This window comes from Bradyrhizobium centrolobii (genome assembly GCF_001641635.1).
Taxonomy (GTDB): Bacteria; Pseudomonadota; Alphaproteobacteria; order Rhizobiales; family Xanthobacteraceae; genus Bradyrhizobium; species Bradyrhizobium centrolobii.
This window is the reverse complement of the sequence record NZ_LUUB01000125.1, coordinates 135,995-191,405: the sequence shown is the minus strand read 5'-3', so window position 1 is coordinate 191,405 and position 55,411 is coordinate 135,995. Positions and strand designations below refer to the sequence as shown.

The window sequence follows — 55,411 nt, the reverse complement described above, 5'->3', positions numbered from 1 at the left end:
ATGCACCGGCGCCTGCGCAGGCCAAAAACCCGCAAACCACCCAGCCTGTAACCGCTGGCTGGGGAGGGCAGTAGCGGCCCATAGCGAACCAATCCATCCTTGCCCGATTCGCTTCCACGGTTTAACCGGGCGGCATGGGAAAAAGATTGATTCCGCCGGAAGACCCGGCCGAAATTCACGAGGTGCCGCTGCGTGAAGCGCTGGAAGAGCGCTATCTCGCCTATGCGCTCTCCACTATCATGCACCGCGCGCTGCCGGATGCGCGTGATGGTCTGAAGCCGGTGCACCGGCGCATCCTCTACGGCATGCGCCTGCTCAGGCTCGATCCCGGCACGGCCTTCAAGAAGTCCGCAAAGATCGTCGGCGACGTGATGGGCTCATTCCATCCGCATGGCGACCAGGCGATCTACGACGCCATGGTGCGTCTCGCGCAGGACTTCTCCTCGCGCTATCCGCTGGTCGACGGTCAGGGCAACTTCGGCAACATCGACGGCGATAACCCCGCCGCCTACCGCTACACCGAAGCGCGCATGACGGATGTCGCGCGGCTTCTGCTCGAGGGTATCGACGAGGACGGCGTCGAATTTCGAGCCAATTACGACGGCCAGTCGAAAGAGCCGGTCGTGCTGCCTGGCGGCTTTCCGAACCTGCTCGCCAACGGCGCGCAGGGAATCGCGGTCGGCATGGCAACCTCGATCCCGCCGCACAACGCCGCCGAACTCTGCGACGCCGCGCTGCATCTGATCGAGAAGCCCGACGCGAAGTCCAAGTCGCTGCTCAGATGGGTCAAGGGCCCGGACTTCCCGACCGGCGGCATCATCGTCGATTCCAAGCAGGCGATCGCGGAAGCCTACGCAACCGGACGCGGCTCGTTCCGCGTCCGCGCCAGATGGGAGCAGGAAGAGGGCGCACGCGGCACCTGGGTCGTCGTCGTCACCGAGATTCCTTGGCTGGTGCAGAAGTCGCGCCTGATCGAGAAGATCGCCGAGCTCCAGGATCAGAAGAAGCTGCCGCTGGTCGGCGACGTCCGGGATGAGTCGGCCGAAGACGTCCGCATCGTGATCGAGCCGAAGTCGAAGAATGTCGATCCGGCGCTGATGATGGAATCGCTGTTCCGGCTGACCGAGCTCGAAAGCAAGATTCCGCTGAACCTCAATGTGCTGGTGAAGGGCCGCATCCCCAAAGTCGTCGGCCTCGCCGAAGCCTTGCGCGAATGGCTCGACCATCTCCGCGACGTGCTGATCCGCCGGAGCAATTATCGCAAGGCGCAGATCGAGCACCGGCTCGAGGTTCTCGGCGGCTTCCTGATCGCCTATCTGAACATCGACAAGGTGATCAAGATCATCCGCACGGAGGATGAGCCGAAGCCGGCGCTGATGAAGGCGTTCAAGCTCACCGAGGTGCAGGCCGAAGCCATCCTCAACATGCGACTGCGCTCGTTGCGCAAGCTCGAGGAAATGGAGATCCGCACCGAGGACAAGAACCTCCGCGACGAGCTGAAAGGCATCAACGCGGTGCTCGCCTCGGAAGCTGAGCAGTGGAAGAAGGTCGGCGAGCAGGTCGGCAAGGTCCGCGACATGTTCGGACCCAAGACGCCGCTCGGCAAGCGCCGCACCACTTTTGCCGATGCGCCCGAGCACGATCTCGCCGCGATCGAGGAAGCCTTCGTCGAGCGCGAGCCGGTGACCATCGTTGTCTCCGACAAGGGCTGGATCCGCACCATGAAGGGCCATGTCGAGGATCTCTCGGGTCTTACCTTCAAGCAGGACGACAAGCTCGGCTTTGCTTTCTTCGCGGAGACGACATCAAAGCTTTTGCTGTTCGCCACCAACGGCAAATTCTACTCGCTCGATGTCGCAAAATTACCGGGCGGCCGCGGTCACGGCGAGCCGATCCGCCTGTTCATCGACCTCGAGCAGGAGGCAGCTCCCGTTGCGCTGTTCGTCAACAAGGGCGGACGCAAATTCCTGGTCGCGAGCCACGAGGGCCAGGGCTTTGTCGTCAACGAGGACGATTGCGTCGGCACCACCAAGAAAGGCAAGCAGGTCCTCAACGTCGACATGCCGAACGAGGCGCGCGCGATCACCGAGGTGCTCGGCGACACCGTCGCTGTCATCGGCGATAACCGCAAGATGCTGATCTTCCCGCTCGACCAGGTGCCGGAGATGGCGCGTGGCCGCGGCGTGCGCTTGCAGAAATACAAGGATGGCGGCCTGTCCGACGTCGCCGTGTTCGACGCCAAGGCAGGCCTCACCTGGAAGGACTCCGCCGGCCGCGAATTCAGCGCGAGCATGAAGGAGCTTGCCGAGTGGCAAGGCACCCGCGCCGACGCCGGCCGCCTGCCGCCGAAGGGATTCCCGAAGTCGAACAAGTTCGGGCGGGTGATCGGGTAGCGCGAACGAATCCCCGGAGCGCTTGGGGTCGCAGGCGAATGCTTGTCGCGAACACCGCTGTCGTTCCCCGCAAAGGCGGGGAATGACAGTACACCGCGGCTCATTGATCGCGCGACCCGGGCTGCGGGTAGCGATTTACCCGACGCTGCAAAACGCGGATCGCAAATCCTTTCGGTGCCACTGTCGCGATGTTAGGCTCGACGCCGGCAGGGAGCACCTGCTTCCTGCTTCATCGCGAACGGGAGAACGAACATGTCCGAGAGCGTCTACAAGGTCATCGAGCTGGTCGGCACTAGCAGCGACTCCTGGGAAAAAGCCGCCGCCAATGCGGTCGAGCAGGCCGCAAAATCTCTCAGGGACCTCCGCGTCGCCGAGGTCGTCAAGCTCGACATGCAACTGGACGCCAAAGGCAAGGTGGAGGCCTTTCGGGCCAAGCTGAACGTGTCGTTCAAATTCGAAGGCACTTGAGCCGACATGACCTCGCCCCGTTGCGGGGCGAGGCCAGTCATCGAGGGGGCGGACTCGGCGGGCTGCGGTCGTAATCGAGCTCGAGGCACGGCGCAGCACTAATGCTCGACAAACACCTTCCATCGGCTCAGCTCCGATTGTCGCAGGCTCGTCCTTTCGCTGTCGAGCTCGGAGTTGCGTTTCGCCGCGTCCAACATTGCGGTCGCGGTGCGATTATAGCTGTTGGCCGTGGACTGAAAGGGAAACACGAACTGGCCGTTGGCAACCTTGTAGATGCCGAACTCACGTACCAGCAACGCCACGCATTTTTCGTAGGCGTTGTAGTAGTCCGCCCGCGCGGCCAGCAGTTTGGCGGTGAGCGCGGTCCATGCGGCGTGCTGCTCGTCGATCATTGCCAGGAACTCGGACAATCGCTCATCCCCGGCATTCAGTGACCGGGCGTCGTTCTCCACCTTGTCACGCGCAGACTTCAGCAGCGCATCGTAGCGCGTTGCGAGTGTCGCGACATTGGCTTGCGCAGCGTTCAGGTCACGCCGAAGCGCGTCAAGGTCATTGCGGCTGGCCGATCCGACATCAGCGAGCTTCGAAAAGTGCCTCGGCGCAGCTTCATCAAGCAGCCTCTCGGCGGCAGCGTCGATCTCGTTCACGTCCCTGTTTGCGAGTGCGACGAGCCTGAGGAGCTTGTTGGACGGATACTGCTCGATGGCCTGATCGAGCTCTGCAGGATCCGTCACGCCGCGCAACGCAGCCCGGCTTTCCTGGGCAGACCTGATGAGCTGAAGCCTCGACAGATCGCCAGCGTAGTAGATGGCGCCGAAGCAGACCGCCGCAAAGAGGCCGAGGAGCAACAGGACGACGAGCAATCGTCCGCGCGATTCGGCACCCTGATCCGAAAACGATCCCACGAGGCGGGGCTCCTCTCGAACATCACCCCTTATTATTGTGTTTCGGAAGGCCCGAGGAGTCCAGGTATGATCCGATCGATCTCCCTAGATGATCCCTGCCAGCCGCAACGCCACACCCGTAGCGCATGAGCCCGCCAGCACCGTGAGCATGCCGAGCTTGAAGCGGAAGATCGCGGTTGCGGCCGCGATCGACAGCAAAAGCGCCGGGATGTCGACGCTGCTCGGCACCGGACTGCCGAAAGAGAGCGGGAAGGCGTGCACTGGCGTCGTCTCGCGGAACAGCGTGTGCAGCGCGAACCAGATCGAGAGGTTGAGGATCACGCCGACGACGGCGGCCGTGATCGCGCTGAGCGCGCCGGCGAGCCCCGTGTTGCCGCGCAGACGCTCGATGTAGGGCGCGCCGACGAAGATCCAGAGGAAGCAGGGCGTGAACGTGACCCAGGTCGCGAGCAGTCCGCCGAGCGTTGCCGCGAGCATCGGCGACAGCCCGCTCGGATCGCGGTAGGCGGCCATGAAGCCCACGAACTGGAGCACCATGATCAGCGGGCCCGGCGTGGTCTCGGCCATGCCGAGGCCGTCGAGCATCTCCTGTGGCTTCAGCCAATGATAATGCTCGACCGCCTGCTGGGCGACATAGGCCAGCACCGCATAGGCGCCACCGAAAGTGACCATTGCCATCTTCGAGAAGAACAGCGCGATCTGGCTGAACACATTGGCCTCGCCGAAGGCCGCCAGCAGTGCGATCACCGGCACCAGCCACAGCGCAAGCCATAGCGCGCCGACGCGGATGGCGCGCGCGAGGTCGGGGCGAACGTGATCGGGCACGGCTTCGCCCAGCATGCTGTCGATCACGGCGGCGTCGCCGCCGTGGCCGTGGCCGGCCGGCGCAAATTCCGGACGGCCACTTCTCGCGCCGACATAGCCGATCACGCCGGCGGTGATGATGATGATCGGGAAGGGGACCGCGAAGAAGAAGATCGCGACGAAAGCGATCGCGGCGAGTGCGATCATGATGCGGTTCTTCAGCGCGCGCTTGCCGACGCGCACGACGGCCTCGACGACGATGGCGAGCACGGCGGCCTTCAGCCCGAAGAACAGCGCCTCGACGAAGCTGACATTGCCGAAGGCGGCATAGATGTAGCTCAAGGCCATGATCGCGATGATGCCGGGCAGAATGAAGAGCCCGCCCGCCATCAGCCCGCCGGCGGTGCGGTGCAGGAGCCAGCCGACATAGGTCGCAAGCTGCTGCGCCTCCGGTCCTGGCAGGAGCATGCAGTAGTTCAGCGCATGCAGGAAGCGGCCTTCGGAGATCCAGTTCTTCCCCTCGACCAGGATGCGGTGCATCACCGCGATCTGGCCCGCGGGCCCGCCAAAACTCAGGCAGGCGACACGGAGCCAGACGCGAAAGGCTTCGCCGAAGCTGATGCCGTGACCGGCATCAGCTCCTGCTTGAACGGCGCGGGTATCCATCACGCCTTCACCTTGTTGGTCGGCCAGTTGTGCGTCTCGGTGGTGGCGTCCCGGCACCAGCGGTAGAAGGCGTCGTAGACAACCATGCCGGCCTCGAGCTGCGCGAGGTCGTCGTCATACATCCGCGACAGCCCAAGCGAGGCCGCGAGCAGGCCGGGTGCCTCCGGTGCCAGATCAGGACGCGCGGTGTCGGCGCCGCGCACCAGTGTTGCCAGCCGCTGCAAGGGCGGCGTGGCGAGCCCGAACTCCTCCACCATCACGTCGAAGGTGCAGAGTTCGCCGCGGTGGCTCCAGAACACGTTCTCGATGTCGAACGGCGCCGCGCCAAAACGCTCGCCGACGGCGACCACTTCGGGTGGTGCCACGTAGAGGAACACCGCGTTGGGATCGACGAAACGGCGGATCAGCCAGGGGCAGGCAATGCGGTCGACCTTCGGCCGCGCCCGCGTCACCCATACGGTCCGTCCCCTGGCGTCGCGCGGCGGCAGCTTGCGTGTATCGACCAGCGGCAGTTTTGCTGCCTTCCAGCCTTCGAACCCGCCTTCCAGCGTCTCGGCCTGCACGCCGAGCTGGCGGAGCCAGGCCGCGGTGCCCTGCGCGAGCTTTTCGCCGCGCAGGCAGGAGACGACGGCGCGGCGGCCGGCAAATGCGCCACCCCAGTCCGGAACGTTGTCGTGGCTGAGCTTGATGGAGCCGGGGATCAGCCGCTGGTCGGCGGCAAAATCCTCCTCCGGCCGGACGTCGATCAGGACAGGCGCATTCGCCGTGCCGATCAGCCGTGCCAGCTTGTCAGATGATATGGTTGTGAAAGTAGACATGATGCGTCCTCGTAAGAACCGAACGGGACGCGATACTTGGGCATGTCGCCTCGTGGGGAGATCGCTCAAATCCCCATAACACCAATTACAGCGAAACCGTGCCGGGCTGTCAATCGCCGGTTTCGCCGGCAATGAGCGTTGGTAAGGTATGCTGTCAGTGCCTATATTTGACCCTTAGAGTTTGTGCCGGAGATCTGACCCGATGCATTCACATTCGATCGAACGATGGACGCATGATCACGCGTTCCTGGGTGAGCGGCACGACGAGAACGAGCGGCGCACCTGGTTCGTGGTCGTCCTGACGCTGGTGATGATGGTCGGTGAGATCCTGGCCGGCACGCTGTTCGGCTCGATGGCGCTGCTGGCCGACGGCTGGCACATGGGCACCCATGCGGCAGCCCTCGGGATCGCGGCATTTGCCTACCGCTTCGCGCGCCGGCACCTGGGGAATGCGCATTTCACCTTCGGCACCGGCAAGTTCGGCGATCTCGCCGCGTTCTCCAGCGCGATCATCCTCGGATTGATCGCGGTCGAGATCGCCTATGAGAGCGTGCTGCGGCTGATCACGCCGGTGCCGATCGTCTATGGCGAGGCCATTGCGGTCGCTGTCCTCGGTCTGTGCGTCAACCTGGTGAGTGCGTGGCTGCTCCGCGACAGCCATGACCACCATCACCACGGTCACGATCACGGCCATGGCCATGCTCATGACGATCACGACGAACATGACCATGATCGTCACGGCCATCACCACCATCATCACGACCACAATCTCCGCGCGGCCTACGTCCATGTCATGGCGGATGCCGCGACCTCGGTGCTAGCGATCGCGGCGCTCGTCGTCGCGATGTATTCGGGATGGGTGTGGGCCGATCCGGCCGTCGGCCTGATTGGTAGCGTGGTGATCGCAAGCTGGGCCTTCGGTCTGATCAAAGCCGCGGGCGCCGTGCTGCTCGACGTGCGCGCGGACGAGAAGCTGGAGCGCACTATCCGCGCGCGGATGGAAGTCGGCGATGACCGCGTCACCGACCTGCATCTCTGGCAGGTCGGTCCCGGCCACTGCGCCGTGCTGGTCTCGGTGGTCTCCGATGCGCCGAAGCAGCCGGCCGTCTACAAGCGGCGCCTGGCCGGCCTGAAGGGGCTCAGCCACGTCACGGTCGAGGTCGAGACCTGTCCGCATTGATGTGATCGGCGGCTTCGGGAATTTTCACCCCAAGCCGGGTTTGGTCCTCGGTATGGCGCGCGACCTGGCGCGTCGCGGTGAAAAGGAACAGCAACAATGCGTCCGATCGGCCTTGCTCTCTCCGCCATCGCTCTCGCGCTCTGCGCTTCTGCGGCGTCCGCGCAGGCGCAAAAACCCGGAGTGGAAAAGCTCTACATCCTCAATTGCGGGGAGGGCACCGCCGGCGACATCTCGCGCTGGTCGCCCGGCGTGAATGAAGGCAAGTCCATGGACTTTGTCGATAGCTGTTACCTCATCAAGCACGGGCAGGACTGGTTCCTGTGGGACACGGGCATTCCCGATGCCGTCGCCGCGATGCCCAATGGGCTTGCGCCCGCCGATCCCAAGGCCGTCACCTGGCACCGCCCGAAGACGCTTCAGGCCCAGCTCGAGCAGATCGGGGTGAAGCCGGCCGACATCAAGGCGATGGGCGTCTCGCACACCCATCCCGACCACATCGGCAATGTCGAGATGTTTCCGCAGGCCAGGCTCTATGTGCAGAAGGCCGAATATGACTGGCCCGGCACCAACAACGAGCCGCGCTTCAAGCCTTCCCACCCCGTCGAGCTGCTCGTGGGCGACAAGGACGTGTTCGGCGATGGCAGCATGACCATCCTGTCGACGCCCGGGCACACGCCGGGGCATCAATCGCTGCTGGTGAAATTGCCGAAGACCGGCGCGGTCGTGCTGTCCGGCGATGCCGTTCACTTCAAGGACAATTGGGACAACCGCCGCGTGCCCAGCATGAACGCCAACAAGGACCAGAGCGCAGCCTCGATGCAGAAGATCGCCGACACGCTCGCCAAGGAAAAGGCGCAGCTCTGGATCAACCACGACAAGGCCCAGCGCGACAGCCAGAAGCTGGCGCCTCAGTTCTACGACTGAACTCCCGCGAGGGCCGGAGGATTTCCGCAGGCGGATCGGCGCTGCTGCCATGACGATGGCGGCAGCGCCGTGCTAGGCGGCGGCCTTGGCTCCGTGAGGGAACGTCTGTGGCGGAATGGATAGGTGTCGCCATCGCGCTGGCGTCCAGCAGCCTCGGCGGCACCGCGGCGGCGATCACCCGCTATCTCGTCGGTGGCGCCGACCCGATCCTGCTCGCGATCCTGCGCTGGGGCATCGGCTTTGCCTGCCTCTTGCCGAGTGCGCTCCTGCTTGGCGTGCGCTGGCCGTCGCCGCGCGATCTGCCGGCCGTGGCGCTGCTCGGCGTCTGCTTCTTCGGCCTGTTCTTCATCCTCTACAACATCGCGGTGTCCTACACGACCGCCGCGCGCGCCAGTCTCGCGCTGGCGACGCTGCCGCTGCACACCATGGTGGTTGGCGCGCTTCTCGGCGTGGAGCAGCTGACCGTGCGCAAGATCACAGGCGTCGGCGTCGCGGTGCTCGGCGTGGCGGCGGCGCTCGCCGCGGGGCTGGCGCAAAGCCCGCCGGGCGCCTGGCGCGGCGAACTGATCATGACCGGGGCTGTGTTCTGCATGGCGTTCTACAACGTCTTGTCGCGCCCGTTGATGCGGCGCTCGAGCGCGCTCGGTTTTCTCACGGTCGGCATGGGCGCGGGCGCCGTCGCGCTGGTAGCGGCGGGTTTTTGGCGCGGCAGCTTTGCGGCGCTCGATCATTTCACGGCGGGGCAGTGGATCGCCGGCGTCTATCTCGGTATCGGCGGCGGCGCGCTCGCCTTCATCCTCTGGGTCAAGGCGCTGGAACGCGCCACGCCGACCCGTGTCGCCAACACGATGACAGTCAATCCGATCGCGGCTGCCTTGCTCGCGGCGCTGCTGGTCGGTGAACCGATCACGCCCAACCTGCTCGTCGGGCTCGTTGCGGTCTTCGCTGGTATCTTGATCGCCACGAGCGAAGCCAAGCCTAAAGCGCGATGAGATTGGGATGAATCGTCATCGCGCTTTAGGTTATTGTCTGAGCACGATCTTGCCGGAAAACCGCTACACACTTTTCAGGATCATGCTCTAGCTCCGCGGCGCCGTGACCGGCGGCGGGCCGCCTTCCGGCGCCTTCTTCGGCTTCAGCGTGCCGGCATAGAACGAGAGCAGCCACACCAGCACGACGGCGAGGAGATAGACGCCCCAGGCCTGCGGCGGTGTTGTCGCCCAGCGGAAGGCGCGTCGCAATGTGCCGGGCGTGCCGGTGTCATCGGTCATGGTCCGCTTGTGCGCGAAAGCCGCAGCGCGGTCAATCCGGCCGGTGCTCCGCGCGGATCAGGAACAGCGCCGCCAGCGCCGAGAGGCTGAGCGCGGACGAGACCATCAGCACCTTAGCTCCCATGACGTCGATGAGCAGGCCGAAGGCGAGCGGCGCCACGGCCTGCGCCATGCGCGCCGGCGCGCCGATGATGCCGAGGCGGTAGCCGAAATCCTTGGGGCCGAAGATCGAAAGCGGCAGCGTGCCGCGCGCAATCGTCAGGATGCCGTTGCCTGAGCCGTGGAACAGGGCGAAGGCGCTCGCCGCGGCGCCGCCGAAGATCGCCACGATCACGGCGCCGATCGGGTGGGTGAGGCAGGCGAGCCGCGTCGACCACAGCGGATGGAAGCGGCTGAGGAAGCCCGCTTCGAGAATGCGGGCGCCGACCTGCGCCGGGCCGATCAAGGCGCCAGCCGCAATCGCCTCGACGGGCGTCGCGCCGGTGGTCTCGAGGATGCGCGGAAAATGCGCGGCCATCGCGCCGGTCACGGTCCACACCGCGGCGAAGATGAAGGCGAGCAGGACCATGGTGCGGTCGAGCGGCACATGCGGCTTCGCCGCCGTTGCCGCGGCCTGCTTGGCGCCCCTGATCGCCGGCAGCATGAAGAAATTGAGGGGAAGGCCGATCAGGATGTTGGCCGCCGCCCAGGCAAAGCAGGTGTCGCGCCAGCCGATATGCGACAGGCCCCAGGCGGTGAGGGGCCAGCCGACGGTCGAGGCAAAGCCCGCCATCAGCGTGATGCCGGTGATGGAGCTGCGGGCCTCGGTGCCGTAGATGCGGCCAAGCGCGGCGAAGGCGGCATCATAGAGTCCCATCGCCATGCCGATGCCCAGCACGAGCCAGGCGATCGCCATCACTGCTACGGATTGCGAGAAGCCGAGCAGCACAAGGCCGGCGGCGATCGTCAGGTTCGAAGCCGACAACACCTGCCGTCCGCCGACGAGGTCGATCTGCCGCCCGATGCGCGGGCCGAGCATCGCGGAGATCACGAGCGAGGCAGAGAACGCGCCGAAGATCCAGTTGGAGGAGACGCCGAGGTCGCGTGCCATGGGATCGGCGAGCAGGGCCGGCAGGTAGTAGCTGGAGGCCCAGGCCAGGGTCTGCGTGGTGCCAAGCGCCAGGATGATCGGAAGCTGTCGCTGGCTCATATCCTCGCGTTTCTGGTTCGAGTCGGCGGCGATGTCATCAGTCGACATTTGCGGCCCGCACGAAGAGCGCGTCAACCGCGCCTGCGGCATATTCGACCTGCGGCGGATGGGAGCCTTGATTGTGCACGGTGCGCGCGCGGCTTCCGCCTTTCGCTCGTCACGAATGCACGCCATAATGGCGTATGCAATTGACCTCGCGCCTCGAGCTGATGAACTGGCTGACCGGCCAGGGGCTCACGGGCCTGCCCGAAAACGAACTGCTCCGCGGCTTCTGCGAGCGCTGCCGTGCCGAAGGGCTGGAACTCTCGCGCGGGCTCGTCGTCATCGACACGCTGCATCCGATCTACGAGGGCCGAGGCTTCCGCTGGAGCGACCGGCCGAGCAACGAGAGCGACGTGTTCGAATACGGCTCGACGGCGGAAGGCGACGCGGCCAAGAGCTGGCGCCGCTCGGTGTTCTTTCACATGCTCGAGCACGGCCACGACGAGATGGTGCTCGATCTGGCCGATGCACCGTCGCTCGATTTCTCGCAGATCGGCGAGCTCGCCGAAAAGGGCCACCGGCACTATCTCGCCTTCGTGCACCGCTTCGGCGAGACCGGCGCGCTCGGCCTGATGGATTGCCTCTACTCCTGCTGGACGACGCGCCGCACGGAAGGCTTCAGTGAAGCCGAGCTTGCCGCGCTGCGCGATCTCGTGCCGGTGCTGGGGCTCGCGATCAAGTCGGCGCAGCAGGTCGACATCGTGCGCACGCTCGGGCGCGTCTATCTCGGCCGCGATGCCTCTGAACAGGTCCTGCGCGGGCGTATCTCGCGCGGCGTCACCGAGCGCATCAACGCCGTGCTCTGGTATTCGGATTTGCGCGGCTCGACCGGGATCAGCGAGAGCATCGGTCCGGACGAAATCATCCCCTTCCTCAACGACTATGCGCAGGCCGTGATCGATGCGATCCACGACGCCGGCGGCGACGTCTTGAAGCTGATCGGCGACGGAGTGCTCGCGATGTTCACCGGCGAGGACATGGCGACGGCGCGCCGTGCGGCGCTGCGCGCCGAGCACCTGTTCCGCAAGAACGCCGTGGCATTGAACAAACGGCGGGCGGCCGACGGTCGTCCGACCACGTCGGCCTATATCGGCCTGCATGTCGGTGAGGTCTTTTACGGCAATATCGGCAGCGAGGACCGGTTGGACTTCACAGTGGTGGGGCCGACCGTCAACGAAGTCAGCCGCATCGCCTCGATGAGCCGCTCGGTCGACCGCGAACTGCTGGCATCGGCGGAGTTTTACAAGGGCCTGGATACGGCCGGTCGCCGCTATCTCGTCTCCACCGGCCGCTACGCGCTCCGCGGCATTGGCCGCGCGCAGGATCTCTACACGCTCGATCCGGATATCGACGCGAGCGAACCGGTGACGGGAAGTTACGAGCGGTACCTGGCGGGTTAACTTCGGCGTCGTCCCGGCGAAGGGGACCCATACCGCGTGATCTATCGATGGCGGACTGTATCGGTCCCAACGAAGGCAACGCAACCACTGGCCTCCGCCAAACTTCTCCCTTGGGGTTATGGGTCCCTGTGTCTTCGCCGGGGCGACGTCGGAGGTTGTTGCCCAATCGCGATGTAGCTAACACCGCGCCGCTGCGCCGTCCTCCACCATCTTCGGCTGCCGATCCAATGCAACCGCAGGCGAAAGCCAAATTACCAGCGCCTGCACGGCGAACACCGCCGCCGCGAGATAGAGGCACGCCTCCGCGCTCCAGAGGCCGCCGACGACCGCGCCCAGTGCCGAGCCGAGCGGGCGGGCGCCGTAGCTCATGATGTTGATGGCGGAGACACGGCCGAGCAGGCGCTGCGGCGTCACGGACTGGCGCAAGGTCGTGGTCGAGATCACCCAGAGGATCGGTCCGACCCCAAGCAGGAAGAAGCTCAAGCCCGCGAGCCAGGACGAGGGGACCAGCACCGTCAGCGCCATCACCACCGAGGCGACGAAGCCGGTGACCGGGCCGAGACCGATCACGGTGCCGAAGGCGATGCGGCGCATCACGCGGGTGGCAAGCAGCGCGCCGATCACCATGCCGACGCCGTACATCGCAAGCACGATGCCGACGCCGGTCGCCGAAAGGCCGAGATGCCGCACGGCGTAAGGAACGAACACGGCGAGCTGCAGGAACCAGCCGGTGTTGAAGATGAACTGGGTGACGAACACCGGCCGCAGCAGTGCGTGGTGAAACACGAAGCCCGCGCCCTCGCGGATGTCCTGGAACGGGTGGCGCCGTGGCGCGGGCGCGCGGGCGGGCTCGTAGAGGCCGGACAGCAGCACGACGGCGACGGCGGAAAGCAACGCGGCAAAGGCGAAGGCGGGGCTGGCGCCAAGCCAGCCGACCAGTGCGCCGCCGAGCGCAGGCCCGCTTGCAAAGGCGATGGTGCGCGCGAGCTCGATCCGGGCATTCGCCGCCGGCAGCAGATCCGAACTCACCAGCGAAGGCACCAGCGCCGGCGCCGCCACGCTGTAGACGACGGTGCCGCACACCGCGGCAAAGCCGAGCAGCGCCAACAGCGGCAGGTTGAGGGCGCCGAGCCAGAGCAGCAGCACGACGGCCGCGAGTGCCGCGGCCCGTAGTGCCTCGGCGCCCGCCATCAGCGAACGGCGGGAGATGCGGTCGGCGAGCAGGCCCGCCGGGATCGCGAACAGCACGAAGGGCAGCGTGAGGGCGGTCTGCAACAGGCCGGTCTCGCCTTCGGCGACGCCGAGCGTCAGCACGGCGACGATGGGCGCGGCCGCGAGCGCGATCTGCTCGGCCGACTGGGCGGCCAGGTTGGACCAGGCGAGGCGGTTGAAGGTGTCGGGAAGGCGAGGGGGCATTGACATGGCACAGGTCCTGCAAATCGATCTGGTGCCAGTATCCGCCTCAGGGGACGGCCAAACCCACCCGCTTCCCGACAGGACCGGGCATGGCGACCCCGGGGATGGGCGCGGCCGCCCCCGGGGACGGAACCGGTGCGGCTAGATGCAGTTGCAAATGAGTTGCAATAAGGATTGAGTTCGGTATTCTGCCAGCATGGATGCCCGATCACCCGATCTGATCCCCGACGCCGCCCGCTGGCGCACTGATGCGCCTGCCACCAAGAGCCTGGCCGAGGTGAACGGCACGGTCGCGATCCCCGCCGCCGCGGCGTGGTGGCGCCGGCTGCTCGCCTTTGTCGGCCCGGGCTACCTCGTCTCGGTCGGCTACATGGACCCCGGCAACTGGGCGACCGACCTCGCCGGCGGGTCGAAGTTCGGCTACACGCTGCTCTCCGTCATCCTGCTCTCGAACCTGATGGCGATCCTGCTGCAGTCGCTCGCAGCAAGGCTCGGCATCGTCACCGACCGCGATCTCGCGCAGGCCTGCCGCGCGACCTATTCGCCCGCGGTGAACTTCTTGCTGTGGCTGGCCTGCGAAGCGGCGATCATCGCCTGCGATCTCGCCGAGGTCATCGGCACCGCGATCGCGCTCAAGCTGTTGTTCGGCATTCCCCTGATCGGCGGCGCGCTGCTCGCCGCGCTCGACGCCTTCCTGCTGCTGCTCCTGATGAACCGTGGCTTCCGTTTCCTCGAAGCCTTCGTCATCGCGCTGCTCGCCGTGATCGCGATCTGCTTCGCCATCCAGATCGGGGCCGCTGCTCCGCCGGTTGCGGAGGTGCTGCGAGGATTTGCACCGAGGACCGAGATCTTCACCAACCCCGAGATGCTGTACATCGCGATCGGCATCATCGGCGCGACCGTGATGCCGCATAACCTCTATCTGCACTCTTCGATCGTGCAGACGCGCGCCTATGAGCGCAACGATGCAGGCCGGCGCGAGGCGATCAAATGGGCGACGACGGACTCGACCGTTGCGCTGATGCTGGCGCTGTTCATCAATGCCGCGATCCTGGTGGTGGCGGCCGCGACCTTTTATAAGAGCGGCCACTCCGACGTTGCCGACATCGCCCAGGCGTTCGAGCTGCTGTCGCCGCTGCTTGGCCTTGGCATCGCCTCGACGCTGTTCGCGGTGGCGCTGCTCGCCTCGGGTCTGAACTCGACGGTGACGGCGACGCTGGCCGGCCAGATCGTGATGGAAGGCTTTCTCGACCTGCGCCTGCCGAGCTGGGCGCGCCGCCTGCTTACGCGCGGCATCGCCATCGTTCCGGTGATCGTGGTCACGGCGATCTATGGCGAGCGTGGTACGACCGATCTCCTGGTGTTCAGCCAGGTCGTGCTGTCGATGCAGCTCCCCTTCGCCGTTATCCCGTTGGTGCGCTTCGTCTCCGACCGCCGCAAGATGGGCCAGTTCGCGATTCCGACGCCAGTTGCCGCGATCGCATGGATCGTCGCGGGCGTCATCGTGATTTTGAACCTGAAGCTGCTGGTGGATACGTTGCTTGGGTAGATAGCTCACATCGCGATTGCCGCACGCGGTTGCCTAGAGAAATGGATTGGTGACGCGAAGTCCTTCCTTGACGACCAGTCCATTCTGGAAATCTTCGGACAGCAACGTGTCGCAACCCGCATCGAGTGCTGAGGCCGCAATCATTGCATCGCAGATAGGCATTCCGTAGCGCTCGGCTAAGCGGAGACCCATATCGTGGACCTCTACAGTGACCGGATTCACGGTAAGTAGGCCGCGCAATAGAGCCAAAAAAGCGTACGTGTCGTTCCATGGCAACCGCAGCTTCCGGCGCGACACATTGGCAAGCTCGTTCAACACCTGAACGCTGACGGTGCCGCCGTGCGATAGTGCGTGTTCGACACGGTCAGCCCTCGTGGCATCTCTCGAAAGGAGGTACACGAGGACATTTGTGTCGAAGAAATTACCTGGCATTCGCCTCGTCCCTGTCGAATTTGAAATCGGCTGGGAGACGATCGCGGAAGGTGCGAAGGCGCCTCAATAGTTCATTACGATCGGGCTTGCGCGAGACCCCGAATTGCCGGGTTCCGGCGACGTGAATTTCAATCTCGTCACCCTCTTTCAGCTCGAGTGCATCGACGACAGCTGCGGGAAGGCGAACCGCAAGACTGTTTCCCCATTTGGCGACCAACATGAGCATTTTCCTTTGGATATACGGTCCGAAAATGTATATCCAATCTGCGCGCTGTCAAGCGTAGCACTGCTATGGGGTGCTCCCGACGGCCCGTCCATTAAGGCTTCGGGCGAACCGACCGTGACTTGGACTGCACGCGGCGTCGCGGCTCGTATGGGCTGAACGGATTCACGTCGAGATCGACAACCTTCACGCATTGCTGGCGCTCGCGATGGCTTGAGCCCTCATGCCACTCTCCAATGCGGAGTTCGACATTGCTCATCTCGGCCAGCTTGAAGCACTTCCATTCGCCCTCGGGCGGCAGGCCTTTGCTGGAGCCGCCAGCGAACTGAAAGGCGAGCGTGTATTCCTGGCCATTGGTATGGCCCAATATTGCGGGACAAATGGCGCGCGGGTGACCTTGGTAGAAACAGAGCACTTGCTGCCGCTCGATGATTGCCCGTGCGATCAATTCATAGGTGCTCGACAAGGAAATCTCCTTAGCCGCTCCTATCTCTCAGTTGGCAATTCGACCGACCGGCGCGCCAGTCAATCCTGCGGCTCAGACGCAGCGTCGCCTTGCGCGTCGACGCGCAGCCAGCCCGAAGGCGCGAGGCGCTGCTGCGGCAGGAAGCGGGCCTTGTAGTCCATCTTCTTCGAGCCTTCGATCCAGTAGCCGAGATAGACGTAAGGCAGACCCTGGCGTCGGGCGCGTGCGATGTGGTCGAGGATCATGAAGGTGCCGAGCGAGCGGCTGACCTGGCTGGGCTCGAAGAAGGAATAGACCATCGACAGCCCGTCGCTGAGCACGTCGGTAAGCGCGACCGCGAGCAGCTCTTCGCCGCGGCCGGTGATGCCGCTGTCGGGGCCGCGCCGGCGGTATTCGATGATGCGGGTCTCGACATGGCTGTCCTCGACCATCATGGCGTAGTCTAGCACCGTCATGTCGGCCATGCCGCCATGACGGTGGCGCGCGTCGAGATAGGCACGGAATACCGAATATTGTTCGGAGGTCGGCACCGCGCTGCGCTGCTCGCCGATGATGTCGGCGTTGCGCGCCAGCACTTTGCGGAAATTACGGGAGGGGCGGAACTCGTTGGCGATCACCCGGACCGAGACGCAGGCGCGGCACTGGTCGCACGCAGGCCGGTAGGCGATCGACTGGCTGCGGCGGAACNCCCGCCATGGGTGAGGAGGTCATTGAGGTCCCCGGCGCGATCCCCGACGAGGTGCGTGAACACCTTGCGCTCGTGCCGGCCCGGCAGATAAGGGCAAGGGGAGGGCGCCGTGAGGTAAAACTGGGGGGTGTCGCGCGAGTGCTGGGTCAAGGTACGTCGTGGGCCTCCAAAGTGTGCATTAGCATCGCGCTACGGAGGCCCCCGGTCAATCGATTAGCTCAATAGGTCCGCGATGCTTGCGGTACAGCTGCGCGCTCCGAGTTATTGATCACGATCGTTCCGAGCACGAAGTCGTGCAGCAGGCGCCGGCGGCCGTTGAACAGGCCGACCAGGACCACGAAGGGCGACAGGAACGAGACCGACACCCAGAACAGCACGGCGTGCGTGGCGCCAAGCACGAAATAGCCGGGCGCGCCGTACCAGGTGCGCAATTCGAGATCCATCACCCGCATGCCGATCGTCGCGGACGACGGACCGCCGATGCAGGCGCCGTAATAGACGATGGCCCAGATCACAGATGCGGGCCAGGCCAACCAGAACAGCGCCCAGCCGAGGCCGAGCGTGACCACGCCAAATACGGCGATGAAGAGGTAGCCGAGGATCACCGGCACCGAGATCACGATGAGGTCGATCAGGAAGGCGAACACCCGCCGCGTCGCTACGCCGCGGAACAGTTCCGGATGCAGATAGGGATCATAGGCATGCGGCGGAACGCCGCCGTCATTGCGCCAGGCGCCCGAATTACCCGAGTCAGAATACGACATCGTTCGTCCTCTCAAGGGAAAACTCCCGTGGCAGGACATGGGAACAGGCCGTCCTCGTGCCAAGGGCGCGCTGGCGCAAACAAGCGGAAATATTCCGGCGATTCCGCGGCGCCGCGGGCTGGAGCGCGTTGCAATCGCAACAAACTCGACGTCGTCCTGGCGAAAGCCAGGACCCAACCCCAGGGAGGAGTTTGGCGAAGATCAGGAGTTGATCCCTTCACCGGTACCAAGACCGCACGTCATGGAGAGATTCCGCGGGCCTGGCGTTCGCCAGGACGACGCCGGGGAGGTTGGGCGACCATTAAAGCGGGCCTCGTAGGGTGGACAAAGGCGCGTCAGCGCCGTGCCCACCATCGATTGCCGTTATGCGCGCAGAGTTGGTGGGCACGCGTCGCTTTGCCCACCCTGCAATTACTGCGCCCGCAGCTTCTCCGCGGCCTTCGGCGCGAAGTAGCTCAGCACGCCGTCGGCGCCGGCGCGCTTGAAGGCCAAAAGGCTCTCCATCATCGCACGATCGCCGTCGAGCCAGCCGTTGTTTGCGGCAGCCGCGATCATCGCGTATTCGCCGGAGACCTGATAGGCGAAGGTCGGCATCGCAAACGTGTCCTTTACGCGGCGCACCACGTCGAGATAGGGCATGCCGGGCTTCACCATCACCATGTCGGCGCCTTCGGCGATGTCGAGCTCGACCTCGCGCAGTGCTTCATCGGTGTTGGCGCTGTCCATCTGGTAGGTGCGCTTGTCGCCGGTCAGCGTCTTCGCCGAGCCGATGGCGTCGCGGAACGGGCCGTAGAAGGCGGAGGCGTATTTCGCGGCATAGGCCATGATCTGCACGTCGAGCAGGCCTGCGCGGTCCAGCCCCTCGCGGATCGCGGCGACGCGTCCGTCCATCATGTCGGAGGGCGCGATGATGTCGCAGCCGGCCTCGGCCTGCACCAGTGCTTGACGCACCAGCACCGCGACCGTCTCGTCGTTCAGGATCTTGCCGTCGGCGATCAGGCCGTCATGGCCGTGGCTGGTGAAGGGATCGAGCGCGACGTCGCAGAGAATGCCGAGATCGGGAAATTCCTTCTTGATCGCGCGCACCGCCTGGCAGACCAGATTGTTCGGGTTGGTGGCTTCCGATCCCTCTTCGTCGCGCAAGGACGGATCGGTGTAGGGAAACAGCGCGATGCAGGGGATGGTGAGCTTCATGGCGCGGTCGGCCTCGCGCACGGCCTGGTCGACGCTGAGGCGGTCGACGCCCGGCATCGAGGCAATCGCCTCGCGCTTGTTGCTGCCGTCGATCAGGAACAGCGGCCAGATCAGGTCGTCGGTGGTGAGCACGTTCTCGCGCACCATGCGCCGGGCCCATTCGGCCTTGCGGTTGCGGCGCGGGCGGACGGTCAGATCGAGGGCGGGGGAGGCGACTGCGCCAGGGCGCGCGACCTCGCGCAATTCGATCGGACGTCCGTATTTGATCGCCATTACTCTTCCTCCGGCAGGAATTATTCTTATACCAGCTTGCGTGGTTCCCGTCACCGCGGCTTGACCTGCCGCAAGTTGATGGCAGCCGATTGATTTTGCGGGGCAAAGCAGCCAGAAGGGGGCCATGTCCGAGATATCAACCCGCGATGCCGCCCGCGACAGCGCCCGGGACAATACCAGAGACAATGCCCGGGATAAGGCAATGTCGGTGGCGGCGATCTCGTCGGAGCGCTCCGAGTCCGACGAGAACGTCTGGACGCGCCGGCTTGTGCTGTTTCTGCGCGTGATGGCGCTGCTCTCGATCCTCAAGGGCCTCTACCACTGGGCGCAGGTCACAGGCTTCGTCGGCGGTGAGGACGAGGCGTTCGAGAACCAGTCGATGGCCTGGCAGGCGGCGACCGTCTACTTCGCCGTGATCGAGCTCGTCGCCGCTGTCGGCCTCTGGTTAGCTACGCCCTGGGGCGCGGTGGTGTGGCTGACGACCGTAGTGTCGATGGCGGTGATCGAGCTGATGTTTCCCGGAATCTACGGCGGCAGCCTGATCGTGGTCGGCGTGGAGGTCTTCATGCTCGCCGCCTATCTCGCGCTCGCCTGGATGGCCGCGCGCGAGCGGCCGCCGTAGCGACTGCAACTGGCATCCGCACACACTCTCGTGCCGCGGACGCAGCGCAGCACGCAGTGGTGCGCTGCAGAGCCGGGCCTATCTCTCCGCGATGTCGTTTGTGGCACCTGCGTCCGGGCTCGGCGTGGCAGCGCTTCGGAGCTTGCGAGGTGTCCGTGACACGTGAGGATCATCGCGTGTTCGTGGTTGATCGTTGGTTGCCTAAAATTTGCGGTAAGTTTTCATTGACCAGCCCGTTCCGCCACAGCCGTTACGCGCTCGTTTCGAAACAGGGCAGGGCTGTACTGGAATGCGACAGAACCGGCGGACGGAGGGTGAACAAGACCTTGCGACGGTCAACAGACGGTTGCAAAAAGTCCTTGCTGCACAGGCTTAATCCGCAATTCACTGTCTTAAATTCATGATCTCTTTATTCTCTTATTTAAGCTGATCTTCAAACGGCCCCCTTAAGTTGCACCTATCAGGCGGGACAAAAGTTTCGTCGAATAAGTGTCGATAAAAACGACAACAGGGGAAGTGTCATGATGAAAGCCGTCGCAACTGCGGCAGATACCGCAGAGCGCGTCGCCGGCCAACAGGGCTCGGTGCAGTCGCTCTATCTGGAAGCATTGACTCTGGTGGAGCGGCTGCATCGTCGTCTCCTCGACGTGATCAAGGACGAGTTCGATCGCCGTGGCCGCGCCGACATCAACTCGGTGCAGGCGCTCTTGCTCTACAACATCGGCGACAAGGAGCTGACCGCGGGCGAGCTGCGCACGCGCGGCTACTATCTCGGCTCCAACGTCTCCTACAATCTGAAGAAGCTGGTCGAGCTCGGCTTCCTCGATCATCAGCGCTCGCGCGTTGATCGCCGCTCGGTGCGCATCCGCCTGACCCCGCAGGGCCAGGAAGTCCGCCGCATCGTCGATGCGCTCTACCAGAAGCACGTCAAGACGGTGGAGCAGGTCGGCGGCATCTCGGGCGAGGAGTTCTCCACGCTCAACAAGTCGCTGCACCGCCTCGAGCGGTTCTGGACCGACCAGATCCTGTATCGGCTCTGAGTTCTTTCAGAGGGATCAAGGCCAAGCCGGCCCACAGTAAGACCGGCAAGCCTCCCGAACGTGCCTAACTTCCCCAATCGCGCCGGCCCGGCTCTGCCCGGACCGGTGCGTTTTGTCTTTTTGCAGTCGCGAAAAAAGCTCGCCACCCGACGGAACGAGTTCCCCGCTCGGTGCTTATCTCTTCCGGATCGGAGGATGACGATGCTGGTCGAGCGCGGACTGGGCGTGATGAATGTGGAACTCGTGAGCGAGGCCTACGCCATCGCCGCGAACTACCTTCGCCGCTCCGGCGCGATGCCCGACACGCTCGTCACCAACGAACGCCTGCTCGCGATCATCATCAAGCTGCTCCAGCACGGCGAATTCAACAAGATCAGGCTGGCCAACAAGGCCATCGCCAGGTTCGAGGACCAGTCCGAGGCCAAAGCGTTTGCCTGATCAAGACTCCCAAAATCCGGAAGAACCAGAGGGTGCCATGGAAGCTGCCATCGATCGCATCATGAAGACCTATGACCTGCTCGCCAACCGCACCACGGCGGCCAGCGAGGAGGCGAGGGCGAAGGTGACGATTTACCTCAACACGTTGATGGAAGCCGGCGAAAAGGACACCCACAGGTTGACCGTCTGCGGCCTCACCTATTTGCATCAGCTCGACGGCAGTATCGATCCCGTGAAGGCGGGGTATACCGGGCTGTAGGGCAGGGTCGGCGCCCCCGTGCGGGGCTAAATGGTCCGAAGCGGCCCTTCCTGGATGGTTGGCGCGCCCGCAATTCTCTGAGGGCCGCCGGCGTTCCAAAATCCCGCAATCCCCACCATATCTTGCATAAATATCGCCCCGGACCCGCAAATGCTTGGCCGGGGACGGGCGATGTGGTAGATCGCGCTCGCCGCTTCCGATCGCCACACCAGACCCGCCCGTAGCCCGCCAAACGGCTGCGGCGGTGGAGATATTCGCAAGATGACTTCCGCCAAAACCGCCTCTGCGCCCGATTCGTTTTTCACCGCCTCGCTCGAGCAGGCCGACCCGGAAATCGCCGCCGCCATCAAGGGCGAGCTCGGCCGGCAGCGCCATGAGGTCGAGCTGATCGCCTCCGAGAACATCGTCAGCCGTGCCGTGCTGGAAGCGCAGGGTTCGGTGATGACCAACAAATACGCGGAGGGCTATCCGGGCGCGCGCTACTATGGCGGTTGTGAATGGGTTGACGTCGCCGAGAACCTCGCGATCGATCGCGCGAAAAAACTGTTCGGGGCGAACTTCGCCAACGTGCAGCCGAACTCCGGCAGCCAGATGAACCAGGCAGTGTTTCTGGCGCTGATGCAGCCCGGCGACACCTTCATGGGCCTCGATCTCGCGGCCGGCGGCCATCTCACCCACGGCTCGCCCGTCAACATGAGCGGCAAGTGGTTCAAGGCCGCGCACTACACCGTGCGCCGCGAGGACCAGGTCATCGACATGGATGCGGTGGCCAAGCAGGCCGAGCAGATCAAGCCGAAGCTGATCATCGCCGGCGGCTCGGCCTATTCGCGCGCCTGGGACTTCAAGCGCTTCCGCGAGATCGCGGATAGCGTCGGCGCGTATCTGCTGGTCGACATGGCGCACTTCGCCGGCCTCGTCGCCGGCGGCGTGCACGCTTCGCCCGTGCCGTATGCTCACGTCACAACGACCACGACGCACAAGTCGCTGCGCGGTCCGCGCGGCGGCCTGATGCTGTGGAACGACGAGACGCTGACCAAGAAGCTCAACTCGGCGATCTTCCCGGGCCTCCAGGGCGGCCCGCTGATGCATGTGATCGCGGCGAAGGCGGTCGCCTTCGGCGAGGCGTTGCGTCCGGACTTCAAGGTCTACGCCAAGAACGTCGTCGAGAACGCCAAGGCGCTGGCCGAGACGCTGAAGAGCCACGGGCTCGATATTGTCTCCGGCGGCACCGACAACCATCTGATGCTCGTCGACCTCAGGCCGAAGGGCCTGAAGGGCAACGTCTCGGAGAAGGCGCTGGTCCGCGCGGCCATCACCTGCAACAAGAACGGCATTCCCTTCGATCCCGAGACGCCCTTCGTGACTTCGGGCCTGCGTCTGGGCACGCCGGCTGCGACCACCCGCGGCTTCGGCGTCGCCGAATTCCAGCAGGTCGGCGGCATGATCGCCGAGGTTTTGAACGCGATCGCGCAGTCCTCCGACGGCAAGGCGCCGCTGGTGGAAGCCGCGATCAAGGAACGGGTCAAGGCGCTCACCGATCGGTTCCCGATCTATCAGTAAGGCTGGGCCAAGAGGATGCGCTGTCCGAACTGCAACAGTCTCGATACGCAGGTAAAGGACTCGCGTCCGACCGAGGACTCTTCCGTGATCCGCAGGCGGCGCGTATGCGTCGCCTGCAATTTCCGCTTCACGACCTTCGAGCGCGTGCAACTGCGCGAGCTCACCGTGATCAAGCGGAATGGCCGCCGCGTGCCGTTCGACCGCGACAAGCTGATGCGCTCGGTGCAGATATCGCTGCGCAAGCGGCAGGTCGAGCCGGAGCGGGTCGAGAAGATGGTCTCCACCATCGTGCGCGAGCTCGAGACCGGCGGCGAGGCCGAAATCTCCTCCGAGGTGATCGGCGAGACCGTGATGGAGCATCTGCGCACGCTCGACGACGTCGCCTATGTGCGCTTCGCCTCGGTCTATCGCAATTTCCGCGAGGCCAAGGATTTCGCCGACGTGCTCGGCGAGCTCTCCGGTGAGGAGGAAGCGCGGCTCGCCGCGATCCGCAAATGATCTTCCGCATCCTGGAAGATCAGTTCGCGCAGAAGGCGCGCGAGTCCAAGGACGCCGATCGACGCTTCATGCAGCTTGCGCTTTCGCTCGGCCGGCGCGGGCAGGGGCGCACTTGGCCGAACCCGGCCGTCGGCGCCGTCATCGTCAGGGATGGCGTCATCGTCGGCCGCGGCTGGACGCAGCCCGGCGGGCGGCCGCATGCGGAGCCCGAGGCCCTTCGCCGCGCAGGCGAGGCGGCGCGCGGCGCCACGCTCTACGTCACGCTCGAGCCGTGCTCGCATTTCGGCAAGTCACCGCCCTGCGCGGACGCGGTGATCGCGGCCGGCATCAAGCGGGTGGTGGCGGCGATCGAGGATCCCAATCCTGAAGTCGCGGGCCAGGGTCATGCGCGGTTGCGTGCGGCCGGCATCGCTGTGGACGTGGGCCTGTGCGCGGCGGAGGCCGCGTTCGACCACGCGGGACATTTCCGCCGTATCCGTGACAAGCGTCCGCATGTGATCCTGAAGCTCGCGGTCTCGCCCGACGGCAAGATCGGTGCGGCCGGCGGCAAGCCGGTGGTGATCACGGGACAGGCGGCGCGTAACCGCGTGCATCTGCTCCGCGCGCAGAGCGACGCCATCCTGGTCGGCATCGGCACGGTGCTGGCGGATGATCCGCTGCTCACCTGCCGCCTGCCGGGCATGGCCGCGCGCTCGCCGGTGCGCGTGGTGCTCGATCAGAGCCTGCGGATTCCGGCATCGAGCCAGCTCGTCCTTACCGCGCGCGAGACGGCGCTCTGGGTGGTCGGCTCGGAGCTTGCGGAAGCCGCCGCGGCGACACGCCTCGGTGCGGGCGGGGCGCAGATCATCCGCGTGCCGCCCGGCAACGCGACGGGGCTCGATCTGCCGGCCGTGCTGCAAACGTTGGCGGAGAAGGGGATCACACGGCTGATGGTCGAGGGCGGCAGCCGGGTTGCGGCTTCGTTCGTCGCGGCCGATCTCGTCGACGAGGTCTGGCTGTTCCGCGGAGCGGAAGATATTGGCGAGGCCGGCGTCGATGCGCTCGATGCATTGCCCCTGTCGAAAATCACGCAGTCGCAGGTGTTTCGCGTTCATGCTAGCGAGACATTCGACAAGGATACTCTCACCATCTACGAGCGCGCATAGAATGTTCACCGGCATTGTCACCGATATCGGCGAGATCGTCAGCCTGACGCCGACCGCACAGGGGCAGCTGCATCGCCTGCGCATCGCCTGCCGCTACGATCGCGCGACCATCGCCGACGGTGCCTCGATCGCCTGCAACGGCGTCTGCCTGACGGTAGTCGCTTCCGGCGTCGAGGGCGATAAAACCTGGTTCGATGTCGACGCCGCCGCCGAGACGCTGGCGCTGACCACGGCGAAGCACTGGAAGGTCGGCACAAGGCTCAACCTCGAGCGCGCGCTGAAGATCGGCGACGAACTTGGCGGCCACATCGTCGCCGGCCATGCCGACGGGATCGCGACCATCGTCAGCCGCGAGGACCTGCCCGACATGGCGCGGTTCGAGCTTAGCACCACGCGTGAGCTGGCGCGGTTCATTGCCACCAAGGGCTCGATCACGCTCGACGGCGTATCGCTGACGATCAATACGGTGGCCGACGTGACCTTTTCGGTGCTGATCATCCCGCACACCCTGACCGTCACGACCATTGGCGGCTGGAAGGCGGGAGCCGAGGTGAATATCGAGGTCGACCTGATGGCCCGCTATGCGGCGCGGCTGACGGAAATGAAGTGATGGTGACTAAAGATCGTCATGCGCGGGCTTGACCCGCGCATCCATCCTCTTAAGAGGTCTTGACCCGATGGATTGCCGGGTCGAGCCCGGCAGTGACAAAGCAGGTTTATGATGGCAGACGCGCGTCGCGCACCCCTGAAGGACCAGACCGACATTTCCGGCGCGCGCGCGCTGATCGTCGAGGCGCGGTTCTATGACGATCTCCAGGATGCGCTCTTGGAAGGCGCGGTTGCCGAGCTGAAGGCGGCGGGCGTGACCCATGACGTGATCACGGTTCCCGGCGCGCTGGAGATCCCTGCAGCCGTGGCAATCGCCGTCGACGCCGCGGCAGCCAACGGCAAGCCGTATGACGCGGCGATCGCGCTCGGCTGCGTCATCCGCGGCGACACCATCCATTTCGAGATCGTCTCGCAAGAGTCCTCCCGCGCGCTGATGGACCTCGCGGTTTCGCGAAAGCTGCCGCTCGGCAATGGCATCCTCACCGTCAACACCGAGGCGCAGGCGTGGGCGCGGGCGCGCGCAAGCGAACTGAACAAGGGCGGCGATGCCGCGCGGGCCGCACTGGCCATGCTGCGCATCAAACGTCGCCTGGCGCGGGCCTGACACATGGCTGACAACGGCAAAAAGCAGGCCGGCGGGCTGGAGAAGAAGGCGAACCGGCGCGGTGCCGCGCGGCTCGCAGCCGTCCAGGCGCTGTACCAGATGGACATTGCGGGCGCCGGCATCAACGACATCTTCGCCGAGTTCGAAAGCCACTGGCTCGGCAACGAGGTCGAGGGCGACAAGTACCTGCCGGCCGAAGCGGCGTTCTTCCGCGACGTCGTCTCGGGCGTCGTGCGCGACCAGAAGAAGCTCGATCCCCTGATCGACGAGGCACTGTCGAAGGGCTGGCCGCTCAAGCGCATCGAGGCGATTTTGCGCGCGGTGCTGCGGGCGGGGGCCTACGAGCTCCAGCATCGCAAGGACGTGCCGGGGCGCGTCGTGGTCTCCGAATATGTCGACGTCGCCAATGCCTTCGTCGATCGCGAGGAGACCGGCATGGTGAACGCGGTGCTCGACCAGATCGGCCGCCAGTTTCGCGGTGACGAGTTCGGGCGGGGGTAGTTATACATTCCGCTGTCATCACCCGCGAGAGCGGGTGATCCAGCACGCCGCGGCAGCGGTAGTTGACATCAGGCGTCTCGGCGTACTGGATCACCCGGTCAAGCCGGGCGACGACACCGGTGGTTGGGGCTGACATCGATGACGACCTCGCACAATCCCTCCGGCGAAGACTCCCTCATCGCGCGCTATTTCAAGCCGCTGGCGACTGATCCCGGCGCGTTCGGCCTGGTCGATGACGCCGCCATCCTGCGGTCGTCCGGCGAGGACATCGTCGTCACCACCGACGCCGTGGTCGAGGGCGTGCATTATCTTGCCGATGATCCGCCTGGCGCCATCGCGCGCAAGGCGCTGCGGGTGAACCTGTCCGATCTTGCCGCCAAGGGCGCGGTGCCGGCCGGCTTCGTGCTGACGCTGGCGCTGCGCAGCAAGGAGGATGCCTGGCTGAGGCCGTTCGCGGATGCGCTTGGCGAGGATGCGAGGAGCTTTGCATGCCCGCTGCTCGGCGGCGACACGGTGTCGACGCCGGGGCCGCAGATGATCTCGATCACCGCCTTCGGTCGTGTTCCGCAGGGACGGATGGTCGGGCGCACCGGCGCTCGGCCGGGCGACCGCATCCTGGTGACGGGGACGATCGGCGACGCCGTGCTCGGCCTCGACGTTCTCAAGGGCGGGGCGGCCGCCAAGGCGCTGGCCTCCAATCCGCGCGCCCGGGAGATGCTGGTCTCGCGCTATCGCGTGCCGCAGCCGCGCAATGCGCTGGCGCAGGCCGTCCGCGACCATGCGACCTCGGCGATGGATGTCTCCGACGGGCTTGCCGGCGATCTGACAAAGCTCTGCGCGGCATCGGGCGTCTCCGCGACGATCGATGTCGCGAGTGTGCCGCTGTCCGCGGCGGCAGCAGGCCTGGTTGCGCGCAACGCCGTTGGCGTCGCGACGCTGCTTGCCGGGGGCGACGACTACGAGGTCCTGTGCACCGTTCCGGCCACGCACAGCGACGCGTTGCTTGCGGCGGGGCGGGCGGTGGGCCTTGCGGTCACGGCCATCGGAACGATCGTCGAAGGCTCCGGGCGGCCGCGTTTCCTTGACGGCCAGGGCAAGGAACTTGCGCTGAAGCGGCTGTCCTACAGCCACTTCTGAATTCGAGCCCGCCTCGGCAAGCCCCCGGCAAGTGGTGCTCGCATTGCAAGCCCGGCCGGGGCTGCACGATCCACGACAATCTGCCGAGCGAGTGCGCGGTGTTCAATTGTCTCTCGAGAACCGAGTCGGCGATGTCCATGCAATGGAAGCCCGATCAGTCGAAGATGGTGCTCACCGTGCATCCCCAGACCAACAACATCCACCTCGTGGTTGATCCCGGCCTGCCGTCGGCCTGGAGCCGGCAGCCTTATCACGGCCAGTTGCGCCTGTTGTCGAAGAACAACATGCCGAAAGGCCATCTTGTGGTGGTGTTCGTCAATGAGCTGGCGACGCTCGTCCTGCCCGGCCAGGATGTGCAGCTCGGTGCCCTCACACGCGAGGAGGTCGTTTCGGTGACGCAGGAGGCCGGACCCAATGGCGGCGTCTACGAGATCAAGATCTTGACCCGACGCACAACAGCCGACGGGCGGACCTTGGAAATGGCGTCAACGTCCCGTCATCCCGTAAGGCCCGCGGCCTGAGGCGGTGGCAGGAGGACTGGCCCTCGTCGGTATGTCGAAGAGCCGCTTGCGGGCATTTCCGCGAAGCGGGCGTCTAGGCCCTAAATACCCGCCGAGATCGACGTTTTCCGCCGCTTCCGGCGTTGCACCATCAATTTGATTTTGGCAAGCTTGCGACCGATTAGGGCCATCCCTTCGAGCAAGGGGCGGCCCTGTTCAACATAAAGGCGCCGCACTGCACGACGGAAAAACAAAGGCGCCGGGGGTACATCAAGGATCTGAGGCAAAAAATCACATGACAGCATTATGGTTGATAGTGCTCTGCGGAGTGCTTTCCGTCGTCTACGCGATCTGGGCGACGTCTTCGGTGTTGGGTGCGGATGCGGGGTCACCGCGCATGCAGGAGATCGCGGGAGCGGTGCGCGAAGGCGCACAGGCCTACCTGCGGCGTCAGTACAGCACGATCGGCCTGGTCGGCATCGTCATCTTCCTGCTGCTTGCCTATTTCCTCGGGGTCTATGTCGCGATCGGTTTCGCCATCGGCGCCATCCTGTCGGGGGCGGCCGGCTTCATCGGCATGAACGTCTCGGTCCGCGCCAATGTGCGCACCGCACAAGCCGCCACGACCTCGCTGGCGGGCGGCCTCGAGCTCGCCTTCAAGGCGGGCGCGATCACCGGCCTTCTGGTGGCCGGCCTCGCGCTCTTGGGCGTGACGCTTTACTTCGGCTTCCTGACCTATTCGCTGAAGCTGGCGCCGGACAGCCGCACCGTCGTGGACGCCATGGTGGCGCTCGGCTTCGGCGCCTCGCTGATCTCGATCTTCGCCCGTCTCGGCGGCGGCATCTTCACCAAGGGTGCGGACGTCGGCGGCGACCTCGTCGGCAAGGTCGAGGCCGGCATCCCGGAGGATGATCCACGCAACCCGGCGACCATCGCCGATAACGTCGGCGATAACGTCGGCGACTGCGCCGGCATGGCCGCTGACCTGTTCGAGACCTATGCGGTGACCGCGGTCGCCACCATGGTGCTGGCGGCGATCTTCTTCGCCAAGACGCCGATCCTCGCCAACATGATGACGCTGCCGCTCGCGATCGGCGGCATCTGCATCATCACCTCGATCATCGGCACCTTCTTCGTGAAGCTCGGGCCGAGCCAGTCGATCATGGGCGCGCTCTATAAGGGCCTGATCGCAACCGGTATCCTGTCGCTGATCGGCATCGCCGGCGTGATCTACTACCTGATCGGCTTCGGTAAGCTCGACGGCGTCGACTATACCGGCGCGGCGCTGTTCGAATGCGGCGTGGTCGGCCTCGTCGTCACCGCGCTGATCATCTGGATCACCGAGTACTACACCGGCACCGACTATCGTCCGGTGAAGTCGATCGCCCAGGCCTCGGTGACCGGCCACGGCACCAACGTGATCCAGGGCCTCGCCGTCTCGATGGAGGCGACCGCGCTACCCGCGCTCGTCATCATCGCCGGCATCCTCGTCACCTACAGCCTTGCCGGCCTGTTCGGCATCGCGATCGCGACTGCGACCATGCTGGCGCTGGCCGGCATGATCGTCGCGCTCGACGCCTTCGGCCCCGTCACAGACAACGCTGGCGGCATCGCCGAGATGGCGGGTCTGCCGAAAGAAGTCCGCAAGTCGACCGACGCGCTCGACGCGGTCGGCAACACCACCAAGGCGGTGACCAAGGGCTACGCGATCGGCTCCGCCGGTCTCGGCGCTCTGGTGCTGTTCGCGGCCTACAACCAGGACCTCAAGTTCTTCGTCGCGGGGTCCGCGCAGCAGCATACCTACTTCGCCGGCGTCAATCCGGACTTCTCGCTCAACAACCCCTACGTAGTGGTGGGCCTGCTGTTCGGTGGCCTCCTGCCGTACCTGTTCGGCGCGATGGGCATGACCGCGGTGGGACGCGCGGCCGGCGCGATCGTCGAGGAGGTCCGTCGCCAGTTCCGCGAGAAGCCCGGCATCATGCAGGGCACCGACAAGCCGGACTACGGCAAGGCGGTCGACCTGCTGACCAAGGCGGCGATCAAGGAGATGATCATCCCGTCGCTGCTGCCGGTGCTGTCGCCGATCGTCGTCTACTTCGTGATCTACGCGATCGCGGGCGGCGGTGCGGCCGGCAAGTCGGCGGCGTTCTCGGCGGTGGGCGCGATGCTGCTCGGCGTGATCGTGACGGGCCTGTTCGTCGCGATCTCCATGACCTCGGGCGGCGGCGCCTGGGACAACGCCAAGAAGTACATCGAGGACGGCCATTTTGGTGGCAAGGGCTCTGACGCCCACAAGTCCGCCGTCACCGGCGACACCGTCGGCGATCCCTACAAGGACACGGCCGGCCCCGCGGTGAACCCGATGATCAAGATCACCAACATCGTGGCGCTGCTGCTGCTCGCGATCCTCGCGCACTGAGCGGCGAGAGCGGTGCAAGACAAAACCCCGCGGCGTGAGCCGCGGGGTTTTTGTTTGGCGCAATGACGGAGGTGGGCCAGCGCTCGCCTTGATGACTACTGCACATCCATCTGCAGGCCTTCCTTCTGGATGATGCCGGCGAACTTCTTCGTCTCGGCGTCGACGAAGTCGGCAAACTGCTGCGGGGTGCCGTAATCGGCGCGCGCGCCCATGGCGGCGATCTGCTTCTTGATGTCGTCGCGTTCCAGCATGGCCTTGACCTGGAGGTTGAGCGCGTCGAGCACGGGGGCGGGGGCGCCCTTGGGCAGGAATACCGAGAACCAGGACGACACGTCGAAATTGGCGAGCTCCGCCGCGCTGTCGCGCATGGTCGGCAGGTTCGGCGCGAGGTCGCTGCGCTCGGTCGTGGTCACGCAGAGGCCGTTGAGCGTGCCGTTCTGCACCTGCGGCAGGCTCGGATAGAGATTGTCGAACAGGATCTGGATGTCGCCAGCGAGCGCGGCCTGGAGCGCTGGCCCTGCGCCGCGGAACGGGATGTGCGTCATCTTCAGCCCCGTGAGCTGGAGGAACCAGGCGCCGGTGAGGTGCGGGCTCTGGCCGACGCCGGAAGAAGCGTAGCTGAGCTTGTCCGGATTGGCCTTGAGGAAGGCGATCAGCTCGGGGATCGATTTGATACCGGTCTTCGGATGCGCCGAGACGATGTTCGGGATCCGGATCATGTTGGAGACCGGCTGAAGCTGGTCCGGCTTGTAGGTGAGGTTCTTGAAGATGCTGTAGGCGATCGCGTTCGGACCGGGATTGCCGATCAGGATGGTGTGGCCGTCCGGCTTGGCGCGGACCACCTCGGCGGTGCCGATCGTGCCGCCGCCGCCGGAGCGGTTCTCCACGACGGCCGACTGGCCCCAGGCGGTTTGCAGGTGAGCGGCCAGCAGCCGGCCCATGACGTCGGTCGAGCCGCCGGCCGCGGCCGGCACGATGATGCGGACGTTCTCGGTCGGCTTCCAGTCCGCAAGGCTCGATCGCGGCAGGATGGCTGCGGCCGACAGGCCGGCAGCACCGGCGAGCACGCGACGACGGGACAACAACTTTTGGGGCACGAATCCACTCCCTGCTTCTTGTTTTGCAGGGAGCGTAGGGAACCCGGCGCGCAACGGCAAGTCGCAACGGGCGGCACGACGCCGCAGGCCAAAATCTAGGCCCGAGATCTCAGTTGAAGCTGAGCAGCTTGAAGATCGGCGTGAGGTAGCTCATCTCCTGGCCCGACGTCGGCGTGGTGCGGCTGATGAAGTCGAAGATCTTGCCGTCCTGCAGGCCGTAATTCGCAAGCCGGCGCACGCGCCGGTTCTTGTCGAAGTAGACCGCGATCACGCGCTGGTCGACGACCCTCTGGTTCATGAAGGCGACCATGCGCTCCGAGCGCTGGGAGATATAGTAGAACACCTCACCGTCGAGGGTGGCGACCGTCGAGGGCGTCCCCATCACGATCAGCACCTGGTCCTGGCTGGCGCCGATCGGAATCTGCTCGAGCGCGCCGGGCGGCAGGATATAGCCCTTCTGGAATTGCTCACCGGTGCAGCCCGAAAGCGCCGCGCCGACGAGGGCCGCGGCCGCGAACAGGCGAAGCGCGCGCCAGCGCGTGTGAAAGCCGCGCGGCTTACTTGCGCGCAGGCGGGTCTGGTTCGTTATCGTCATTGCGGAACTGATTCCGTCCCCTTGCGTCGCGCGAGGCGCTGAAGTACCGGGCGGAGGCTGCAATTGCAACACACGCGCGCCCGCTTGCGGAACCCACAATGGTTTGGCCGTTCAATCACTTCAGGAAACCCCAGCGAGCCCCGCGCGGCACCATTGAAGCCATCTATGGCATGATCGTGACGCAGGCGCGAGAACCCATATTTTACCGGGAGTTGGGCGTGCCCGACACGGTTAACGGCCGATTCGACCTGCTGCTGCTGCATTTATGTCTGTTGCTGCGGCGTCTGCGGGCCGCCCAGGGCGGCGCCGAGCTGTCGCAGGCCCTGTTCGACCGCTTCTGCGAGGATATGGACGACAATCTGCGCGAGATGGGCGTCGGCGACCAGACTGTCCCGAAGCGGATGCGTGCCTTCGGCGAGGCTTTTTATGGCCGCGCCCAGGCCTATGACCAGGCGATCGATGGAGGCGGCGAGGCGCTGGCATCAGCGATCTGCAAGAATATCTTGAATGGCACCGGGATGGATCAGGCGCGCCAGCTCGCGGTTTACGCCCAGGCAACAGAGGTTGATCTCAGCCGGACCGACGAGGGCGCGCTGTTGCGGGCGTCCTTCGGCTTTCCACCACCGCTTCGGGAGGATGTAACGCAATGAGCCGACCGAACGCCGGATCCGGGCCCGACCCCTGGCGCGGGCCCGTCATCGTCGCGCAAATTCCCGACACCGGCCTCTACCGCGAGCTGGAGGCCTCAGCCGCAGAGCGGCGCGCCATGGCCGATCTCGCAGGCCTGCGCGACATCCTGTCGGCCCAGGCCGATTTCGACCTGACACCGAAGAGCGGCGGCCGGGTCCACGTCACGGGGCATGTCCGCGCGAGGATCGGCCAGACCTGCGTGGTGACGCTCGACCCGATCGAGAACGAGATCGATGAGGATATCGACCTGATGTTCGCGCCCGAGGCCGAGGCGCGGCGGCTGGCCGACCTGATCGAGGAGGGGCAGGACAGCGAGGAGCCCCCGGAGGTTGCCGATCCACCGGAGGCGATCATCAATGGGATCATCGACCTCGGCCGGCTCGCCACTGACGCGCTGTTCCTGGCGATCGATCCCTATCCGCGCAAACCGGGCGCGGTGTTCGAGGCCGATGTCACCGCTCCCGATCCGGAGGACCATCCGTTCGCGGCTCTGAAAGCGCTTCAGGAGGGGAAAAAAGGGCAATAGGGACGCCTGCCGGGCCGCACAGCCTTGCCATCCGGCGTGAGGCGATTGTAGGGACGGTTTGAGATGTCGGTTTATCTAGCTGATCTTTCTATTGTTTCTTTGGGTTTCTGAGTTCGCGGCCGGGTCGTCCGGGATACAAAAGACTGGGGGCAAGAGGTTGTTTCAGGATGACAAAACGCTATTGTCGCGGCCCGGTCCGGGTGCGGCGTGGCGCTTGACCGATCGCCATCTTCGTGGCGAACCCATTTCGCTGCCCCGCTAGCTCAAGACCGCACGAGACCAGGGTTCCAGGACGTTTATGCCAAGCAAGGTTCGTATTGCGCTTGACGCCATGGGGGGCGATGTCGGTGCCCCTGTGGTCATTCCAGGCGCTGCCATCTCGCTCGGCAGGCATCGCGAGACCGAGTTCCTGCTGTTCGGGGACCGCGCCAAGATCGAGCCCGAGCTCGACAGGCATCCTGAGCTCAAGGCCGCCTCCCGAATCATTCACACCGACGTCGCTGTCAGCATGGAGGACAAGCCGAGCCAGGCGCTGCGGCGCGGCCGCAAGACCTCCTCGATGTGGCTCGCCATAGACGCGGTCAAGAAGGGTGAGGCGGATGTCGCGATTTCCGCGGGCAATACCGGTGCGCTGATGGCGATGTCGCGCTTCAACCTGCGCACGCTGCCGGGCATCGACCGTCCGGCGCTTGCCGCGATATGGCCGACCATGCGCGGTGATTCCGTCGTGCTCGATCTCGGCGCCAGCATCGGTGGCGATGCGCGGCATCTGGTGGCGCTCGCGGTGATGGGCGCCTCCATGGCGAGCGTGCTGTTCGACAAGCCGCGCCCCACGGTCGGCCTGCTCAATATCGGGGTCGAGGAGATCAAGGGGCACGAGGAGATCCGCGAGGCCGGCGAGATGCTGCGCGCGATGAACCTGCCGCAGCTCGACTATATCGGCTTCGTCGAGGGCGACGGCATCGGCAAGGGACTGGCCGACGTGATCGTCACCGAGGGCTACAGCGGCAATATCGCGCTCAAGGCCACCGAGGGAACCGCGCGCCAGATTTCGGAATATCTCCGCAACGAGATGCGGCGAAGCTGGATGAACAAGCTCGGCTATCTCTTTGCCCGCAGCGCCTTCCGGACCCTGCGCGACAAGATGGATCCGAACAAATCCAACGGCGGCGTGTTCCTTGGATTGAAAGGCGTGGTGGTCAAGAGCCATGGTGGAACCAACGCCGAAGGCTTTGCCTATGCAATCGATGTTGGCTATGAGATGGTCAAATTCGATCTCCTGAACAAGATCAATCAGATGCTTAACCGCGACGGGGGTGCGCTGGTGTCAGTGCCAACCGAGCCGGAGGATGTTTCGTGACTCAAATTCGTTCGGTCGTGCTGGGCTGCGGCGCGTATCTGCCGGAGCAGGTCGTGACCAATGCGCAATTGGCCGCGCGCATCGACACGTCCGACGAGTGGATCGTGCAGCGCACCGGCATTCGCGAGCGGCACATTGCAGCCGACGGCGAATTCACCTCGCATCTCGCGATCAGGGCGGCGCAGGCCGCGCTCACTGACGCCGGCGTGGACGCGCAATCGATCGAGCTGATCGTGCTGGCGACCTCGACGCCGGACAACACCTTCCCGGCGACCGCGGTTGCCGTGCAGCACGGACTCGGCATCAACCATGGCGCCGCCTTCGACCTGCAGGCGGTCTGCTCCGGCTTCGTGTTCGCGCTCGCCACCGCAGACAACTTCCTGCGCACCGGCGCCTACAAGCGCGCGCTGGTGATCGGGGCGGAGACCTTCTCGCGCATCCTCGACTGGAACGACCGCGGCACCTGCGTTCTGTTCGGCGACGGCGCCGGCGCGGTCGTGCTGGAGGCGCAGGAGCAGCCGGGCAAGGCTGCGACCGACCGCGGCGTCCTGACCACGCATCTGCGCTCGGACGGCCGGCACAAGGCAAAGCTCTTCGTCGACGGCGGTCCGTCCTCGACCCAGACAGTGGGTCATCTGCGCATGGAGGGCCGCGAGGTCTTCAAGCATGCGGTCGGTATGATCACCGACGTGATCGTCGATGCCTTCGAGGCCACCGGGCTCAATGCCGATGACATCAACTGGTTCGTGCCTCACCAGGCCAACAAGCGAATCATCGACGCTTCCGCGCACAAGCTTCATATCGCACCGCAGAAAGTGGTGCTGACGGTCGACCGTCACGGCAACACCTCCGCTGCGTCCATCCCGCTGGCGCTGTCGGTGGCGCGGAAGGACGGCCGCATCAAGCGCGGCGATCTGGTTCTGCTGGAAGCGATGGGTGGCGGCTTCACCTGGGGTTCTGCGCTCGTGCGCTGGTAGCCACACTCAATAAAATTTTGCCCGAATCATCTCCGATTATCGATGCGTCTGCATTGATGAGCGGTGTTGACCGGCGTATCGTAACCTCATAATTTTAGACAACAATTGTTCGCCGTGATCGGGGCAGGGCGATGACCGAGACTAGCAAAACCGTAACGCGTGTTGATCTCTGCGAGGCCGTCTATCAGAAGGTCGGCCTGTCGCGCACGGAGTCGTCTGCGTTCGTGGAACTCGTGCTGAAGGAGATCACCGACTGCCTGGAGCGGGGCGAGACGGTGAAGCTGTCCTCGTTCGGTTCCTTCATGGTGCGTAAGAAGGGCCAGCGTATCGGCCGTAATCCGAAGACCGGCACCGAAGTGCCGATCTCGCCGCGCCGGGTGATGGTGTTCAAGCCGTCCGCGATCCTGAAGCAGCGGATCAACTCCCAGCACCACGGCAATGGCGATGCCACGAAGGCTCAACCGGAGGCTTAATCGCCAGCTCGGAGGATTTTGCATTTGGACAAGGCGCCGGATGCGTTCCGCACCATCAGCGAAGTAGCCCAGGAACTCGACATTCCGCAGCACGTGCTGCGTTTCTGGGAGACGCGCTTCTCGCAGATCAAGCCGATGAAGCGCAGCGGTGGCCGCCGCTATTACCGCCCCGACGACGTCGACCTGCTCAAGGGCATCCGCCGGCTCCTGTACGGGGAGGGCTACACCATCCGCGGGGTGCAGCGGATACTCAAAGAGCATGGCGTCAAGTCGGTGCAGGGGCTGGCCGACAGCTCGGCCGCGGTGTCGTTCGGGGCGATCGAGGACGCCATCGGCCAGAGCCTGATGGAGCCCGAGGACGAGGCGCCGATTCGGGGCGTCGCCGACACCGACGATGACGACTACCAGGGCGAGGAGGAGGAAGGCATCGACTTCCGCTTCGCGGAGATCGACGACGAGGAGATCCTCACCACCTTCCGCAAGGGCGGCACCGAGCGGGCCGGCCACAGCGCCGCCGACCGGGAGCGCCTGGAGCGGGTGCTCAGCGACCTCGTCGCCTGCCGGGAATTGCTCGACCAGGCGCTGAAGGACGGCTGAGGACGGTCCGCCGTCCTTGCCGCCATGCCGGCGGGCTGTTCCGGGGCCATGGGGCGGACAGCAAAATGGCACGGCTCGCCTTGCGCAAAGCGGCGATCCTAGCTAATGGAACGACATTCGGAGCGTGGCGCAGCCCGGTTAGCGCACTAGTCTGGGAGACTAGGGGTCGGAGGTTCAAATCCTCTCGCTCCGACCAAATTCATCAATAAAATCAAAGATATTTTTGGGCGGTTGGTTTGCAGCCAACCGCCTGTTTGCATTTAGTTTGCAATTTTGTTCGGCGACCGTTCTTCCTCCGCGGCCGATTCATCGCTCTGGCAGCCACGTCTTGGCGGTCCCGACAACTCTGAACTCTGCTCTTTCTGACCCCGTTCGGAAGAGTGCAGCGAAAAAGACGACGCAAAAACTAAAGCCACCGCGCGAAAAGAACCGGCTAATCTCAACAAATTTGCCGTGAGGAGAAAGGGCGTGGATCATACCGCGCCCTTTGTTTTTGCCGCGAATCGCTGCGTCTTTTCCTATCTAAGCGGCGCACTCGATTCGATTAGCTGGTCAAGTCGCACCCGATAGCGTCTAGAGACGGCCCACATTGCATCATGCCGCTCAGTTGGGTCAGCTCCCGGCCCAATGACGCAGCTCCGAAGGCATATATCGCGCTGCTCGATGAATGTGTTGCGGTGCTTCGATGTACCGTTGTCCAATTTGACTTTTACGATTGGAACAATCTGGTCATCTCGCACCACGAAATCGGTTCGATCTTGCAACGGTGACAGTGGATGCGAATGTAGCCGCCATTCGCGCTCTTCTGAAAAGGACGGGTGCTTGATGATCGCTGACTTCTCAGCAATCCTCTTCATTGCGGGCGCGAACAGAATGTCTATTTTCTCGCGATCCTCGTCCGGATCGAGGTCTGGATCATATTTGCTGACCAAATCCTGAATGACGGGCAGAAGTATATCCCGCTGCTCCTCATATTTGTACTTGACCGGCTGGAGCAAAAAGTGCTGCGTCGCCGCGACCGTCTGAAGACTCTTGAGCGAAAAGCCTAGGGCATACCCAAACTTGCCGGTATAGCCGCGCCATTGGCTCAGCAAATCTTCCGCTTCCGAAAAGCAGGCCGCATAAACCTTTGCATGCTGGTAACGGGCAAGCTGCTCGGTCAACTCGCTGAGAAAGTTGTTTCGGAAGCTATCGGCGCTCTTTCGCAATTCGCTATAGGCGATGCTCTTAGCGAGGCTATGAGCGTATTTCCCTTCAACTCGATCATTCATATGGCTGGCAAGCGTGCACCACATCTCACCGCTCTGCAGGATACCAAGCGCCCCAGCCGCCCTAGTGTAGTGGAAGATAATGGGTTCTCCCGCATTAGCGGTTGAGCTTGAGAAAAACTGATTGTTCTCGCCATATGGCAGTTCAATAACCGTCCTGACCACGGCCCCTCGCATTTCATGATTCTCTAGACGCTATATCACCGGGCTCAATCATCCGGGATTGGTTTGCAGCGAAAGTAAAAAGCGGAATGAATTTCGCTTCGGTACGATCCACAGGTAGCTCGGCTAGACGGCTTGGTTTCCATCGGTGTTGATTGGGAGTGCTGCTCCTGTCCCTGCGCGCTTGCCCGCTGCCCGCCGGGCCGGGCGTTTGTTCCAGTACGCTCTGCGCACCTCTTGGAAGGATGGCATACCGAGGTAAATCTGCTGTGTCGCATCTGCAAAACTTGAGAGTGTGCGGGTATGCTCAAACGCTTCAAACTTGGCGTGGATGCCTCCCAATTTCTTCCACGTATAGCCGACGCTCAAGTCCATCATCAATTCGTGAGCCGTGAGGAGAAGGACAGGATTTGTCGGCTGCCCATAATCATTTACTCGCCGGCCCCAATTAACGAAGCTCCTCAGTACTGCTTTTTCGGCGCTGGTGAAGTGGTCGCGCAATACGGCGAGCACGATAACGGCGTCCGGTAACTTGCTCGCAACCATTTTGAGCTTCGCAAGTTCGCTTGCAGTGATGAGTTCGCCCTTACCGAGCGATTTAGCTTCACCGAGTACCAATTGGGGAGGGCGATGCGTGTCGTGCATCCGCTCATCTCCATACCAAGCAAGAAAGTCGACTTCTCGCTCAACTCCATCGAAGCCAAGGTTCATGGCCGTCGAGTAAGTCATGCGGTCCGATGACGTTCGATGCCGACTCAAAGTTCTTAGTGCCAGAAGGGCACTGTACGATCCTCTGCCGAAGTCGGGCACCGAGAATGGGCCCACCACGCGATAGGTCCAGTTGCGATTTTGTTCTCGCAAGTCGGCCTGCGGAAATTCATAAGGCTTAAGGCACCGCTCGCACATGACTTGATAGTCGATCGTCGACAAAGTGTTCCAGTTTGTGGCCCTGCAGTGGGGGCAATCAGTTTCCAAGCCGAGCCGAATTACGTTCCGCTCAGTAAACTGCGCTAGTACTGATTGGCGCCGCGCCCATGGTTCTCGTCGCCGAGCGGCTAAGTCCATCCAGTCCTTTAGTGTTGCCGTCCTGAGCCCAAAGTTCTCCTCAATGGTTTCATCCGCATTGCGCTTGCGCCGAAGCCCACCAGCCATTTTATTTAGGAGCTTTAGCGTGTCGAGGTCGGCAAGCAAACCTATGCCGTGGAGTCCACCTAGGTGCTCTAACATTTGCTTCGCAATGTGCCCCGGCTCGGAGAGGGTCGCCCTGATGCCAAGTCGGTCTAAAGAGCCGATCACGGCCTGCTCCGAGGTCAGAAGCGAAACGAACTGGCTGGCATCGGTGTAGCGCTGGGGGTACACCCAACCTTCGCCCCCAACTGCAATCTGTTCGCCCCCAAGCCCTAGGCTCGGCCATTTGCGGTCGAAAGTATTGAACGGCAAGACTTGCGCAATTCTATCTTGCCCAAAGGTAGACACTCGAAGTGTATTGACCCAACGGCAATCACTTCGTGCAAATTGGCTAGCGAACTCTGGCTGCACCACCTCGAAGGTGGTCCTTAACTTCGACCCGTCATCTGTCACAGCTAAAGTGACCTGCCGTTTCTTTGCCGCAACTTTCATCCGCCCGTCGCGGAGCACGAGGTCATCTCGTTGCTCCGTCCACACAGAGTTACGCCAGTGTTTGACGATTAATGCGCCCTCCGGAAGTCCACTGGGTAGCTTGTTGATCAGAGCTTCCGCGTCCGACTTCTCTATTGACCTGCCAAATTCAATAGTAGCGTTGTGCATTACCCCGTTTGGATTTCCAATGACGGGACGGTGCTCGGACTTGAGCAGTTCACATATATCCGCCGCCAGCACTTCAAACCATTCAACAGGGACGGGGATGACGGGGTGAGGTTCGATTCTAAGATTCCAAAGGTCGATCAAGTCGGTTGCGCGCGCCGCATCAAAAACGAACAAAACTAAATCGTGATGCCAGTACCGAGTTGTCTCCACACCATGCCCTGTTACACGCAATGGCACAGCCGCGCCGTTGAGGAATGTACGTCTCCAGGCGTCGGGAGTAGCCTCTATAACGGTAGGCTTCAAAACGTCGGCATAGGCAGCCTGTATGTAGTTTAGATCAGTAGCGGTAGGGAAAACCCCAAATACAGCCTCAGCTAGCGCATTGCCACGCTGTGGTTTGACTAGAATGCTCTCCTGCTTCTCACGAAGTACGAACTTCTGCTCCGTTCGATAGATGTGAGTGAGAACATCGTGAATGTTGAGCCCAAACGCAGGTTCAGAGTAGGTCTGGCCGCCCTCCGGTTTGAACAGCTCGGCTAAGGTGATCACTTGCGTGTGGAGGCCGTGCTCTTGTCGAAGAGCGAAGAGACCTGCCTTTTCGAGCAATCCTGCCGTCGCTTCGACATACACGTCCGGTTCAAAAAACTTGACGTAACCTTTCGCGATTGCTGATCCTTTGGAGCGCTCGTAAGGCGATTTCCATTCCGGCGGCGGACGGTCGAAAACCGGAATGATCGGATTGAACAGACCTCCCCACAGGCACGTGCACATCCGCATGATCTTGCGAACGGAGGTAAGGTCGGTTGGATGGACAAGAAAACCTATCCGAGTGGGTCGGAGCTGAATTTCTGCTGATAGATCGGGCATATACAGGCAATTTCGGACGGACGCAGGGAATCATCCCGCGATAGTTGCACGCAAGGCGGGCGTTGACTGCGAGTTTCACTGGCTTTCCGCAATATTCACATAGATCTGAGCGGAGACGGATGCCGAGCGAGCAGTGATGCTACGCATCCTGGGAATCCAACTCCGGCCGAAGCGACCTACCCCCTGGGGCCGTTTGTGGTTGTCGGAGAAGCGGGCCAGGTCGTCCGGCAGCATAGCTCCGCAGTTCACGAAATCTCCCCTGGCTAGACTTTTTGTTCTCGGTATGTTCTATTCCTTGTCCTTGGAGGTGCCTCATGGACATCGAGAAACAGCGTGAAGTGATCCGGCTCTGGAATCAGCTCAGGAAGGTCGAGGGCCCGGCGGCGGAAGAGCTCCGCATCCAGATACTCGAGTGCTTTGCGGAGCGCGGCAAGACGAAGCGAGCAGCTTGAGCAACTCGGCCGGGGAATCGGCGGTTACCGCAGATACCCCACGACCATCCGCGTCGTCTCATCAACGAGGGTCCTGACCATCTTGTCCGACAGCGTGTCGGCCTGGTTCAGGACCGCGTTGTGCGCGACCGCCTCGATCGCGCTGACGCAGGCGAAGGCCGCGAGCTCCGGATCGATCTTGCGCAGCTCGCTGCGGCTCTCGAGATAGGCACGGACGAGCGATAGGATCTCGCGGTTGAAGGCCTCGACATCCTTGAGCTGTCCCGTCCGCGGGATCTGCTCGGCGAGGACGGGATGCAGCTTCGGGTCGATCCGATGCGCTTCGATCGCGACGGCAACGAGCCTGCGCACCGCCTTCTCGATCGGCAACTCGATCGTTTCCGCGAGCGCGGCGCGGACAACCCGCATGATCTCCTGATTGTGACGATCGATCACGGCGGCGACCAGCGCCTCCTTGCTCGGAAAATACTGGTAGAGCGAGCCGACGCTCACGCCCGCCAGCTCGGCGATCCGGTTGGTGCTGGCCTTCTCAAAACCTTCCCGGACCAGAATGCGAGCGGTTGCCTCGATCAGCGCGTCGACGGTCGCGCGTGATCGGTTTTGCGAGGCATTTTTCCGGGGGTTCGTGAGCGGCTTGCGCGCCATGTCCTGCGGTCCGAATGCGAGTATGCGGGACCTGCCAAGGTCACGGTGGTCGGCAATTCCGCCGGCGCGGGACTGGCGCTGGCGGCGTGCCAGTGGCTGCGCGATCGCGGACATCGCCAGCCGAATGCGATGGTGCTGATCTCGCCGGCCGCCGATGCGTCGATCAGTCGCCCGGAGCAGGTGGCGATTGCGGCGCGCGATCCCATCCAGGACATTCCGGGGATCATCGAGGCAGCGCGCCTCTATGCCGGCGAGCTCGATGTCGGCCATCCCTTCGTCAGCCCGCTGAACGGCGGCTTCCGTTCGCTCGCGCCGATGATCATCTCCTCCGGAACGCGCGATCTGCTCTATCCCGACAGCGTGGACATCGCCGCAAGGGCGAAGGCGGTAGGGGTACCGGCGGAGCTGCACCTGTTGCGTGACCAGCCGCACAATTATGCGCTGATGCCGACGCCCGAAGGCCGACAGGCGCGCAAGATCATTCTGCGCGCGGTGGCCTAGCGGCCGGCGCGACCGTCGTCAGGCGAGAAGCGGTTTTTTGGATAATGTGTGATGTGACGGCGTCGAAACCAGCGCGCTGGCGGCGGGGTGGGGCCGTCTCTGCCTGTCGCCTTGAAGTCCTCTTGAAGTCCCCCTGAAGTCCCCTTGGGGCGTTTCCTCTACGACCCGGATTCTTGCGGGCCTGCTTTACGCGTGGCCCTTGATCTCGTAGTGGCCGGGCACGCATTTGTAGCGCTCGATGCGCCAGTTGACGTGATAGATCGGATGCTCGCCCATCCATTTCGCAAGGCCTACCTGTGCGCCGACCGCGCACTGCATCATCGAAATCTCGGGCGTCATGTTGCTATCGGTCACGATTTCCTCGACGCAGCTGCCTGAGGCAGCCCCGCCAAGTCGGCAGAGTACGGCTACGACGGTCACAAACATGCATGTCACCTCTCTGGTTGTTTCAGTCCACCAGGAAGATGCAAGCGGAGTGCCACAGCCTGCGCCTGCGATGACAGGGCGGCCATGCAGACTTGAGCCAGCGTCCAGCCCCATTTGACGATTCGGACTGTAAAAAAATGCCTCTCAACCCGAAGCCGGACAAATACGGGGAACCAACAGGGATGAATGATCGTGCGGGCAGTGTCGCGGCGGCGTCTCTTCCTGGGTACCCTGACGGCGACTAGGCTCGGTGCTTGCGGGCCCAAAAGAGTGGGGGCGCCACGAATGATCAGGAAACGCGAGGGCCGAACATGAAGGTACGTCCGACCGGCGTGATCCCGCCGATGACAACGCCGTTCCGAAAAGACGGCGAGATCGACTACAAGCTCGTCGCGCCCCAGGTCGACTGGATGATCGGCGCCGGCGCGCATGGCGTCGCCGCCGGCGGCTCGACCGGCGAGGGGCATACGCTCGATCACGAGGAATATCGCGAGCTGATGGCCACGACGGTGGAGGCGGTGAGGGGGCGCATTCCCGTCATCGCCGGCATCATCGTGGACTCCACGCGCGATGCCATCCGTCGCGGCAAGCTGGTGCGCGACATGAACGTCGCGGCGCTCCAGGTGACACCGGTGCATTACCTCTTCAGGCCGGACGACGAGGCGATGGTCGCGCATTTCCGCGCGATGGCGGATGAGACCGGCATGCCCATCATCATCTACAACGTCGTGCCGTGGTCCTATCTGTCGCCGGCGCTGCTGACGCGGATCATGACCGAGGTGCCACTGGTCGTCGGCGTCAAGCAGAGCGCGGGCGACCTGAAACTGTTTGCCGACCTCATGATGATGGCGCCGGATAAGCTGATCTACAGCGCGGTCGATGCGCTGATGTATCCCTCCTACACGCTCGGCGCCCATGGCTCGATCGCCGCGATCCTGACCGCAGCTCCCCATGCCTCGGTCGCGCTTTGGGACGCGGTGAAGGCGGGCGATCATCCGCGCGCGCTCGAGCTGCACAAGAAGTTGCTGACGCTGCGGAATGCGATCATCGCCGACAATCTGCCGGCCTGCACGCGCTATGCGCAGACGCTCCAGGGCTTGCCAAGAACCTGGCCGCGCGCGCCGATGCCGGAAGCCTCGCCCGCGCAGCAGGCCGCGATCCGCAAGGCGATCGACGGCCTCGGCGTGTCCATTGCAGGCCGTGTCGCCGCGGCGGAATAATCCGCGGCTCGAAATAACCAACGTCCTGGCGCAGCGCCGATCCGCTTTTACCTGCGGATGCGGCGCTGCTACATTTTGCAGATGGTCCGCACGGCTCGTGCAGGCGAACGAGGACGAAGAAACACACCGACAAGGGAGGGACAGACGTCCCATGAAGGATTTTGCAGGAAAGATCGCCGTCATCACCGGGGGTGGGACGGGAATGGGGCGCGAGCTCGCGCGCCAGCTCGTTGCCGAGGGCTGCAACGTCGCGATGTGCGACGTCTCCGAAGCGGCGATGGCCGAGACCAAACGGCTCTGCGAGGTCGAGAAGCTGCCGCAGGGCTTGCGCGTCACCACGCACGTCGCCGACGTTTCGATCGAGGATCATCTCAAGCGCTTTCGCGACGAGCTCGCGGAGCAGCAGACGACGGACAAGATCCATCTCCTGTTCAACAATGCCGGCATCGGCGGCGGCGGCAGCCTGTTCACCAACACGCGCGAGCAGTGGGAGCGCACCTTCAACATCTGCTGGGGCGGCGTCTATCTGGGGGTGCGCACTTTCCTGCCGATGCTGGTCAAGGCGGACGAGGCGCATATCATCAACACCGCGAGCGTCAACGGCTTCTGGGCCTCGATCGGCATGAACCAGGCGCACACGGCCTACAGCTCGGCGAAGTTCGCGGTGAAGGGGTTTACCGAGGCGCTGATCAACGATCTCCGCCTGCACGCCCCGCACGTCAAATGCTCGGTGGTGATGCCGGGGCACATCGGCACCTCGATCGTCTCCAATTCGCGCAAGGTGCAGAGCGGCGACGGCTCCGATCGCCTCAACGCCGACGAGGTCGCCTTGACCCGCAAGCGTATGGTCGCGGCCGGCGTGCCAGATGCTGACAAAATGTCGGACGAGGACATCCAGGCGACGTTCGCCGAGCGCGCCCGCAGCTTTCTCGAGGACGCGCCGACCTCGGCAGCGCAGGCCGCGCGAATCATCCTCGACGGGGTAAAGGCCGAGAGGTGGCGCATCCTGGTCGGCGAGGACGCGAAGCGCCTCGACGAACGCGTTCGCGCTACGCCTGAACAAGCCTATGACCGCGCGTTCTACGAAAGCTTTACGCAGGAAGTCGGCTGGCGGCTGGGGTAAGTCGGCCTTGCGAGCTCGCCGCGTGCATAAGTATGATGTCCATCATTGCAAGAGGCGGCCGCAGTCTTATTCACCGTCTCTTGAACACGTTTCGCCTTCGTATGAAGAAACGGAATGTCACGCATGCGACATGATCCGTGCGTTCAAGCGATGGTGATCTCAAACGAGCTTCTATTGAACCGCGCCAGCTTGGTTGTCGAACTAAAATAGTTTAGTCAATCAATCGTAATGCCAGCGATGAAGCGCTCACGATGATTCCCGCATGCCTCTCCGACGACTGGACCCTTTGGCCGGAGAGGGAGGACCTTTCCGCCGAATTCACGCGGCTGCTCACCGCGGCGCAGGAGGGTGGGGCCACCATCGCCGAATGCCTGCTGATCGCGCGGCGACTGCGGCAGGGCGATGAACTGTCGTGGCATCGCGAGTGGAAGAAGCTCGCGCGGGTCAATCGGCAGCGGGCCGAGGCGGCGTTCACAGAGGGCCACAGGGCGAGCGCGCAACGCAACTGGCTGCGGGCGTTGAACTACTACAGCGCGGCGGCAATGCCGCTCGATCCGGCCGACGATCGTCGATGGGTGGCGGTGCTCGCGATGCAGGAATGCGCCCGCCGCTTCCTTGCGGCGCGCGATCCGGCCGGCGAGGTCGTTACGCTGCCCTGGGTGGATGGGCATTCGTTGCAGGGCTATTTCCTGCCGGCGCCGTCGGCGAAGGGGCCGACGCCCACCGTGATCTGCATCGGCGAGCCCGGCCATCGCAAGGAAGAATTCCTGTTCAAGCTTGCGCCGCATGCGCGCGAACGCGGATTGTCGCTGCTTGCGATCGATCTCTTCGGCGAGCAGCGCGACGACTATCTGGACGAGCTGCTGCGGCGCCGTGACCTGGAGAACTCGATCGCCAGCGTCATGGACTATCTTGGGACGCGCGGCGACGTCGATTTCGGCCGTGTCGCGATTGTCGCCGACGGCTGGGGCTCCTCCTTCGTGGCGCGCGCGGTTTTGCAGGAGCCGCGGCTTGCTGCAGCCGTCTGCGACGGCGGCCTCTGGGACCTTCACGAACGCGCGTTCATGGCCAGCCGCTTCGCGATGAGCGACGTCAGCATCGTTCCGGTGCCGCATTCGCCGCTGATGGCCAGCAACCTCGACTGTCCGGTGCTCATTACCATCGGCGACGAGGGCTGGTTGAAGCCGGCCCGGGCACGCCAGATCGTGCGGCAATCCCGGTCCGGGATGCAGGATATCATGCTGAAGGTGTTCTCCTCGGAAGAGACCGGCGCGGCTCAGGCCCATGCCGACAATCCGACGCTGGCCAACGAGTACATCTTCGATTGGCTCGAAGCGCGACTCGGGCTGGCCGGCCGGCGCATCTGAAGCGCCGGCTGCGACCTCAGAGGTCGTGGGAGATCCGGACGCAGGCCTTCTCGAGCCGCATCTTCAGCGTCGCGAGCCTGGCGGTGAATTCCGTCAGCTCCTGCTCGTCGAACTCCTGGAAGACGAATTCGCGGATCGTCTTGTATTGCTCGTTGAGGCTGGCGATGTGCTTCTGAGTCTTCTCCACCAGCGACAGCCGAACCACCCGGGCATCGGTCGGAGACGGCCGGCGGCGCAACAGACCCTTCTTTTCAAGGAGCTTGGACTGGGTGGTGACGAAGGATGGATCGACGTGGAGCAGTTTCGAGACCACGTTGACGGGGACGCCGTCATCCTTGTCCAGGTCGGAGATGGCCATCAGGATCAGCCATTGAGGTCCGCTGATGCCGAGTGTCCTCGCCCAGAACTGCCGCAGCTCCTCGAGGTACATGTTGATCGACGATATCTCCCAGGTGAAGCGCCTGATGATATCCAGATTTCCGATGGAGCGCAGGCGCGCTCCCTCCTTCCTCGTCGCGGACACAGCGTCACTCCCGTGAACTGATTCTTCTTGCCGGTGTCATCAGTCGCATACTTCACGCAAGTCTGCCCTGACGCAAGTGCAGAGCAAAGTAATTGTGTCACGGAAACTACAAACATGACCAGCTCAGAAGATCGACTCAGGCTGATGTGTTGCCCTGGGGACACAGATTTAGTGAAACCGCAAAGCTGATCTAATAAACTATTTTGATTAACGGAATGGCGCAGGCATATTTGACCTCGACGGTGGGGGGTTCTCAATCGTCCCGTTGCAGGCGGTTCGCTCAAGTCCCTCGCGTTCAAGCGGGTGTGTCCGAAGGCGCGAAGCGGCCGAGCGGTTTTAGAGGCGGGGATCTGGGGGGCCTGACGGTCCAGTCTCCGCAAAATGAGCAACTTGGAGGTTTAAATGAGAGTGGCGAAGAGCCTTTTGCTCGGCACTGCGGCGGGTCTTATCGCCGTCGGCGGAGCTCAGGCGGCTGATCTTCCGGTCAAGGCCAAGGCGGTCGAGTACGTGAAGGTCTGCTCGCTTTACGGCGCGGGCTTCTATTACATCCCGGGCAGCGACACCTGCATCAAGCTGGGCGGCTATCTGCGTGCGGAAGTCGCGCTCAACGCGGGCGGCAACTACAGCGCTCAGTACAACAACGTCTTCGCGGCGAACAACCGCCTGACGAACTACTACTCGATGCGCGCTCGTGAAGATCTCAACATCGACACGCGCACCGCGACCGAGTACGGCGTGGTCCGCACCTATTTCGATGCGGTCTTCACCTGGACGACCGGCAACTATGTCGGCGCCGGCAGCGGAACGGGCGCAACCCAGTACAGCGGCACGCTTGGTCTGAACGCCGCCGGCACCGGTTTGATCGGTTCGAGCAGCGGCGCCGTTAACGGCACCGACGGCAATCTCTCGGGTGGCGCGCTCGGCGTGTACTACGCCTTCATCCAGTTCGCCGGCTTCACGATGGGTAAGTCGGTGTCGCAGTTCGACGCGCCCTGGATCAACTATCCCGGCAACAACTTCGACCAGCTGGTCGGCGGCAGCGGCTCGACCAACGGCGTCAACCAGTTCACCTACACGTTCGATTTCGGCCAAGGCGTGACGGCGGCGATCTCGGCGCAGGACCAGACTCAGGTTTATCAGACCGCCATCTGGAACACCGCCGGCATGTCCACCACGGGCGTCCTCGGCGGCGCTTACGGCTCGAACAACCTCGGCGGCAGCACGTCTCCGGACATCGTCGGCATGGTCCGTGTCGACCAGGCCTGGGGCCTGTTCCAGGCGTCGGTCGCGGCGCACGACAACCACGTCGCCTACTATGGTGCGTCCGAGGCCACCGGTCATCCTGAAGACAAATGGGGCTGGGCCGTCCAGCTCGCTCTGTCGATCAAGAACATTCCGACCGGCGCTGGCGACGTGATCAACATCTCGGGCGTCTACACCGAGGGCGCGAGCCGCTACAACTTCCAGGAGCTGGCGGCGACCAGCTACTCGATGTTCGGCAGCTCGAGCAACGCGTATCAGAGCATCGGCTTCGCCGGCGTGTCGGACGCGGTGTTCGGTCCGGGCGGCAACCTCGAGCTGACCAAGACCTACGGCTTCCGCGGTGCTTACACCCACAACTGGAATCCGTACTGGAACACGGCGCTCTACGGTGCGTGGGCTGCTGTCAACTACAGCGGTACGGCGAAGAGCCTGATCTGCGGCAGCGCGGCGTTCGCCACGCTGACCGGCACTTGCAACCCGGACTTCAACATCGGCCAGGTGGGTGTCATCACCCGCTGGACGCCGGTGAAGGGTCTGACCTTCTCGGCTGACTTCACCTACAGCCACCTCGACCAGAAGTACTCGGGCGTGATCACGACGCCGGCGCTGACGACCGTTGCCAAGCCCGCGGCCGCGTACGAGCTGAAGGACCAGGACACCTACAGCCTCCTGCTGCGCGCCCAGCGCAACTGGTAAGTTCGGATCTTTCGGATCTGACGGAGCCCCGGCGGGAAACCGCCGGGGCTTTTCCTAAAGGGAGAGGCGTTCGGAAAATCCGGCACCCGCTCTACGCAAACGACGAAGACGAGCTATGCGATTCGATCGTCGCCAAACTTATTTACTTACCTGAGTTACTAAGCTATATAGTCCTCAGCCGATTACGAAAGTCACGGCTCTTAGCTTGATGCTAAGCCTCCAGAAACCTCCGGCAATGCCCTGCCGGAGGTTTTTAGTTTTGGAGATGGCCTCAGCCGCGCATGATGCGCGCGCGCGAATTCGGCCGGTAGGCGAGGCGGCTGTGGCCGGCGCAATAGGGCTGGCCGTCGGGCGAGGCGTTGCCGCAGAAGCAGAAATCCTCCGCGCCCGGCGTCGAGATCGGCCAGCGGCATCGGTTCTCGGCGAGCTCCATCAGCGAGCAGCGGTTGGTCTCGTCGATCGGCTCGGAGATCGCGGGTGGTTCGGATTCGCCGTAGATCGTTGCGAGCATCTCATATTGCAGCCGTGGCATCGCCTTCCGTGCGCGCGCCGGTGCAGAGCTCCGGTCCTGGAGCCTGCGTTCGTCGCTCGTCCTGCCACGCGTGAGATTGAGCCGGGACAGCTTGCCGATCACCGCATTGCGGCTGACGCCGATGTCGGCGGCGATCTCGCGGCAGGAGAGGCCGGCCTCGAAGTATTGTTTCAGGAGAGCAATTCGTTGGTCGGTCCAGGTCGGTGAAGGAGCAGGCATCGGTGACGGTCCCAGGTTGCAGATGATCGCCGGCCACCTTCCAAGATCCGTCCGCTTCCCTCGTTCCTGCGCCTCACGTCCTGCCATTGTCGCGGATCGACAGAAGCCCGTCCTTGATGGCGAGACGGATGCCTTCCTCGATCAATGTCCGCGCGACGCCGGGAACGCTCGTGCCGTGGGTGCCCTGTCTCACCAGTTTTTCGAGATACGCGATGGTCGAGAGCGCCAAGGTTACGGGAATGCGGTCAGTCTCGGCTTTTTCGGTGGCCATGGCCGGAACGCTAGCCTCTTACTCGGGTACATAAAAGTAACGATTAAGACTCTATTTAGGTTCGGCCGAGAGTCAAATCCGAATCGCAACGGAGCAGGAGGCCATTGGAATCGCTAGAAAAAATCCCACGCGGCAGCGGGCCGCACCGAGGTACCGGGCGGCCGACAAGCGGGATCGTTAGGAAGGGAGGCGGGGCGGGCCTAGCCGTGGACGACCGACTTGGCGATCATGCAGTGGATGCCCTTGCAGCCGTTGACGGTCTGCGTCACACGCAAATCGGCGGCCAGGCTGCACAGGGTGTAGGCATCCTCGCGCGACAGGTTACGCTTCTCGCCGAGCAACGTGATCATGTCGCGCAGCGCCCGCACCACGCACTGGTCGAGGTCGGGGTCCATCGCCATGGTCATGTAGTGTGACGGCGTCTCGGCGCGCGGGTAGGCGAGCTTCATGTCCTTGCGCAGCGTGAGGCGGAAGCGGCCTTGCAGCGCGGTCTCGATCGCAGTGACGCAGACCTCTCCGTCGCCCTGCACGCCGTGGCCGTCGCCGCAGGAGAACAGCGCGCCCGGCACGAACACCGGCAAATAGAGCGTTGCGCCCGGGACGAGCTCCTTGTTGTCGAGATTGCCACCCATCGCGCGAGGAATCAGCGAGGAGATGCGGCCCCAGGCGGCCGGCGGCGCCACGCCCATCACGCCGAAAAACGGCTTGAGCGGCAGGTCGAGACCCCAGGGCAGGCGGCCGACCATGCGCGTCCGGTCCAGCGGAATGTTCAGGATGCGCGTCTCATGGAAATCGTCGGGCAAGGTGCCGGACAGTGGCTTGATCAGATTGTAGCCCCAGTCCTGCCGCAGCTGGACGTCGAGGATCTGGACCTCGAGCACGTCGCCAGGCTCGGCGCCATCGACCGCGATCGGGCCGGTGAGGATATGGCCGGGCAGCATGCGCTCGGATTTTGCGTGCACCTCGAACAGTTCGGGCGGAATGTGAAAGCGGCTGCGGTCGGGCACCACGTCCGGTCCGCCGCTGATGGTGTCGACCGTCACCTCGTCACCGCTTTGGATCGTCAGCACCGGCCTGAGCTTGGCCTCGAAGAAGCCCCAGTGGCAGGTTTCGGCACTCGCATGCAGGTGGTGATGGGTCATTTGCCGCGTCCGGTGGTTTTCATCAGAACTCGTCCATACCGGGCTTGACCCGGCAATCGATCCTCTTCCAAGAAGATTTCTGAAGATGGATGGGCGGGTCAAGCCCGCGCGTGACCTTTCGATCATTCCAGCGAGGCTCCCCTGTTTTTCGTCCTGTCCAAGACGCTCGGCGTCGCATTGCTGCCGATCAACTTCATCGTCGAGGTCGGAATCCTGTCGGTAGTTCTGATGGCGACACGCTTTGCGGCACTCGGCCGCAAGCTCGCCGTCACCACGCTTGTTCTGCTGGCGCTCGCCACTTTCTCGCCACTCGGCTTTCTCCTGCTTTATCCGCTGGAGTCGCGTTTTCCGCCGTGGGATCCGTCGCGGGGCGCGCCAGACGGCATCATCGTGCTCGGCGGTTCGGTCGACCCGGACCTGTCCGCGGCGCATCATATGCCGGTCGTTCGCCATGCGGCCGATCGCATGCTGGCGCCGGCCGAACTGGCGCGGCGCTACCCGAATGCACGCATCGTCTTTACCGGAGGCAGTGCCGACCTCATTTCAACCGATGACAAGGAGGCCGACTGGTCCGGCATCGTCCTGGAGAATACCGGCATCCCCAAAGAGCGTCTGATCATGGAGCGGAACTCGCGCAATACCTATGAGAACGCGCTGTTCACGAAGAAAATGGTCGCGCCGAAGCCCGGCGAGCGGTGGCTCCTGGTCACCTCGGCCTACCACATGCCGCGTTCGATCGGGCTGTTCCGCAAGGTCGGATTTGATGTCGAGGCGTATCCCGTCGACTGGCGGACGGGAGGACGCGAGGATCTCTTCACCTTCACCAACCAGGGCGCCGACGGGCTGAACCGCACCGAAATCGCCGTGCGCGAATGGATCGGCCTCATCGCCTACCGCCTGATGGGCAGGACCGCCGATTTGCTTCCAGGCCCGGCGAAGGACTAGATACGACGACAACACCAAGATCACGGCGCAGGGATCGCCGGTCCGGAGGACGCCATGCAGCGAGAGAGCGCGCAGACAATCGATCTTGCCGGCCTCGTTGCCGATCTCAACAGCCTGTTGCGACTGAAGACGACGGTGATCGGCATGAAGCTGTTCGCACGCGTCGCCGACATGGAGGCGATCCCGAAAATCCGGCGGCCGAACGCGATCCACACCACCGACCAGATCGTCAGCATGGCTGCACGGCTGGGATGGACGGTCGGCATCACCGCCGACGATCTCGTCGGTGCGCAGTGCCGCGCGGTGATTGGCCTTAGCCCCCAGGATGACAAATGGCTCGCCGGCGAGAACTATGTCGGCGTCTGGCACGGCACGGCCGAGGATGCGCGCAAGCGCCAGGAGGCGCTGGACGTGGTGCCGTTCGGCCAGTACGAGGCGCTTGCGGTGAGCCCGCTCGCGAGCGGCCGGCTCGATCCGCCCGATATCTGCCTCGTCTATGCGACACCGGGGCAGATGATCATCCTGATCAACGGGCTGCAATATACCGGCTACAGGAAATTCGAATGGGGCGTGGTCGGCGAGACCGCGTGCGCGGATTCCTGGGGCCGCGCGCTCAAGACCGGCGAACCCAGCCTGTCCTTGCCATGCTATGCCGAACGGCGCTATGGCGGCGTGCCGGACGAGGAGATGCTGATGGCGCTGAAGCCGGAGCATCTCGCCAAGGCGATTGAGGGCATGAAGGCGCTGGCCAAGAACGGCCTGCGCTATCCGATCCCGCCCTATGGTATTCAAAGCGACGTCCGTGCCGGCATGGGCGTGAGTTACGGAAAGAAGTAAAGGGCCGCACCATGAGCTCTGCGAAATTCGACATCGTCGTCTATGGCGCGACCGGTTTCACCGGCCAGCTCGTCGCCGAATATCTGGCGGCGCATTACAAGGATGACAAAGCGCTGAAATGGGCGATGGCCGGGCGCAGCCTCGACAAGCTCAAATCCGTGCGCGATGCGATCGGCGCGCCGAATGACACGCCGCTTATCGTGGCTGATGCGTCCGATGCGGCGTCGCTGAAGGCGATGGTGGAGCGGACGATGTCGGTGATCACGACGGTGGGGCCGTATCAGCTCTACGGTGAGGAATTGCTGGCGGCCTGCGTTGCCACCGGCACGGATTATTTCGATCTCTGCGGCGAGCCGGTCTGGATGCGCCAGATGATTGAGAAGTACGAGGCGGCGGCCAAGGCGAGCGGCGCGCGCATCGTGTTCTCCTGCGGCTTCGATTCCGTGCCGTTCGATCTCGGCGCGTTCTTCGTGCAGGAAGAGGCCAGGCGCGTGTTCGGCGCGCCAGCCGCGCGCGTGAAGGGCCGCGTGCGCGACATGCGCGGCACGCTCTCAGGCGGCACCGCGGCGAGCGCGAAGGCGACCTTCGATGCCGTCGCGAAAGATATCAGCCTTGTCGCGATCCTGAACGATCCGTTCGCGCTGACGCCCGGGTTCACCGGCCCGAAGCAACCTAAGGGCAACAGATCGGTCCTCGAGGAGGATCTGCAATCCTGGGCCGCGCCGTTCATGATGGCACTGATCAACACGCGCAACGTCCATCGCTCCAACATGCTGATGGGCTTTCCCTACGGCAAGGAGTTCGTATACGACGAGATGGTTTTGACCGGTCCCGGCGAGAAGGGCGAGGCCAACGCGAAGCGCGTGATGGCCGCCAACGCCGAGAAGACCGGCCCGAACGCACCGAAGCCGGGCGAGGGGCCCTCGAAGGAAGAGCGGGAGAACGGCCGCTTCGATCTCTTGTATGTCGCGATCGCGCCCGACGGCCGTCAGGTCCGCGCCGGCGTCACCGGCGACCGCGATCCCGGTTACGGCTCGACCTCGAAGATGATCTCCGAATGCGCGATCTGCCTGTTGCGTGACGCGACCGACGTTCCGGCCGGCTTCTGGACGCCGGGCGCAGCGATGCAGCACAAGCTGATCAAGCGGCTGCGGGACCACGCGGGGCTGACGTTCAAGGTGGAAGGCTAAGCTCGAGCGGCCGTGTAGGAAACCCGATCCGTGTCGTCGAAGTTCGACATCGTCGTCTATGGCGCAACCGGATACACCGGCCAGCTCGTCGCCGAGTACCTCGCCGCACAGTACGCGGGCGACAGCGCGCTGACATGGGCGATGGCTGGGCGAAGCCGGGATAAGCTCGCTTCGGTCCGCGGCGCGATTGGCGCACCTGCGGACACGCCGCTCATCGTTGCCGACGCCGCTGACCCTGCGTCGTTGCGGGCGATGGTCGATCAAGCGAAGCTGGTGATCACCACCGTCGGTCCATACCAGCTCTATGGCTCCGATCTGCTCGCCGCCTGCGTCGACACCGGCACTGACTACATGGACCTCTGCGGCGAGCCGATCTGGCTGAAGCAGATGATCGACAGGCACGATGCGGCAGCCAAAGCGAGCGGCGCGCGCATCCTGGTCTCCTGCGGTTTCGACTCGGTGCCGTTCGAGCTCGGTGCGTTCTTCGTGCAGGAGGAAGCCAGGCGCGCGTTTGGTGCGCCGGCACCGCGCGTCAAGGGCCGCGTCCGCGATATCAGCTGGAAGTTCTCCGGCGGCACCTCGGCGAGCGCAAGAGTCACTTTCGAGGCGGTTGCGCAGGACCTCAGCCTGGTGTCGATCCTCAAAAATCCCTTTGCATTCACGCCCGGCTTTGAAGGTCCGAAGCAGCCGCGCGGCAACAAGCCCGTCTTTGAAGAAGACCTGCAATCCTGGGCCGCGCCATTCGCGATGGCCACGCTCAACACGCGCAACGTCCATCGCTCCAACATGCTGATGGGCTTCCCGTATGGCAGGGACTTCGTCTACGACGAGATGGTGCTTACGGGGGCAGGCGAGGAAGGGCAGGCCAACGCGAAGCGCGTGATGGCTGCGAACAGCGAAAAGACCGGCCCCGAAGCGCTCAAGCCCGGCGAGGGCCCGTCAAAGGAAGAGCGCGACAACGGTCATTACGATCTGCTCTATGTTGCGATCGCCCCTGACGGCCGTCAGGCCCGCGCCGCCATCAAGGGCGATCTCGATCCCGGCTACGCTTCAACGGCGAAGATCATCTCCGAGTGCGCCATTTGCCTGCTGCGAGACACACCTGATGTGCCGGGCGGCTTCTGGACCCCCGGCGCAGCGATGCAGCACAAGCTGATCAAGCGGCTGGTCGATCATGCCGGGCTGACGTTCGCGGTGGAGAAGTAGCCGACTGTTTCGCCTCTCCCCGCCTGCGGGGAGAGGCCGACGCGCGGAGCGATGCG

General features: G+C 63.9%; 58 protein-coding genes, 1 tRNA gene and 2 pseudogenes (1 of these 61 only partly in view). 38 read left to right on the top strand and 23 right to left on the bottom strand.

The annotated features are described in order from the left end of the window. The 3 genes from AYJ54_RS45180 to AYJ54_RS45170 all read left to right on the top strand — a co-directional run. Positions 1-74: the 3' end of a hypothetical protein gene (locus AYJ54_RS45180; RefSeq protein ID WP_063708926.1), read on the top strand. Its footprint begins 214 nt before the window's first position; 74 of the gene's 288 nt are visible here — the last part of the coding sequence; its start codon lies off the left edge, out of view; it ends in the stop codon at positions 72-74. Positions 75-134: 60 nt separating this feature from the next. Then, on the top strand, positions 135-2,393 hold the full coding sequence (parC, locus tag AYJ54_RS45175) for a DNA topoisomerase IV subunit A (RefSeq protein ID WP_063708925.1): 2,259 nt from the start codon (positions 135-137) through the stop codon (positions 2,391-2,393). A gap of 252 nt (positions 2,394-2,645) precedes the next feature. Beyond that, on the top strand, positions 2,646-2,861 hold the full coding sequence (locus AYJ54_RS45170) for a dodecin family protein (RefSeq protein WP_063708924.1): 216 nt from the start codon (positions 2,646-2,648) through the stop codon (positions 2,859-2,861). Between the two features lie 98 nt (positions 2,862-2,959). Here AYJ54_RS45170 and AYJ54_RS45165 read toward each other — a convergent pair whose 3' ends face one another. From AYJ54_RS45165 to AYJ54_RS45155, 3 genes are all read right to left on the bottom strand, one after another. Further along, complete coding sequence (locus AYJ54_RS45165; protein ID WP_161491953.1) at positions 2,960-3,508, bottom strand: hypothetical protein; 549 nt, start codon at positions 3,506-3,508, stop codon at positions 2,960-2,962. Positions 3,509-3,850: 342 nt separating this feature from the next. Then, positions 3,851-5,236, bottom strand: a complete 1,386-nt coding sequence (gene chrA / locus AYJ54_RS45160) for a chromate efflux transporter (protein WP_063708922.1) — start codon at positions 5,234-5,236, stop codon at positions 3,851-3,853. Continuing rightward, positions 5,236-6,054 (bottom strand): chromate resistance protein ChrB domain-containing protein, encoded by an 819-nt coding sequence (locus AYJ54_RS45155; protein ID WP_063708921.1) that lies wholly within the window; start codon positions 6,052-6,054, stop codon positions 5,236-5,238. The genes chrA and AYJ54_RS45155 overlap by 1 nt, the downstream gene beginning before the upstream one ends. Before the next feature lie 202 nt (positions 6,055-6,256). Between AYJ54_RS45155 and dmeF the strand changes: the two genes are divergently transcribed. The 3 genes from dmeF (at position 6,257) to AYJ54_RS45140 (ending at position 9,150) form a co-directional block, all read left to right on the top strand. Further along, positions 6,257-7,234 (top strand): CDF family Co(II)/Ni(II) efflux transporter DmeF, encoded by a 978-nt coding sequence (dmeF, locus tag AYJ54_RS45150; RefSeq protein ID WP_063708920.1) that lies wholly within the window; start codon positions 6,257-6,259, stop codon positions 7,232-7,234. A gap of 96 nt (positions 7,235-7,330) precedes the next feature. Beyond that, the gene (locus AYJ54_RS45145; RefSeq protein ID WP_063708919.1) at positions 7,331-8,158 is read left to right on the top strand and encodes an N-acyl homoserine lactonase family protein; all 828 of its coding nucleotides are present in this window, start codon (positions 7,331-7,333) and stop codon (positions 8,156-8,158) included. A gap of 107 nt (positions 8,159-8,265) precedes the next feature. Next, a complete protein-coding gene (locus tag AYJ54_RS45140) occupies positions 8,266-9,150 on the top strand; it encodes a DMT family transporter (protein ID WP_063708918.1) in 885 nt (294 codons plus the stop codon). A gap of 87 nt (positions 9,151-9,237) precedes the next feature. On the opposite strand, the gene AYJ54_RS45135 is transcribed toward AYJ54_RS45140, so the two are convergent. Both AYJ54_RS45135 and AYJ54_RS45130 read right to left on the bottom strand, forming a co-directional pair. Beyond that, positions 9,238-9,429, bottom strand: coding sequence for a hypothetical protein (locus AYJ54_RS45135; RefSeq protein WP_063708917.1), 192 nt, complete (start codon positions 9,427-9,429; stop codon positions 9,238-9,240). 31 nt (positions 9,430-9,460) lie between these two features. Continuing rightward, the gene (locus AYJ54_RS45130) at positions 9,461-10,618 is read right to left on the bottom strand and encodes an MFS transporter (RefSeq protein WP_063708977.1); all 1,158 of its coding nucleotides are present in this window, start codon (positions 10,616-10,618) and stop codon (positions 9,461-9,463) included. A 182-nt stretch (positions 10,619-10,800) separates the two neighbouring features. Here AYJ54_RS45130 and AYJ54_RS45125 point away from each other — a divergent pair, with 182 nt between their 5' ends. After that, the gene (locus tag AYJ54_RS45125) at positions 10,801-12,060 is read left to right on the top strand and encodes an adenylate/guanylate cyclase domain-containing protein (protein WP_063708916.1); all 1,260 of its coding nucleotides are present in this window, start codon (positions 10,801-10,803) and stop codon (positions 12,058-12,060) included. Between the two features lie 177 nt (positions 12,061-12,237). On the opposite strand, the gene AYJ54_RS45120 is transcribed toward AYJ54_RS45125, so the two are convergent. Next, positions 12,238-13,482 (bottom strand): MFS transporter, encoded by a 1,245-nt coding sequence (locus AYJ54_RS45120; RefSeq protein ID WP_063708915.1) that lies wholly within the window; start codon positions 13,480-13,482, stop codon positions 12,238-12,240. A 190-nt stretch (positions 13,483-13,672) separates the two neighbouring features. Between AYJ54_RS45120 and AYJ54_RS45115 the strand changes: the two genes are divergently transcribed. Next, on the top strand, positions 13,673-15,025 hold the full coding sequence (locus AYJ54_RS45115; RefSeq protein ID WP_063708914.1) for an Nramp family divalent metal transporter: 1,353 nt from the start codon (positions 13,673-13,675) through the stop codon (positions 15,023-15,025). Between the two features lie 33 nt (positions 15,026-15,058). On the opposite strand, the gene AYJ54_RS45110 is transcribed toward AYJ54_RS45115, so the two are convergent. From AYJ54_RS45110 to hemB, 7 genes and pseudogenes are all read right to left on the bottom strand, one after another. After that, positions 15,059-15,457 (bottom strand): PIN domain-containing protein, encoded by a 399-nt coding sequence (locus AYJ54_RS45110; RefSeq protein WP_063708913.1) that lies wholly within the window; start codon positions 15,455-15,457, stop codon positions 15,059-15,061. Continuing rightward, the gene (locus tag AYJ54_RS45105; RefSeq protein ID WP_063708976.1) at positions 15,447-15,677 is read right to left on the bottom strand and encodes an AbrB/MazE/SpoVT family DNA-binding domain-containing protein; all 231 of its coding nucleotides are present in this window, start codon (positions 15,675-15,677) and stop codon (positions 15,447-15,449) included. The genes AYJ54_RS45110 and AYJ54_RS45105 overlap by 11 nt, the downstream gene beginning before the upstream one ends. 97 nt (positions 15,678-15,774) lie before the next feature. Continuing rightward, the gene (locus AYJ54_RS45100; protein ID WP_063708912.1) at positions 15,775-16,146 is read right to left on the bottom strand and encodes a hypothetical protein; all 372 of its coding nucleotides are present in this window, start codon (positions 16,144-16,146) and stop codon (positions 15,775-15,777) included. Between the two features lie 59 nt (positions 16,147-16,205). Next, positions 16,206-16,833, bottom strand: a pseudogene (locus tag AYJ54_RS45095) (arginyltransferase); the annotation flags it as partial. Position 16,834: 1 nt separating this feature from the next. Beyond that, positions 16,835-16,984: pseudogene (locus AYJ54_RS53335) on the bottom strand (arginyltransferase); the annotation flags it as partial. Between the two features lie 68 nt (positions 16,985-17,052). Beyond that, positions 17,053-17,598, bottom strand: coding sequence for an RDD family protein (locus AYJ54_RS45090; protein ID WP_063708911.1), 546 nt, complete (start codon positions 17,596-17,598; stop codon positions 17,053-17,055). Positions 17,599-18,009: 411 nt separating this feature from the next. Then, positions 18,010-19,065, bottom strand: a complete 1,056-nt coding sequence (gene hemB / locus AYJ54_RS45085) for a porphobilinogen synthase (protein WP_063708910.1) — start codon at positions 19,063-19,065, stop codon at positions 18,010-18,012. 124 nt (positions 19,066-19,189) lie between these two features. Between hemB and AYJ54_RS45080 the strand changes: the two genes are divergently transcribed. The 13 genes from AYJ54_RS45080 (at position 19,190) to AYJ54_RS45020 (ending at position 30,397) form a co-directional block, all read left to right on the top strand. Continuing rightward, complete coding sequence (locus tag AYJ54_RS45080) at positions 19,190-19,687, top strand: DUF6163 family protein (RefSeq protein WP_063708909.1); 498 nt, start codon at positions 19,190-19,192, stop codon at positions 19,685-19,687. A gap of 521 nt (positions 19,688-20,208) precedes the next feature. Further along, entirely contained in the window at positions 20,209-20,727 is a 519-nt protein-coding gene (gene ldtR / locus AYJ54_RS45075; protein ID WP_027522899.1) for a transcriptional regulator LdtR, read from the top strand. Positions 20,728-20,928: 201 nt separating this feature from the next. Next, the gene (locus AYJ54_RS45070) at positions 20,929-21,165 is read left to right on the top strand and encodes a hypothetical protein (RefSeq protein WP_063708975.1); all 237 of its coding nucleotides are present in this window, start codon (positions 20,929-20,931) and stop codon (positions 21,163-21,165) included. A gap of 37 nt (positions 21,166-21,202) precedes the next feature. After that, on the top strand, positions 21,203-21,424 hold the full coding sequence (locus tag AYJ54_RS45065) for a hypothetical protein (RefSeq protein ID WP_063708908.1): 222 nt from the start codon (positions 21,203-21,205) through the stop codon (positions 21,422-21,424). Between the two features lie 261 nt (positions 21,425-21,685). Then, positions 21,686-22,984 (top strand): serine hydroxymethyltransferase, encoded by a 1,299-nt coding sequence (gene glyA, locus AYJ54_RS45060; protein WP_063708907.1) that lies wholly within the window; start codon positions 21,686-21,688, stop codon positions 22,982-22,984. A gap of 15 nt (positions 22,985-22,999) precedes the next feature. Continuing rightward, positions 23,000-23,482, top strand: a complete 483-nt coding sequence (nrdR, locus tag AYJ54_RS45055; protein WP_011087793.1) for a transcriptional regulator NrdR — start codon at positions 23,000-23,002, stop codon at positions 23,480-23,482. Beyond that, positions 23,479-24,627: a bifunctional diaminohydroxyphosphoribosylaminopyrimidine deaminase/5-amino-6-(5-phosphoribosylamino)uracil reductase RibD gene (ribD, locus tag AYJ54_RS45050; protein WP_063708906.1), complete on the top strand. Its 1,149-nt coding sequence runs from the start codon at positions 23,479-23,481 to the stop codon at positions 24,625-24,627. Before nrdR ends, ribD begins: the two co-directional genes overlap by 4 nt. Before the next feature lies 1 nt (position 24,628). Further along, a complete protein-coding gene (locus AYJ54_RS45045) occupies positions 24,629-25,237 on the top strand; it encodes a riboflavin synthase (RefSeq protein WP_063708905.1) in 609 nt (202 codons plus the stop codon). 111 nt (positions 25,238-25,348) lie between these two features. After that, positions 25,349-25,840, top strand: coding sequence for a 6,7-dimethyl-8-ribityllumazine synthase (ribH, locus tag AYJ54_RS45040; RefSeq protein ID WP_063708974.1), 492 nt, complete (start codon positions 25,349-25,351; stop codon positions 25,838-25,840). A 3-nt stretch (positions 25,841-25,843) separates the two neighbouring features. Continuing rightward, positions 25,844-26,341, top strand: a complete 498-nt coding sequence (gene nusB / locus AYJ54_RS45035; protein ID WP_063708904.1) for a transcription antitermination factor NusB — start codon at positions 25,844-25,846, stop codon at positions 26,339-26,341. A 138-nt stretch (positions 26,342-26,479) separates the two neighbouring features. After that, positions 26,480-27,478 carry a thiamine-phosphate kinase gene (gene thiL, locus AYJ54_RS45030; protein ID WP_063708903.1) on the top strand — a complete coding sequence of 333 codons (999 nt, stop codon included), beginning with the start codon at positions 26,480-26,482 and terminating at the stop codon, positions 27,476-27,478. A 131-nt stretch (positions 27,479-27,609) separates the two neighbouring features. Beyond that, positions 27,610-27,999, top strand: coding sequence for a hypothetical protein (locus AYJ54_RS45025; RefSeq protein ID WP_201724339.1), 390 nt, complete (start codon positions 27,610-27,612; stop codon positions 27,997-27,999). 274 nt (positions 28,000-28,273) lie between these two features. Next, positions 28,274-30,397: a sodium-translocating pyrophosphatase gene (locus AYJ54_RS45020; RefSeq protein WP_063708902.1), complete on the top strand. Its 2,124-nt coding sequence runs from the start codon at positions 28,274-28,276 to the stop codon at positions 30,395-30,397. Positions 30,398-30,492: 95 nt separating this feature from the next. On the opposite strand, the gene AYJ54_RS45015 is transcribed toward AYJ54_RS45020, so the two are convergent. Both AYJ54_RS45015 and AYJ54_RS45010 read right to left on the bottom strand, forming a co-directional pair. Next, entirely contained in the window at positions 30,493-31,494 is a 1,002-nt protein-coding gene (locus tag AYJ54_RS45015; protein WP_063708901.1) for a Bug family tripartite tricarboxylate transporter substrate binding protein, read from the bottom strand. A 109-nt stretch (positions 31,495-31,603) separates the two neighbouring features. Further along, entirely contained in the window at positions 31,604-32,089 is a 486-nt protein-coding gene (locus AYJ54_RS45010; RefSeq protein ID WP_063708900.1) for an outer membrane protein assembly factor BamE, read from the bottom strand. Positions 32,090-32,187: 98 nt separating this feature from the next. Here AYJ54_RS45010 and AYJ54_RS45005 point away from each other — a divergent pair, with 98 nt between their 5' ends. The 7 genes from AYJ54_RS45005 (at position 32,188) to AYJ54_RS44975 (ending at position 36,908) form a co-directional block, all read left to right on the top strand. Then, the gene (locus AYJ54_RS45005) at positions 32,188-32,739 is read left to right on the top strand and encodes a ubiquinol-cytochrome C chaperone family protein (protein ID WP_063708899.1); all 552 of its coding nucleotides are present in this window, start codon (positions 32,188-32,190) and stop codon (positions 32,737-32,739) included. Beyond that, positions 32,736-33,305, top strand: a complete 570-nt coding sequence (locus AYJ54_RS45000; RefSeq protein ID WP_063708898.1) for a YceD family protein — start codon at positions 32,736-32,738, stop codon at positions 33,303-33,305. Before AYJ54_RS45005 ends, AYJ54_RS45000 begins: the two co-directional genes overlap by 4 nt. Before the next feature lie 298 nt (positions 33,306-33,603). Continuing rightward, complete coding sequence (plsX, locus tag AYJ54_RS44995) at positions 33,604-34,665, top strand: phosphate acyltransferase PlsX (RefSeq protein ID WP_063708897.1); 1,062 nt, start codon at positions 33,604-33,606, stop codon at positions 34,663-34,665. Continuing rightward, entirely contained in the window at positions 34,662-35,642 is a 981-nt protein-coding gene (locus tag AYJ54_RS44990; RefSeq protein WP_063708896.1) for a beta-ketoacyl-ACP synthase III, read from the top strand. Before plsX ends, AYJ54_RS44990 begins: the two co-directional genes overlap by 4 nt. A gap of 131 nt (positions 35,643-35,773) precedes the next feature. After that, the gene (locus tag AYJ54_RS44985) at positions 35,774-36,115 is read left to right on the top strand and encodes an integration host factor subunit alpha (protein WP_063708895.1); all 342 of its coding nucleotides are present in this window, start codon (positions 35,774-35,776) and stop codon (positions 36,113-36,115) included. A gap of 24 nt (positions 36,116-36,139) precedes the next feature. Next, positions 36,140-36,712: a MerR family transcriptional regulator gene (locus AYJ54_RS44980; RefSeq protein ID WP_063708894.1), complete on the top strand. Its 573-nt coding sequence runs from the start codon at positions 36,140-36,142 to the stop codon at positions 36,710-36,712. 118 nt (positions 36,713-36,830) lie between these two features. Further along, positions 36,831-36,908 (top strand) — tRNA-Pro (locus tag AYJ54_RS44975). A gap of 322 nt (positions 36,909-37,230) precedes the next feature. On the opposite strand, the gene AYJ54_RS44970 is transcribed toward AYJ54_RS44975, so the two are convergent. Then, the gene (locus tag AYJ54_RS44970) at positions 37,231-38,145 is read right to left on the bottom strand and encodes a DUF2971 domain-containing protein (protein ID WP_161491952.1); all 915 of its coding nucleotides are present in this window, start codon (positions 38,143-38,145) and stop codon (positions 37,231-37,233) included. Positions 38,146-38,268: 123 nt separating this feature from the next. Further along, complete coding sequence (locus AYJ54_RS44965; protein WP_063708892.1) at positions 38,269-40,797, bottom strand: hypothetical protein; 2,529 nt, start codon at positions 40,795-40,797, stop codon at positions 38,269-38,271. A 314-nt stretch (positions 40,798-41,111) separates the two neighbouring features. Here AYJ54_RS44965 and AYJ54_RS51650 point away from each other — a divergent pair, with 314 nt between their 5' ends. Then, the gene (locus AYJ54_RS51650) at positions 41,112-41,249 is read left to right on the top strand and encodes a hypothetical protein (protein ID WP_201724338.1); all 138 of its coding nucleotides are present in this window, start codon (positions 41,112-41,114) and stop codon (positions 41,247-41,249) included. A gap of 24 nt (positions 41,250-41,273) precedes the next feature. Here the strand turns inward: AYJ54_RS51650 and AYJ54_RS44960 are convergent, their stop codons facing one another. Beyond that, entirely contained in the window at positions 41,274-41,894 is a 621-nt protein-coding gene (locus tag AYJ54_RS44960) for a TetR/AcrR family transcriptional regulator (RefSeq protein ID WP_063708973.1), read from the bottom strand. A 45-nt stretch (positions 41,895-41,939) separates the two neighbouring features. Between AYJ54_RS44960 and AYJ54_RS44955 the strand changes: the two genes are divergently transcribed. Beyond that, positions 41,940-42,395 (top strand): alpha/beta hydrolase fold domain-containing protein, encoded by a 456-nt coding sequence (locus AYJ54_RS44955; protein ID WP_245329336.1) that lies wholly within the window; start codon positions 41,940-41,942, stop codon positions 42,393-42,395. Positions 42,396-42,581: 186 nt separating this feature from the next. Here AYJ54_RS44955 and AYJ54_RS44950 read toward each other — a convergent pair whose 3' ends face one another. Continuing rightward, entirely contained in the window at positions 42,582-42,749 is a 168-nt protein-coding gene (locus AYJ54_RS44950; protein WP_245329335.1) for a hypothetical protein, read from the bottom strand. A 383-nt stretch (positions 42,750-43,132) separates the two neighbouring features. On the opposite strand from AYJ54_RS44950, the gene AYJ54_RS44945 reads away from it, so the two are divergent. The 3 genes from AYJ54_RS44945 (at position 43,133) to AYJ54_RS44935 (ending at position 46,531) form a co-directional block, all read left to right on the top strand. Further along, complete coding sequence (locus AYJ54_RS44945; protein WP_063708890.1) at positions 43,133-44,041, top strand: dihydrodipicolinate synthase family protein; 909 nt, start codon at positions 43,133-43,135, stop codon at positions 44,039-44,041. Positions 44,042-44,192: 151 nt separating this feature from the next. Further along, the gene (locus tag AYJ54_RS44940) at positions 44,193-45,164 is read left to right on the top strand and encodes an SDR family NAD(P)-dependent oxidoreductase (RefSeq protein ID WP_063708889.1); all 972 of its coding nucleotides are present in this window, start codon (positions 44,193-44,195) and stop codon (positions 45,162-45,164) included. A gap of 251 nt (positions 45,165-45,415) precedes the next feature. Continuing rightward, positions 45,416-46,531: an alpha/beta hydrolase family protein gene (locus AYJ54_RS44935; RefSeq protein ID WP_063708888.1), complete on the top strand. Its 1,116-nt coding sequence runs from the start codon at positions 45,416-45,418 to the stop codon at positions 46,529-46,531. Positions 46,532-46,547: 16 nt separating this feature from the next. Here AYJ54_RS44935 and AYJ54_RS44930 read toward each other — a convergent pair whose 3' ends face one another. Then, positions 46,548-47,054 carry a MarR family winged helix-turn-helix transcriptional regulator gene (locus AYJ54_RS44930; RefSeq protein ID WP_063708887.1) on the bottom strand — a complete coding sequence of 169 codons (507 nt, stop codon included), beginning with the start codon at positions 47,052-47,054 and terminating at the stop codon, positions 46,548-46,550. Between the two features lie 402 nt (positions 47,055-47,456). Between AYJ54_RS44930 and AYJ54_RS44925 the strand changes: the two genes are divergently transcribed. Further along, positions 47,457-49,013 carry a porin gene (locus AYJ54_RS44925; protein ID WP_063708886.1) on the top strand — a complete coding sequence of 519 codons (1,557 nt, stop codon included), beginning with the start codon at positions 47,457-47,459 and terminating at the stop codon, positions 49,011-49,013. Between the two features lie 271 nt (positions 49,014-49,284). Here the strand turns inward: AYJ54_RS44925 and AYJ54_RS44920 are convergent, their stop codons facing one another. From AYJ54_RS44920 to AYJ54_RS44910, 3 genes are all read right to left on the bottom strand, one after another. Next, entirely contained in the window at positions 49,285-49,764 is a 480-nt protein-coding gene (locus tag AYJ54_RS44920; RefSeq protein WP_063708885.1) for a GcrA family cell cycle regulator, read from the bottom strand. Between the two features lie 73 nt (positions 49,765-49,837). Then, positions 49,838-50,035, bottom strand: coding sequence for a hypothetical protein (locus tag AYJ54_RS44915; protein ID WP_024341172.1), 198 nt, complete (start codon positions 50,033-50,035; stop codon positions 49,838-49,840). Between the two features lie 200 nt (positions 50,036-50,235). Next, a complete protein-coding gene (locus AYJ54_RS44910) occupies positions 50,236-51,177 on the bottom strand; it encodes an acetamidase/formamidase family protein (protein ID WP_063708884.1) in 942 nt (313 codons plus the stop codon). A gap of 177 nt (positions 51,178-51,354) precedes the next feature. Here AYJ54_RS44910 and AYJ54_RS44905 point away from each other — a divergent pair, with 177 nt between their 5' ends. The 4 genes from AYJ54_RS44905 to AYJ54_RS44890 are packed head-to-tail and all read left to right on the top strand — an operon-like array spanning position 51,355 to position 55,355. Beyond that, positions 51,355-52,122: a YdcF family protein gene (locus AYJ54_RS44905; protein WP_063708883.1), complete on the top strand. Its 768-nt coding sequence runs from the start codon at positions 51,355-51,357 to the stop codon at positions 52,120-52,122. A 54-nt stretch (positions 52,123-52,176) separates the two neighbouring features. Continuing rightward, positions 52,177-52,959, top strand: a complete 783-nt coding sequence (locus AYJ54_RS44900) for a DUF169 domain-containing protein (RefSeq protein WP_063708882.1) — start codon at positions 52,177-52,179, stop codon at positions 52,957-52,959. Between the two features lie 11 nt (positions 52,960-52,970). After that, on the top strand, positions 52,971-54,149 hold the full coding sequence (locus AYJ54_RS44895; protein ID WP_063708881.1) for a saccharopine dehydrogenase family protein: 1,179 nt from the start codon (positions 52,971-52,973) through the stop codon (positions 54,147-54,149). Between the two features lie 30 nt (positions 54,150-54,179). Then, complete coding sequence (locus tag AYJ54_RS44890) at positions 54,180-55,355, top strand: saccharopine dehydrogenase family protein (protein WP_063708880.1); 1,176 nt, start codon at positions 54,180-54,182, stop codon at positions 55,353-55,355. Positions 55,356-55,411 lie beyond the last annotated feature (56 nt).

Excerpts from the sequence above, each read along its gene's own strand:
- AYJ54_RS44895 (WP_063708881.1), top strand. The coding sequence starts at position 52,971 with ATGAGCTCTGCGAAATTCGACATCGTCGTCTATGGCGCGACCGGTTTC.
- AYJ54_RS44940 (WP_063708889.1), top strand. The coding sequence starts at position 44,193 with ATGAAGGATTTTGCAGGAAAGATCGCCGTCATCACCGGGGGTGGGACG.
- AYJ54_RS45065 (WP_063708908.1), top strand. The coding sequence starts at position 21,203 with ATGGAAGCTGCCATCGATCGCATCATGAAGACCTATGACCTGCTCGCC.
- AYJ54_RS44960 (WP_063708973.1), bottom strand. The coding sequence starts at position 41,894 with ATGGCGCGCAAGCCGCTCACGAACCCCCGGAAAAATGCCTCGCAAAAC.
- AYJ54_RS44925 (WP_063708886.1), top strand. The coding sequence starts at position 47,457 with ATGAGAGTGGCGAAGAGCCTTTTGCTCGGCACTGCGGCGGGTCTTATC.
- plsX (WP_063708897.1), top strand. The coding sequence starts at position 33,604 with ATGCCAAGCAAGGTTCGTATTGCGCTTGACGCCATGGGGGGCGATGTC.
- AYJ54_RS45090 (WP_063708911.1), bottom strand. The coding sequence starts at position 17,598 with ATGTCGTATTCTGACTCGGGTAATTCGGGCGCCTGGCGCAATGACGGC.
- AYJ54_RS45130 (WP_063708977.1), bottom strand. The coding sequence starts at position 10,618 with ATGAGCCAGCGACAGCTTCCGATCATCCTGGCGCTTGGCACCACGCAG.
- ribH (WP_063708974.1), top strand. The coding sequence starts at position 25,349 with ATGGCAGACGCGCGTCGCGCACCCCTGAAGGACCAGACCGACATTTCC.
- ldtR (WP_027522899.1), top strand. The coding sequence starts at position 20,209 with ATGATGAAAGCCGTCGCAACTGCGGCAGATACCGCAGAGCGCGTCGCC.
- AYJ54_RS45010 (WP_063708900.1), bottom strand. The coding sequence starts at position 32,089 with ATGACGATAACGAACCAGACCCGCCTGCGCGCAAGTAAGCCGCGCGGC.
- dmeF (WP_063708920.1), top strand. The coding sequence starts at position 6,257 with ATGCATTCACATTCGATCGAACGATGGACGCATGATCACGCGTTCCTG.
- nusB (WP_063708904.1), top strand. The coding sequence starts at position 25,844 with ATGGCTGACAACGGCAAAAAGCAGGCCGGCGGGCTGGAGAAGAAGGCG.
- AYJ54_RS45105 (WP_063708976.1), bottom strand. The coding sequence starts at position 15,677 with ATGTTGGTCGCCAAATGGGGAAACAGTCTTGCGGTTCGCCTTCCCGCA.
- AYJ54_RS51650 (WP_201724338.1), top strand. The coding sequence starts at position 41,112 with ATGGACATCGAGAAACAGCGTGAAGTGATCCGGCTCTGGAATCAGCTC.
- parC (WP_063708925.1), top strand. The coding sequence starts at position 135 with ATGGGAAAAAGATTGATTCCGCCGGAAGACCCGGCCGAAATTCACGAG.
- AYJ54_RS44915 (WP_024341172.1), bottom strand. The coding sequence starts at position 50,035 with ATGGCCACCGAAAAAGCCGAGACTGACCGCATTCCCGTAACCTTGGCG.
- glyA (WP_063708907.1), top strand. The coding sequence starts at position 21,686 with ATGACTTCCGCCAAAACCGCCTCTGCGCCCGATTCGTTTTTCACCGCC.
- AYJ54_RS45115 (WP_063708914.1), top strand. The coding sequence starts at position 13,673 with ATGGATGCCCGATCACCCGATCTGATCCCCGACGCCGCCCGCTGGCGC.
- AYJ54_RS44900 (WP_063708882.1), top strand. The coding sequence starts at position 52,177 with ATGCAGCGAGAGAGCGCGCAGACAATCGATCTTGCCGGCCTCGTTGCC.
- AYJ54_RS45045 (WP_063708905.1), top strand. The coding sequence starts at position 24,629 with ATGTTCACCGGCATTGTCACCGATATCGGCGAGATCGTCAGCCTGACG.
- AYJ54_RS45145 (WP_063708919.1), top strand. The coding sequence starts at position 7,331 with ATGCGTCCGATCGGCCTTGCTCTCTCCGCCATCGCTCTCGCGCTCTGC.
- AYJ54_RS44910 (WP_063708884.1), bottom strand. The coding sequence starts at position 51,177 with ATGACCCATCACCACCTGCATGCGAGTGCCGAAACCTGCCACTGGGGC.
- nrdR (WP_011087793.1), top strand. The coding sequence starts at position 23,000 with ATGCGCTGTCCGAACTGCAACAGTCTCGATACGCAGGTAAAGGACTCG.
- AYJ54_RS45005 (WP_063708899.1), top strand. The coding sequence starts at position 32,188 with ATGGTTTGGCCGTTCAATCACTTCAGGAAACCCCAGCGAGCCCCGCGC.
- AYJ54_RS45080 (WP_063708909.1), top strand. The coding sequence starts at position 19,190 with ATGTCCGAGATATCAACCCGCGATGCCGCCCGCGACAGCGCCCGGGAC.
- AYJ54_RS44985 (WP_063708895.1), top strand. The coding sequence starts at position 35,774 with ATGACCGAGACTAGCAAAACCGTAACGCGTGTTGATCTCTGCGAGGCC.
- AYJ54_RS45125 (WP_063708916.1), top strand. The coding sequence starts at position 10,801 with ATGCAATTGACCTCGCGCCTCGAGCTGATGAACTGGCTGACCGGCCAG.
- AYJ54_RS44935 (WP_063708888.1), top strand. The coding sequence starts at position 45,416 with ATGATTCCCGCATGCCTCTCCGACGACTGGACCCTTTGGCCGGAGAGG.
- AYJ54_RS44920 (WP_063708885.1), bottom strand. The coding sequence starts at position 49,764 with ATGCCTGCTCCTTCACCGACCTGGACCGACCAACGAATTGCTCTCCTG.
- AYJ54_RS45170 (WP_063708924.1), top strand. The coding sequence starts at position 2,646 with ATGTCCGAGAGCGTCTACAAGGTCATCGAGCTGGTCGGCACTAGCAGC.
- ribD (WP_063708906.1), top strand. The coding sequence starts at position 23,479 with ATGATCTTCCGCATCCTGGAAGATCAGTTCGCGCAGAAGGCGCGCGAG.
- AYJ54_RS45120 (WP_063708915.1), bottom strand. The coding sequence starts at position 13,482 with ATGTCAATGCCCCCTCGCCTTCCCGACACCTTCAACCGCCTCGCCTGG.
- AYJ54_RS44945 (WP_063708890.1), top strand. The coding sequence starts at position 43,133 with ATGAAGGTACGTCCGACCGGCGTGATCCCGCCGATGACAACGCCGTTC.
- AYJ54_RS44965 (WP_063708892.1), bottom strand. The coding sequence starts at position 40,797 with ATGCCCGATCTATCAGCAGAAATTCAGCTCCGACCCACTCGGATAGGT.
- chrA (WP_063708922.1), bottom strand. The coding sequence starts at position 5,236 with ATGGATACCCGCGCCGTTCAAGCAGGAGCTGATGCCGGTCACGGCATC.
- AYJ54_RS45020 (WP_063708902.1), top strand. The coding sequence starts at position 28,274 with ATGACAGCATTATGGTTGATAGTGCTCTGCGGAGTGCTTTCCGTCGTC.
- AYJ54_RS45025 (WP_201724339.1), top strand. The coding sequence starts at position 27,610 with ATGTCCATGCAATGGAAGCCCGATCAGTCGAAGATGGTGCTCACCGTG.
- AYJ54_RS45000 (WP_063708898.1), top strand. The coding sequence starts at position 32,736 with ATGAGCCGACCGAACGCCGGATCCGGGCCCGACCCCTGGCGCGGGCCC.
- AYJ54_RS45110 (WP_063708913.1), bottom strand. The coding sequence starts at position 15,457 with ATGCCAGGTAATTTCTTCGACACAAATGTCCTCGTGTACCTCCTTTCG.
- hemB (WP_063708910.1), bottom strand. The coding sequence starts at position 19,065 with ATGGCGATCAAATACGGACGTCCGATCGAATTGCGCGAGGTCGCGCGC.
- AYJ54_RS45135 (WP_063708917.1), bottom strand. The coding sequence starts at position 9,429 with ATGACCGATGACACCGGCACGCCCGGCACATTGCGACGCGCCTTCCGC.
- AYJ54_RS45070 (WP_063708975.1), top strand. The coding sequence starts at position 20,929 with ATGCTGGTCGAGCGCGGACTGGGCGTGATGAATGTGGAACTCGTGAGC.
- AYJ54_RS45155 (WP_063708921.1), bottom strand. The coding sequence starts at position 6,054 with ATGTCTACTTTCACAACCATATCATCTGACAAGCTGGCACGGCTGATC.
- thiL (WP_063708903.1), top strand. The coding sequence starts at position 26,480 with ATGACGACCTCGCACAATCCCTCCGGCGAAGACTCCCTCATCGCGCGC.